Here is a 55,954-nt window from a genome sequence, read left to right as displayed (position 1 = left end):
TACCCGGGACTTGACGGTGGTCGGGCCGCCGGGCACCGAGCGCCGGCTGGCCGAGGCGATGGAGGTGTGCTTCCCGGGGTCGACGTCGGCGCGTCGACGCTTCGCGCTGCGCGTCCTCGAACACGAGGAGCGCCGACCGCTGGTGACGGAGCGGTTCACGGCGGTCCCGTACGAGGTGCGCCATGCCGCGGGCGCGCCGTCGTACGCGATCCGTGTCGAGGACGCGGAGGGTCCGGCGCGCATCGCGTACTCCGGTGACACGGAGTGGACCGACGCGCTCGTCGAAGTCTCGGACGGCACGGGCTTGTTCCTGTGCGAGGGGTACGCTCCGGGACCTGTGCGCTGGCATCTCGACCTGGGCGCGCTGGAGGAGCACCGGCACCGTCTGGCCACGCGGCGCCTCGTGCTCACCCATCTCTCGCCGACGGCGCTGGAGGCGGATCTGAGCGGGTGGGACGTGGCGTACGACGGCTGGAGCACGACGGTCTGACGGCCGCCTCCTCGACTCTGTCCGCCGGTCCGGCGTCCGACGTGCTACGGCTGCTCCGTGTAGTGCCCCCAGAGTCCGAGGCCGATGAGGAGAACCAGGCCCGTGCCGATGCCGTAGGGACCGGCTGCGTCGGTCAACCGCTCGGCGAGGGACGGCGGTTCGTAACCGTGGGCCCGGCCGATCTTCGTGGCGAGCCGTTCCACGGCGGCTTCGTCCTCGTCGCTCACGCCGCCGTTGGACGCGAGGGACTGCGCCAGCCGTATCACCCGGGCCGTCTCCTCGCCCGTGAACTTTCCGCCTGAGCCGGCCGGGCTGCCGCCGATGCCGGGGACGGCCGAGCAGTAGAGCAGTTCGCCGGTGTCGCGGGCGAGGACGAGGCCCTTGATCCTCGACTCCCGGTCCTTCTCGCAGCTGTCGCCGACCGTCGAGAACGCGACCTGGTACGGCGACTCGGGCCCCTTGATCATGTGGTGGACCAGGAAACCCGCCGCCCCGACGAGGAGGGCGACCACGCCGAGGCAGAACACGGCGACGATGATCAGGTTGGAGCGTCGCTCGGCGTCGCCGGGCCGCGCGTCGGACGTGCCCGGTGTGCCCGGCATGGTTCCCCCCGAAATCCCCCTGTACGGCGGCCGGATGCTGCGGCCGGTGCCCATCATCCGGCGTGAACCGCCGGTATGAAAGAGGACGCGGGAAGAGTGCAGTGCAACTGACCGTGCGCGTACGGACGTTCAGCGTACGGCCGTGAAGGCGACGAGGCTGCGCAGTTCGCTGCGGCTCACCTTGGAGAAGAGACCGGCCAGCCCCCGCTCGATGCGCTGGAGATGCTCCTCGGGCAGGCGCAGGCTGCGCGCGATTCGGCCCGGCGCGAAGCCGCCGTGCCAGGCGATGACCGCCCGCCCTCCGGGGCGCAGCACCCGGTGCACCTCCCGCAGACCGGCCTCCAGGTCGGGCCAGATCGCGACGTTGTTGACGCAGACGACGCGGTCGGCGCTGCGCTCCTCCTCGCCCGTCGCCTCCGCCGTGCCGAGGCCGAGGCAGACCCGTCCCGCGCGTACGGCGGCGCGGTTGGTGCGGCCCGCGGCCTCGCGCATCTCGGCCGAGGGGTCCACGCCGCGGATCACGGCGGCGCCGGTGCGGGCCGCGAGCCGGCGCACCAGGGCTCCGGGCCCGTACCCCACCTCCAGGACCTCCTGACCGGGCCGGACGTCGAGCAGGTCCAGCACGTCGTCCTGCCGGCTGGTCCAGAGCATGAACCGCCCGGCGAGGCGTCCGCGGACACCGGCAGGGTGGGCGAAGGGCGAGGTGACGGGCCTGTCGGTGACCCACGAACGGGAATCGGTGTCCATGAGGCCACAGTGGCGCTTCAAGTCGGCTTGAAGTCAAATGGCCACCATGGAGCTGGTGGAGATCGGCGAAGCGGCCCGCCGGGTGGGGGCCAACGCCTCGGCGCTGCGCTACTACGAGGAGCGCGGCCTGGTGATGCCGGCGGCCCGGCGCGGCGGCCGGCGCATGTACGGGCCCGAGGAGCTGCGCCGCCTCGCGTTCGTACAGCTCATGCGGCACCTGGGGATGAGTCTGGACGACGCGCGGGCCGTGCTGCACGATTCGAGCGACCGGTGGCGGGCCTCCGTGCGCGACACCGTCGCCTCCCTCGATGCGCTCATCGCGCGTGCGGAGGGTGCGCGGCACTTCCTGCGGCACGCCCTGGAGTGCCCGGCCGAACACCCCGTCGCGGAGTGCCCGTTCATGATCGAAGCCCTCGACCGCAGGCTCGCGGGTGTCTCCTTCGAGGAACTCGCCGCCGAGGGCGGCCATGAAGTCCCGCCGCCGGGAAAGGGGTTGTTCTGGCCGCATCCGCTGCGGCGCCCCGGCACCGGTGGAGAAGGAGATCGCTGACGACATGCGTGAGATGCGGGCGGACCTCGTCGTCGCCGGCGGAGGCCTGGGCGGGGTTGCCGCGGCGCTGGCCGCGTGCCGCCGCGGGCACCGGGTCGTGCTGACCGAGCAGACGGACTGGCTCGGAGGGCAGCTCACCTCGCAGGCCGTCCCGCCGGACGAGCATCCCTGGATCGAGCAGTTCGGCTGCACCGCCTCCTACCGGCGGCTGCGCGAGGACATCCGCGCGTACTACCGGACCTGGTATCCGCTGACGGAGCGGGCGCGCGAGTGGCGGTCGCTGAATCCCGGCGCCGCTCGGGTCAGCGGACTGTGCCACGAGCCGCGTGTAGCGCTGTCCGTGATCGAGGCGCGGCTCGCCCCGCACGTCGCGGCGCAGCGTCTGACGGTGCTGCTGCGCCACCGTGTGACCGGTGCGGTCTGCGACGGGGACGGCGTGGAGGCGCTCGAAGTGCGGGGGCCCGACGGGGAGTTGACGGTGGTGTGCGCCCCGTTCTTCCTCGACGCGACCGAGCACGGCGATCTGCTCCCGGCAGCGGGTGCCGAATACGTCATCGGGGCCGAGAGCTCCGGCGAGCACGGCGAGCCGCATGCGCCGCCCGAGGCGCAGCCGGCCAACATCCAGAGTTTCACGGTGACGTTCGCCCTCTCCCACCACGAGGGCGAGGACCACACCGTCGACCGGCCCGCCTCCTACGACCGTTGGCGCGCGTACCGGCCGGAGTTCTGGCCGGGCCCGCTTCTGGGATTCCTGGCACCCGTGCCGAGCACGCTGGAGCCGTACGAGAGGTGGCTGGAGCCCAATCCCGCGGCCGACCCGATGGACGAACTCGCCGACCCCGCACGGGACAACGGCGACCGCGAGCTGTGGATGTTCCGGCGCATCCTCGCCCGCGGTCTGCACACGCCGGGCTCCTTCGCCTCGGACATCACGCTCGTCAACTGGCCGATGAACGACTACTGGCTGGGGCCGATCACCGAGACCACCGAGGAGGACGCGGCCCATCACCTCGGTCAGGCACGGGAGTTGAGCCTTTCGCTGCTGCACTGGCTCCAGACGGAGGCGCCGCGGCGCGACGGCGGGACCGGCTTCCCCGGGCTGCGGCCGCGTCCGGATGTCACGGGCACGCCCGACGGCCTGGCCAAGGCGCCCTACGTGCGCGAGTCCCGCCGGATACGGGCGCTCCGCACGGTCACGGAGAACGACGTGGCGGCGGCTGTGGTGGGGCCGGGCGGCGGCCCGCGCTACGAGGACTCGGTCGGCATCGGCTCATACCGCATCGACCTGCATCCCTCGACGGGCGGCGACAACTACATCGACGTGGACAGCGTGCCGTTCGAGATACCGCTGGGCGCGCTGCTTCCGGTGCGGGTGCGCAATCTGCTGCCCGCGTGCAAGAACGCGGGCGCGACGCACGTCTCCAACGGCTGTCTGCGCCTCCATCCCGTCGAGTGGAACGTCGGAGAGGCGTCGTCGCTGCTGGCGGCCTTCTGCCTGGAGCGCGGCGTGGAGCCGCACCAGGTGCACGAACAGGCGGCGCTGAGCGGGGAGTTCTGCCGGATGCTGAAGCGCGAGGGCGTCGAGCGGGCGTGGCCGCGGATGCGCGGTTAGGTCCGCGGCGGTGTCGCTGCGAACATGGGCGGTGGCCTGGAGGGTCACAGGGTCCGTGCGTGTACGCGCGCCCGTGACGGCCAGGCCTGCTGCTCGATGAAGGCACTTTGGAGAGGAGTCGACATGTCGTCGAAGCGTCGCCGCAAGAAGAAGGCCCGCCGCAAGAACGCGGCCAACCACGGCCGCAAGCCCCAGACTTGAGGGACTCACCGCAGTACGTCCGGCCCGGTCACGGTCGCCGGAGACGCTGAACGGCCGCCCACCGCACACGCACGAGCGGTGGGCGGCCGTCGCGTGCGGGGGGTTGTTGTCAGCGGGGCAACAGTCGGCGTCGTCCATCTTTACAACGTTGTAGCGGACGCAGTACACATGCGATGCCACTGCCAGCCCGGGAGGACACGTGACCGTACTCGGAGCCGGATCCCGCATCCGGCAGACGCTCGCGGGGCTGGCCCTGCTCGTCCCGCTCGCCGTCGTGCCCCAGACGTACGACTCCCCCGGCTCCGCCGGTCCGCGGCTGTCTCCCGCGGGCGCGGCGGCGCCGCAGACCTACGTCAACCCCGTCTCCCGTGGCTTCGCCGACACCTTCGCCGACCCCGCCGTCATCCGCGGCAAGGACGGCTACTGGTACGCGTTCGGGACCACCGACCCGCTGCGCAGCGGCGGGGGCGAGCCGCACTCCCTGCCGATCGCGCGCTCGCGGGACCTGGTGGACTGGTCGTACGTCACGGACGCGCTCAGCGAGCGCAACGCACCGGGGTGGGCGGCGAAGGACGCGGCCTACTGGGCGCCGGACGTCAGTTACCACGACGGCCGCTACTGGCTCTACTTCGTCGCCACACAGACCGAGATCACCGGCGAGAAGAACGACAGCGCGATCGGCGTGGCCACCGCCCCGAGCCCGGCGGGTCCGTGGAAGTCCCATGACGCGCCGGTGGTCCCGCCGCGCCACGGCAGCGGCGGCGAGGACGACTTCCTGTGGACGTTCGACCCGGCGCACGTGGTCGACACCGACGGGCGGCGCTATCTGTACTACGGCTCGTACTACGGCGGGATCGAGGTGACGGAGCTCTCCGAAGACGGCACGCGGCGCACCGGCCAACCCACGCGGGTCGCGACGGACAACCGCTTCGAGGGCGCGTACGTCGTCCGGCGGGACGGCTGGTGGTATCTGTTCGCCTCCTCCGGCGACTGCTGCGCCGGGCCGACGACGGGCTACTCGGTCTTCGTCGGCCGGTCCCGCTCGGTGCGCGGCCCCTTCACCGACCGCGAGGGCGTTCCGCTCACGGCCTCCCGCACCGGAGGGACCATCGTCCTCACGCCCAACGGCAACCGGTGGGTGGGCACGGGCCACAACGCCGTGGTGAAGGACCTCGCCGGGCAGGACTGGATGGTCTACCACGCGATCGACCGCGCCGAGCCGTATCTCGACGAGCCCTTCGGCATCAACCGCCGTCCCATGCTCATCGACCGTCTCGACTGGAGCGGCGGCTGGCCCTCCGTGCGGGGCGGGAAGGGCGCCTCGTCGGACAGGCAGCCGGCCCCGGTCACGACGCCGGGGGCGGCCGCCGATGCCGGCGACGGCGGGGGTGAGGGAGCGCCCGTCCCCGCGCCCACTTCGCCGGGAGGTGTAATTCCGTCCCGCAGCGACGAGTTCGACCGCGGCCGGCTCGGCCCCGGATGGCAGTGGGTGCGCAAGCCCGCGGGCCGCGTCGAGGACGGCCGGTACGTGTGGCCCACACAGGACGCCGAGCTGCACAAGGCCGACAACACCGCGTCGGTGCTGCTGCGGGAGGTGCCGCGGGGCGACTTCACGGTCGAGACGAAGGTCAGCATCGACCTGGGTGTGGAGTCCGTGCGGAACTACCAGCAGGCCGGGCTCGTCGCCTACGCCGGGGACGACAGGTATCTGCGCCTGGCGCACGTCGCCATCTGGAACACCCGCCAGACCGAGTACGGCAAGGAGCAGCCGTACGCCGGGGACATCGCCTACGGCTCGACGTCCGTCGGCCCGCCCGCGCACACCACGTGGCTGCGGCTGCGGCACACGACCGCCGCGGACGGCGAGCACCGGGTCCAGGCCTTCACCAGCCGCGACGGAGCGAAGTGGATCGCCGGCGGCACCTGGACGGTGCCGTCCGGGCAGCGGCTTCGCTTCGGGCTGGTCTCGCTGGGCGGTGCGGGGGCGACGGCGGAGTTCGACTACTTCCGGCTCTACCGGGACTGAGGTGTCCGCAGGGGGGCCGCCCGCGGGCCGCCGTGCATGAGAACGCGGCGCCGCGGCTACTCCGGAGGTCACTGACGGCCAACCGGAAGGGAGGCGCTGATGATCTCGGAGTCGGTCTCGGTCGCCGTGCCCGGCAATGTGGAACTCCTCGGCGACCTCGATCTGCCCGCGTCCCCGCGCGGCGTGGTGCTCTTCGTCCACGGCAGCGGCAGCTCCCGGCACAGCCCGCGGAACCGCGCGGTCGCCGAGGACCTGCGGCAGGACGGGTGGGGAACGCTGCTGATCGACCTTCTCAGCGAGGAGGAGGAACGGGCGGACGCGGCGAGCGGCCAGCACCGGTTCGACATCGCCCTGCTCAGCGAGCGGACGGTGACGGCAGTCGACTGGCTCGGCAAGCACCCGCTGACGGAGGCGCTGCCGGTGCATCTCTTCGGGGCGAGTACGGGTGCCGCGGCGGCCCTGGTCGCGGGGGCGGCGCGGTCCGGTCCGGTCGTCTCCGTGGTCTCGCGCGGCGGCCGGCCCGATCTGGCCGGGGACGCGCTGGGCCGGGTGGATGTGCCCGTGCTGCTGCTGGTGGGCGGCCGTGATCCGCAGGTGCTGGAGCTGAACCGGGAGGCCGCGGAGCTGCTGCACGCGCAGCACCGGGTCCAGGTCGTCCCTGGCGCGACGCATCTCTTCGAGGAGCCGGGCGCACTGGAGCAGGTCGCGGCGGCGGCCCGCGAGTGGTTCCAGGAGTCGGCGGAGGCGCAGGCGGGGGGCGGCGGAAGGCGGGGACGGGCCGCGTGAGGGAGCGCGGCGACCGGACACGGCCGGGCCGGTCAGGTCGCCGCGGCGTCACCGTCCCGTGGCGGTGTACCGCGCCGGGCGCGGAGGGAGCGGACCTTGTGCCGGTTGCCGCAGCGCTCCATGGCGCACCACCGGCGCCGTCCGGGCCGTGAGGTGTCGGCGAAGACGAGGGAGCAGTCGGGGGCGCCACACTCGCGCACCCGCCCGGCCAGCGGCCCGGTGAAGAGGTCGACGGCGTCACGGGCGACGGAGGAGAGCACCTGGAAGGCGTCCGCGGGAAGGAACAGACCGTGCTGCCAGTCGTGCGCGGAAGACGCGAACTGCGGGACGAGAGGCGGCAGTTGTGCTGCCTGGTTCACCTCGTCCAGGTCGCGGGGGCGCGGAGTGCGGCCGTGGGCGGCCGCGAGGGCGACGCGCCACAGGGCGTCGCGCAGCCACCGGGCCGCGCGGAATTCGCCGGCGGAGACGTGGACCTCGCCGGCGGCGAGGCGGAGGCGGGACGCCGCGCACCATGCGGCGAGGTCGTCCGGGGTGTGCAGCGTCTCGAAGCTGGCGGGCGCGGTAGGACCGCCGGTGGTGAGGAACTCCAGGCACAGAGCGCCGGCGTCGAAGACGAAGCGTGTGCCTTCCGGTGAGCGGAGCATGAGCCCGCTTGCCGCCGCTGACATGTAACTACTATAAGTGGTTTCACGAGGCGGGCTCCGCTCCCGTCCCGCGGAGCACGCCGCCGGATCTGGAGGATCGGATGGCTCTTGCGTGGAAACTCGTGGTCGACTGCGCCGACCCGCTTCAGCTGGCCCGCTTCTGGGCGTCCGTCCTGGGATACGAGGTCGAGGACAACAGCGTTCTGATCGAGCGCCTCGCCGGTCTCGGGGCCGTCGACGAGAGCGACTTCACGGTGGTGGACGGGCACAAGGCGTGGCGGGAGCTGGCCGCCGTACGCCACCCCGAGGACCCCGTGGACGAGTCCACCGGCACGGGCCTGGGCAGACGGCTGCTCTTCCAGGCGGTGCCGGAGGCCAAGCAGGGCAAGAACCGCCTCCACATCGATCTGCACGCGGGTCCCGAACGGCGTGACGCGGAGGTGCGGCGGATCACCGAGCTCGGCGGGCGGGTGCTGCGGCGGGTGGAGGCACGCGACAGCGACCACGTCACGATGGCGGACCCGGAGGGCAACGAGTTCGACGTGCAGTGACCGGGAGAGCGGCGTCCGCCGGAACCTCCGGCACAATGCCGTGTACGGTGCCGCGGCCGCGCTGGTCACGGTGCGTCGAACTCGGGGAGAGCTGAGGGCAGTTGAGCGGCCGGGTCACCATCTACGACGTCGCCTCCGAGGCCGGGGTGAGCATCTCGACGGTGTCGCTGGCGCTCAACTCCCCCGCCCGGGTCAGCGACCGTACGCGCCGGCGCGTCCTGGAGGCCGCGGACTCCCTCGGCTACACGCCCAAGTCGGAGGCGGTCGCCAAGGCCCGCAAGGGCGTCGGGCGGATCGGCGTCATCGCCCCGTACACGTCCTATCCGTCGGTGGCCCGCCGGCTGAGCGGTGTGCTGCGGGCGGTGGGCGACAGGCCGCTGGAGGTCGTGGTCCTCGACCATCCCTCCGCGGCCCGCTCCGCCTCTCCCCTGCTGGCCAGCCTGCCGCTGACCGGGCGCCTGGACGGGCTGATCGTCGTGAGCCTCCCGCTGGAGGAGAGCGCCGCCCGCCGGCTCGCCCGGCTGGGGCCGCCTGCCGTGCTGGTGGACATGAGCCTGCCGGGATTCGACTCCGTCCACACGGACGACGCCGAGGGCGGCCGCCTCGTCGCGGAGCATCTGCTGGCGCAGGGGCACCAGGGCTTCGGGTTCCTCGGCGAGGCGCAGGAGTCCGACGCGTACGAGTCTCCCGGGCAGCGGCGGCTGTCGGGGTTCCGGGCGGCGCTGGGCGAGGCAGGGCACCAACTGCCGCCGGAGAGCGTGCACTTCACCGGGCACGGACTGGAGCGGGCGGCCGCGGCGGCGGAGGAACTGCTGAGCCGCACGCCGCGGCCCTCCGCGCTCTTCGCCGGGGACGACACCCTCGCGGCCGGTGCGCTGCGGGCGGCGCGGGCCCTGGGGCTGCGCGTCCCCGGAGACCTGGCGCTGGCGGGCTTCGACGACAGCGAGCTCGCGCGGGCGCTGGACCTGACGACGGTGCGGCAGCCCCTGGAGGAGTCGGGCCGCGCCGCGACGGAGCTGCTCGTGCAGCGCATGGCCGGTGAGCCCACCGCTGTACGGCAGGTGACGCTGCGGCTGGAGCTCGTGCGTCGCGGGTCCAGCTGAGGCACTGCGAACTCCGTATCCCTGCGTATCCGGACATGGTCCCGGCGCTCCGCCACCGTTCATCGAAGTGCTTCGACAAATGCAGTTGACAGCTGATGGCGCCGGGCGTGAGGCTGCCCGCGGACCGGCGCGGCGCAAGCGCGGAGGACGGGAGGCGACGGCGATGGACAGTGCCTACGTGGTGACGGGAGGCGGCCGGGGCATCGGGCGGGCTGTCGCGGAGCGGCAGCTCGCCGACGGCCACACGGTCGTGGCGATCGACGTGGACGCGGAGGCCCTGGAGTGGCTCGCGGAGCATCCGGCCGCCCCGCGTGCCGAGGCCGTGGTGGGCAGTGCGGCAGACGAGGCGGTGGCCGAGCGTGCCGCGGACCTCGCGGAGTCGGCGGGCACGCTGCACGGCTGGGTCAACAACGCGGCCGTCTTCCGCGACGCCTCGCTCGGAACCTCCCCGACGCGGACGGTTCTTGAGCTGATCTCGGCCGTCATGGATCCGGCGGTCGTCGGGTGCGCCACGGCCGTGCGCCGGTTCCTCGCGGCGGGTACGCGAGGTTCGGTCGTCAACGTGACCTCGCATCAAGCTCGTCGGCCCGTCCCCGGCTGCACCCCGTACGCGACCGCGAAGGCGGCCGTCGAGGGGCTCACCCGCGCACTGGCCGTCGAGTACGGACCGCAGGGCATCCGTGTCAACGCCGTCGCACCCGGTTCGATCGGGACGGAGCGGTACGCGGCGCTGCTCGCCGCGCAGGAACCGGAGACCGCGGCGCGCGCCGAGGCGGAGATGCGTGCGCTGCATCCGCTCGGGCGGACCGGGCTCCCGGAGGAGGTCGCGGCGGCCGTCGCGCATCTGCTCTCGCCCGAGGCGGCCTACGTCACGGGGGTCACTCTGCCCGTGGACGGCGGCCGTGCCGTCCTGGGACGGGACCCGGACCTCGTCAGCAGTGCCGGAGCATGACCGGAGCGGGCATGCGGCACGCACGGTGCGGGCAGTGACCGCGGCGTGCGGTCACTCGGTGAAATGGAGCACGTAGCGGCGCTGCCACGGCGTCTCGACGGCCCGGGGGTCGTAGTGGGCTCGTACGAAGGCGACCGCTTCCCCGGGCGGGACGCCGTCGAGGACCGCGAGACAGGCCAGCGCCGTACCGGTCCGCCCACGCCCGCCGCCGCACGCCACCTCGACGCGCTCGGACCCGGCACGCGACCACGCCTCGCTCAGCAGGGCCAGGGCCTGCATCCGGCTCGTCGGCAGGCGGAAATCCGGCCAGCGCAACCACCGGTAGTCCCACGGCACTTGAGGCGGTTCGTTGCCGAGCAGGAAGACGGAGAAGGCGGGTTCGGGGCCGGGCGGCAGCGGGCGGCGCAGGGCTCGTCCGCGCACGAGGCGTCCGGACGGCAGGCGCAGCACGCCGGCACCGGCCGGCTCCCAGGTGTCGCTCACCGGCTCAGGTTAGAACGTGTACGCACGGCAGCGCCCTCCCGTCATGTCTTGACCGCTCCGGCCGTGAGCGCACGGCGATGTGGCGTGACGCGGGCGAGGATCCCGGCGGACACGAGGCCGGGCTTCGCTGCGGGCAGCACCAGCAGAATCAGGGCGCGCGGCCGCAAGCAGCCGTCGACGCGGCCCGGCCGACCACGCCCAGGGCGCCCGCGAGCGGACGGCGCACCTGCTGCGCCAGGGGCACCGCAGGATCGGCGCCGTCGGGGACGACGAGCGGATCGTCAGCGTCGCCGAGCGTCTCGACGGCCACCGCGCCGCGCTGGGTTCCGAACAGGTCCCTTACTCCGAGGAGTTGACGCTCCTCGGGGTACGCAACACGGAGGAGGCCATGCGCGCGTGCCTGGATCTCCTTCGGCCGGAGCAGCCGCCGAGCGCGCTGTTCGCGCTCACCAACCAGTGCACCGTCGGCGCCGTACGGGCGCTGCGGAGCCTCGGCTTGAGCGGACGGGTGGCCCTCGTCGGTATCGACGACTTCGAGACGGCCGACCTGATCGACCCGCCCGTCACGGTGATCTCGCACGGCGTCGAGGAGACCGGACGGACGGCCGCCCGGCTGCTGCCGGCCAAGCTCATCCCGCGCGGCCCCGGTGAGATCCCCGGGACGGCGGGGCATCGCTAACCGGTAACCGACGGCGTGTGCCCCGGAGTTGGGACGGTCTCGGTGCGCAGCTCGTGGCTTCCGTCCGGGAGCCGTGCTTCGTAGAAGATCCGGTGTCCCCCTGCGGCAGAGCCAGCACGTCGAGGTAGCGCACGTCGCAGACCGGCGCGTCGCCGACGGGGGCCAGCCCGGGACCCTGGCCCGGTTCACTTGGCCGGGCCAGGCCGGTGCGCTCGAACCAGTTCTCCTCGGCGGAGGCCCGCCCGTCGTAGGCGGCGCGTCCGTCGGGCAGCACGCTGGTCAGCCGGGCGCCCCGCGCGTCCCATGCGCCGGGCCGCCCGGTGAGCACGGTGCCACGCCACCGCCATCGCAGCCCGTCCGGGCTGGTGGCGTAGGCGGTGAACATCCGGTCCTCCGCGCCCGGTTCGTCCAGGGGGTGGCAGCACAGCCACGCCTCCCAGCCGGCGCCCCGCCTGCGGACGACGGGGTCCTTCACGGCCGTCCGGGCGTCTCCCTCGAAGACGGGTCTGACGGGGGCGTTCGCGAGCCCGCCGGGAGTGGGCGCCTCGGTCACGCCGACCCACCAGTGCTTGCTGCCGGGCGTCGCGCAGCTCACGTAGAGGCGCCAGGTGCCGCCGTCGGTGCGTACGAGCGCGGGACGCTCGACCATCGCGGCGCCGAGCCGGTCACGGGTGAGGACGGCGAGGGTGGTGAAGGTCCTGCCGTCCGGGGAACGTGCGATGACGTTGTAGTCCTCCTCGGCCCGCACTCGGTAGGCGAGCAGGAGCGATCCGTCGGTGTCCCAGTGCGCGCTGGGAGCCCCGGCCCATCGCTGGGCGCCGGTCCCGGGCGCCGGAACGGCGACGGTGACGGGGCCGCCCGCGCCGGGGAGCGGGAAGGCGTCCCCCGCGGTGCGGTCCGGTGCGGATGCGGGTCCCGTCCGGGGCCGGGTTCCGGACGCGGCCCGGGGTCCTGGCCGGTGCGTGTCTGTCTCCATGCCGGGATCCTGCCGCCCGGTGCCGAACCGTGACAGTGGCAGGACTGCCAGGGCACGGGTATTTCCTGCCATGATGACCGGGTGCTCCGCAACGTCGTCGCCCTCGTGGGCGAGCAGGCCGCCGCTTTCGAACTGGGCGTGGTCGCCCAGGTCTTCGGGCTGGACCGCTCCGACGACGGTCTGCCTGTCCACGACTTCGCGGTGTGCGCGGCCCGGCCCGGCACGGTCATGACCACCTCGGGCTTCGCCCTTCACGTCGCGCACGGCCCGGAGCGGATCGCGGCCGCGGACCTGGTCACCGTTCCCGCCTGGCCCCGGCTGGAGACGGATGCGCCCGAGCCGCTGCTGGACGCGCTGCGCGCGGCCGTCGCCCGCGGAGCCCGCGTGCTGTCGGTGTGCACGGGTGCGTTCCTGCTCGCGTCGGCCGGGGTTCTCGACGGACGACGGGCCGCCACGCACTGGCAGTTCGCGGAACGGCTGGCACGGCTGCATCCGCGCGTCCAGGTGGACAGCGACGTGCTCTACGTCGATGACGGACCGGTGCTGACCAGTGCCGGGGCCGCGGCCGGAATAGACGCCTGCCTGCATCTGGTGCGCCGGGAGCACGGAGCGGCAACCGCCAACGCCCTGGCCCGCCGCATGGTCGTGCCGGCCCATCGCTCGGGCGGGCAGGCCCAGTTCGTCGAGATGCCGGTGCCCGCCGCCCGTGCCGGATACGGACTCACCGAGCTGGTCGACTGGATGCAGGCGCATCTGGACCGGCCGCTGACCGTGGAGGAACTGGCCGCTCGGGCCGCGATGTCACCGCGGACGCTCGCGAGGCGGTTCAAGGAGGCCACCGGTACGACCCCTCACCGGTGGATTCTCGACCAGCGGCTCCAGCTGGCCGAGGAGCTCCTGGAGAACACTCCGCTTCCCGTCGAGGCGGTGGCGGTGCGCTCCGGCTTCGGCAGCGCGGACACCCTGCGGCATCACTTCGCCGCCCGCCGTGGTGTGGGGCCCGCCGCACACCGCCGTGCCTTCCGGGGCGGTGATCCGGCGGCGGGCGGCGAGGCACCGCCGCCCCAGCGAAAGGACCTGAGCATGGAGATCTGGATCAACCCGGCGTGTTCCAAGTGCCGTTCGGCGCTCTCGCTGCTGGACGAGGAGGGGGCTTCGTACACGGTCCGCCGCTACCTCGACGACCCGCCGACCGAGCGGGAGCTGGAAGAGGTGCTGCGGCGGCTGGAGCTGGAGCCGTGGGACATCACCCGCACCGGCGAGTCCGCGGCGGCCGAGCTGGGACTGGCGTCCTGGCCGCGCGATGCGGACAGCCGCGGGCGGTGGATCAGCGCGCTTGCGGCCCACCCCTCCCTCATCCAGCGGCCGATCATCACCGCGGACGACGGGAGCGCCGTGGTGGGCCGCTCGCCGGAGTCGGTCAGGTCCGTTCTGGAGTGAGCCGCTGCCGGACTCAACCCCGCCTCAAGCGGCGGTGCCGGTACGGCTGTTGCGCCGCAGGAGGCCGGGCAGCGCCAGCAGCGTGTCCCTGCGGCCCCATGCGATGAGCGCGAGCGGCACGATCATCAGCAGCGGCGTGGCCGCGTACTCGCCGTCGAAGACGGTCATCTGCGTGATGAACGCGCCGATCATCAGGCCGATCAGGCAGACCGCGGAGAGACCCGAGAGCCACGGGGTGGCGAGGGCGATGCCTCCCGCGAGCTCCAGCACGCCGACCACGTACATCAGCCACAGGCCCGCGCCGATCTCGTCGAAGCTCTCCACGGCCGAGGAGTGGGCGATCAGCTTGGGGACGGCGCTGGCCAGCACGAAGAACAGGCCGATTATGACCTGGAGGACGAGAAGGGCGATGTGCTTTCCGCGTTCACGGCGGACGGCGCGTGCGGAGCCGGGTGCCGGGGATCCGGAGGGTGTCGCTGCCGACTGGTTCATGACGGTCTCCTCTCAAGGGACGCGTACGGGATGTACACACCCGGAGCAGACCGGGCAGGGCCGCGTTTCTCATCGCGGCAGCGGGCCCCGGTTCGCGCGGAGTTCGCGGGCACGGGAGCCGGCGGCCGGGGCCCGCATGCGAGAGGTCGCCTCCGGTACGGCGACGGCGGTACGGGTGCCGGACGTGCCGGACGTGCCGGACCGCCCGCACCGCCGGGGCGGAACGGCCCGGCGCCTGTGCACCGGGCCGTCCGGACGGATCAGCGCCCGGTGCCGCCCGTCAGCCACGTGCCCAGCTTCTTCACCGTCGACCAGCGGCCGATGACGACCAGGGCGAGCGGGATGAGGATCAGCGCCGGGGTCTCGACGCCCTTGCCGTCGTAGAGCGTGATGTGCGTAAGACAGGCGCCCGACATCACGCACATCAGCCCCAGCGCGGCGAGGCCCGAGAACCACGGCGTGAGGAGGCCGATGGCGCCGAGCAGTTCCAGCGCGCCGGTGAGGTACATGAACCAGAGGCCGAAGCCGATGTCCTCGAACGTCCCCTGGGCACCGGAATCGGCGGTCAGCGCGGGCAGCGCTCCCACGGTGACCATGAAGTAGACGAGGTACAACTGCACTGCCCACAGGGCGACTTCGAGCGCGATGCGGCCCGGCCCCATGGGACGTGCGGAACGGGCGGCCGAGCGGTCGGCGGGAGAGGTCGGCGGAACGCCGCTCGTGTGCGCCATGATGGTTCTCCTTCCGCGGACGGTGCACAAGCGGTTACCCGGGGCGGCCCGAGGCTGACCTTCTACCACCGGCACACCCGCGGCGGAACTCCCCCGCCACAGCGGAGGAGAGGGCGGCACCCCCGCGCGGGGCGCCGGGGCTCGTCAGATGCGTATCACGCGGGCAGTACGCTGCGCAGACAGTTGTGCATCATGGTCAACATCCGGGCGCACGGCTCGTGATCGCGACCGCGACGCCGAGAACGCGAGCGGGCCCGGCGCCCGCGCCGCCGCCTGTATCCCTGCGCCGAGTCCTCACGCTCCGGGGAGCGTGCCGCGGAGCAGCCGCGCGGCGCCCTCCCAGGTCAGTCCGGTGACCTCCGCGGCGCGCTCGCCGCCGACGCAGGAGGCGACCTTGGCGGCCAGTTCCGCGTCGGTGGCGGGGTGTCGCGGGTGGCCCCGGGGCAACTCCAGTGCGGCCTCGGCCCGTTGACCACCGGCGCGTTCCACTTCGATGCGGGTCTCGCCTCCCGTCAGGCCCTGGCCGCCGTCCGGGAGGACGCGTACCTCTGTGCGCTCCAGCAGCCGCCGCACCTGCGGGCGGGCCGCCGCGGAGTCCGTGAAGTCGGCCATGCCGGGGAAGCCGTCGAGGAGGGCCGTCGCGACGGCGTACTCCATGCTGAACTTCGCCTCCAGCCCGGTGCGCGGCCGGTGGTGGATGAGCGGCTGCATGCCTGCCTCGGGCGTCGTGACCGTGATCCGCGCGATGTCCTCGACCGCCCTTGTCTCGCCCGGCAGTTCGCGTGCCGCGCTGATGGGACGCTGCATCGCATAGCAGCACGGGTGCAGCTTGACAGCCAGCCCGTCCGGGACGGCGGGCCCGGTCAGCACCGGCGCTGTCTCACCGCCCACCAGGGCGAACCAGTCGTCCAGCGCGGCCGGTTCGGCGCTCGCGCCCGCTGCCGCGAGCCGGGCGGCTCGTACGCCGGCGTCGGTCGCGAAGCCGACCTGGAGGGACTTGCCGGTGGTGCCGAAGGCACGCTGGACTCCCCCCGCGGCGGGGACCGCGAGCGCCATGGCCCGCGCGAGCCCCTCCGCGTCGAGGCCGAGGGCGATGCCCGCGGCCACGGCGGCGGCGGGTGCTCCCGCGGTGCATGTGGTGTGCCAGCCGCTGCCGTAGTGGCTCCAGCCGAGTGCCGTGCCGAGCCGCGCCATCACTCCCGCTCCCGCGAGGTAGGCGCGCGGCCCTCCCCCGCAGGCCAGCGTCGCGCTGACGCATACGACGCTGACGTGCGAGGTGGAGGGAAGGTGGACGTCGTCGAAGTCCAGGACGTGTCCCGTCGCCGCCCAGCGCAGCGCCTCCGGCTGGTCCGCCGTCATCCCGGCCACGGGGTCGCCGGCCGCGGCCAGCGTCACCGCGGTGGTGTCCACGAGCGCTCTCCGGGCGAGTTCGCGGTCGGCCTCGTCCGGGTCGAGTGCCGCGGCCCACTCGGCGAGATCCGCGATCATGCGATCAACCCGGGCAGCCAGGTGGCGAGTTCGGGTACGGCGGTGACCAGCGCGAGCATCCCGGCCTCGATGGCCAGATACGGCAGGACGCCGCGGAAGATGTCGGCGAGGTCCAGTTCGGGCACGACGGATTTCATGGTGTACAGGTTGAGCCCGACCGGTGGCGTGATGACCGCCATCTCCAGGTTGACCACGAGCAGCACGCCGAACCACAGGGGGTCGAAACCGAGTCCCTCGATGGCCGGCACGAGGATCGGCGTCACCACGAGCAGCAGCGAGGCGGCGTCGACGAGGCAGCCGAGCAGGACGAGCACCACCATGATCGCCGCGATCACGAGATAGGGCGACACCTCGAGGCCGACGACGAAGCCCGAGACCGCGTCCGGCACACGCGCCACGACGAGCATCTCCGTGAAGACGAAGGCGGCGCCCACGATGACCAGGACGGACGTGGTCACGTGAGCGGTGGCCACGAAGATCGCCTTGAGGTTGTCCCAGCCCAGCTTCCGGTAGATCCCACCGGTGACTCCGAACGCCGCCAGGGCGCCGACCGCGGCGGCTTCCGTCGGGGTCGCGAAGCCGGTGTAGATCGAGCCGAGGACGAGGAGGATGAGGATCAGCGCGGGTGAGATCTTCCCGAGTGCGACGAAGCGTTCCCGCCAGGTGAAGCGCTCGTCGGTGACGGGCGCGTTGGCGGGTGCGGTCTTCGCCCGCACGACGACGTAGACGATCATGATCGCGGCGAGCAGCAGACCGGGGACCACCCCGCCCGCGAAGAGCTGCGCGATGCTCACACCCGTCACCGACGAGTAGAGGATGAACATCAAGCTCGGCGGGATCAGCATGGCGAGCGCACCGGAAGCGGCCACGGTGCCGCTCGCGAACGCCGGGCGGTAGCCCCTGCTGAGCATCTCGGGTACGGCCATGCGCCCGATCACCGCGACTGAGGAGATGCTCACGCCGGACATCGCGCCGAACACGGTCGAGGATCCGATCGCCGAGGCGCCCAGCCCCGCGGGAACCCGGTTGAACCACCGGTACGCCGCGCCGAACAGGTCGCGGCCCAGGCCGCTGACGGCCAGCACCTCACCGAGAAGGATGTAGAGCGGGGCCGAGACGAGCGCGTAGTTCTGCAACTGGGCCGTCAGCGCGAGCGGGACGAGGTCCACCCCGGGGAGGCCCTTCATGCCGATCAGGCCGGCGATGCCGGAGAAGGCGAGCGCGACGAAGATCGGCGTGCGCACGGCGACGAGCAGAAGCAGTAGTACGACCGCGAGGGTCGCGATCCAGGCGTCGGACATCATCGCTTCGCCTCTCCTTCACCGGCGCCGGAAGCCGCGCCGTCAACTCGGGGAGCGGTGGCGTCCGGTGCGGATGTCCCGGTGCCCGCCGCGTCAGACGTGCTGGACGGGCCGCCCGGTGGAAACAGCACGGCCACGAGGACCAGCACGGCGCCCGTGAGCGACAACAGGGCGTCCGGAACCCACAGAGGGATGCTGAAGGTGCCCGACCCCGTCAGCCCGCTGTCGATCGCCACCGTCGTCGCACGGAACGCGGTGACGCAGAGCACCAGCCCCACGAACGCCGTCGCGCCCGCGGCGACCAGGTCCGACGCCCGGCGCAGTCCGGGCGCCATCGCCCGGTGCACCAGGTCCATCGAGATGTGCGCGCCTTTGGCGTAGAAGTACGGCACGGCCAGGGACGTCGAGGCGAGGACCCCGGCGGAGTTGAGCGGGTACGCCCAGTCGGTGGGCGCGGAGAAGGCGAAGCGGACGACGACGTCGTAGGTGATGGTGACCGTCATCAGCCCGATGACCGCCATGGCGACGACGGCCATGCCCGTCGAGCATGCGAGCAGGTACTTCCGGAGAGTGTTCAGTGCGTTCATGCCGGGCCGCCTCTCACGCGTTCCGTATGGACTCGAGGGCCCGGGAGGCGGTGGCGGAGTCACCGAGACGCTCCCTCCACCGGCCGTACACCGGGGCGACGGCCTTGCGGAAGGCGGCCTTCCCGGCCTGGTCGGGCGTGATCAGCTCCACTCCGGCGGCCTTCACCTTGCTCAGGTAGTCGGTCGTGTGGACCTTGATCATGTTCTTCGTGCCGTCGCGGTAGAGCGCCTCACCGGCGGCGTCGAGCGCCTTCCGCACGGCGGGGGCCTGTTCCTCGTACCAGTCGCTGCGGCAGTACGCGTCGACGGTGTACGCGCCGAAGTGCCCGGAGGTGCCGTACCGGACGATGGTCTGGAGGTCCCGGGAGACGACGGTGCCGATGTAGCTCATCAGCCCGTCGATGGTGCCCTTCTCCAGCGCCTCGAAGACCTCCGCGGAGCCCATCGTGACGGGCGCTCCCCCCATGGCCTTCACCGTCTCGCCCTCGATCTCGCCGGCGACGCGCAGGCGCATGCCGCGTACGTCCTCGGGCTTGCGGATCGGCTTGTCGACGGTCCAGATGTACTCGAACGTGGTCGGCATTCCGCCGAGGATGCGCGCGCCGCGCTCCGCGAGCTTCTTGTTGACCAGTTCGAACTGCGGCTCGCCCGGGGCGATGGCGCGCTGGAGCTTCGGGTAGTCCTCGGTGACGAAGGGGAGTTCCATGGCGCCGAGTACCGGGAACGTGGAGGACACGTACGAGCTGGTCTGGAAGATGACGTCCGCGACGCCGGACAGCAGCCCCGGCAGGAGCTGTTCGGCGCCCAGCAGGGTGCCCGAGTCGAACATGTCCAACGACAGCCTGCCGCCGCTGCGTTGGGTCGCCACGTCGACGAACTTCTTGATCCCGGGGTAGAGATCGCCGTAGTTCGACGGTATGTACGTGGCGACGGTGCGCTGCCCGCGGGCACTCGCCGGGGCGCACGCGGCGGTCCCGGCCGCGGCCAGGCCCAGGCCCGTGGCGGCCAGGAAGCTCCGCCGTCCGATCGCTCTCGTGTTCATGGGAGTACCTCGTCCCTCAGACGCTTCAAGCTGGCCATGACCTTCTCCTGCGGCATCCCGGGCCATTGCGGGCGGAGCAGGATGTTCTCCGGTGCCACGTGGTCGATGAGATCGGCGAGTTGGGCACGGCACGCGGAAGGGCCGCCGAGGATGAACCGGCCCTGGCGGAGCTTGTCGAACTCCGCGTCGAAGCTCTGCGACGCCGGCAGCACCCGGTCCTGGCCCCACGCGCGGTAGGCCGCGTACTTCACGGTCAGCGCGGCCCGTACGTCCTCGACGGCCGACTCGTCGCTCTCGCCGACGTAGATCTCCTGAAGCACCTGCACGGGGGCCTCGCCGCGCCCGTACTCGGAGCAGGCGGCGCGGTAGAGCGCGACCTGCCGGTGCAGATATTCGCGGTCGACGTGTGCCGCGGCGGCGATCCACGGCAGGCCCATCCGCGCGGTGCGGCGCAGCGCCCCGTCGGTGTGACCGGCGAGCCAGATCGGCGGGTGGGGGCGCTGCACGGGGCGCAGGACCGGGCGTACGGCGTCGAGCTTGACCGCGTCGCCGATGAAGGTGACCTCGTCCTCGGTCCACAGCCGCCGGACGAGGCCGAGGTTGTCGAGGAAGCGGCGCAGCCGCGCGTCGCGGGGCACGCCGAACGCGTCGAACTCCGTGTCGCGGTAGCCGAGTCCGGCCCCGACGGTCAGGCGGCCGCCGCTGATGATGTCCAGCGTGGCCAGCTCCTCGGCGAGGTCGACCGGGTTCTGGAGCGCCACGAGCGTGATGGCGGTGCCGATCCGCATGTCGCCGCTGTCGGGCACGATGCGGGAGAGGACCGCGAGGGGGTGCAGGTACTGGAAGGGGTCGGCGAGGTAGTGCTGTGTCGCCCACACCGAGGAGAAGCCGGCGTCGCGGGCGAAGCGCACCTGTTCCACCTGTTCGGCGAAGCGGGCCACCACGTCGTCCTCGGAGGTGAACTGGCTGCACAGCACCAGCCCGTATGCGGGAGCCGAAGTCATCTGCGCCGGAGCCTCCTTCGATCGGTGTGGGGTGTGCGCCTGGCCGGGGCCGGTTCGGGCCGTCTCGTCCGGGCCGGGTCAGAACGAACGCGGCATCTTCAGTACGTGTTCGCCGATGTGGGCGAGGATGAGGTTGGTCGAGACGGGCGCCACCTGGTACAGCCGCGTCTCGCGGAACTTCCGCTCGATGTCGTACTCCGCGGCGAAGCCGTAGCCGCCGTGGGTCTGGAGCGCGGCGTTGCCCGCCTCCCACGAGGCGTCCGCCGCAAGGAGTTTGGCCATGTTGGCCTCCGCGCCGCAGGGCTGCCCCGCGTCGAAGAGGTCGCAGGCGCGCCACCGCATGAGGTCGGCGGCCTCGACGTTCACATGGGCCCGCGCGATGGGGAACTGGACGCCCTGGTTCTGCCCGATGGGACGGCCGAAGACGACGCGGTCGCGTGCGTACCGCGAGGCGCGTTCCACGAACCAGCGGCCGTCGCCGATGCATTCGGAGGCGATGAGGATGCGCTCGGCGTTCATGCCGTCGAGGACGTAGCGGAATCCCCGGCCCTCCTCGCCGATGAGGCTGTCGGCCGGAATGTGGACGTCGTCGAAGAAGACCTCGTTCGTCTCGTGGTTGACCATCGTGCGGATGGGCCGCAGACCGACGCCCTCCGCCTCGCGCAGGTCGATCAGGAACAGCGACATCCCCTCGGACTTCTTCGCGGTCTGCTCGCGCGGCGTCGTACGCGCCAGCAGCAGCATCAGATCGGAGTGCTGCACGCGGGAGATGAAGACCTTCTGGCCGTTGACGACGTAGCCGTCGGAGGTGCGTTCCGCCGTGGTGCGGATGCTGGTGGTGTCGGTGCCGGCGGTCGGCTCGGTCACGCCGAACGCCTGGAGCCGCAGCTCTCCGGAGGCGATGGCGGGCAGGTAGCGCCGCTTCTGCTCCTCGCTGCCGTGCCGCAGCACGGAGCCCATCGTGTAGAGCTGGGCGTGGACGGGCCCGGCGTTGCCGCCGGCCGCGTTGATGCCTTCCAGGATGACGGAGGCGTCGCCGAGGCCGAGGCCCAGTCCGCCGAACTCCTCGGGCACCAGGGCGCCGAGGCAGCCGGTGCCGGTGAGGGCGTCGACGAACTCCTCGGGGTAGCGGCGTGCGGCGTCGGCCTCCTGCCAGTACGAGTCCGGGTAGTCGGCGCAGATGCGGTCGACCAACTGGCGCAGGTCGCGGCGGAGTTCGCTCGTGCGGCCGGTCATCGTCCCTCCCCCTGGCGCCGGTCGCCGCCGTCGTATGCCTGGGCGGCGCCTTCGGCTGCCTGGCCGCCGCCTCGGGGTCCGTGGCCGCGCTTGTATACCAGCAGCGTCCTGGTGAACTCGATGACGACCTCGCCGCTCTGCTTGTGGCCGGTCGTCCGCACCGTGACGACGCCCAGCTCCGGACGCGAAGCCGACTCCCTCGCCTTCAGCACGCTCGACCGCGAGTGGATCGTGTCGCCCTCGAAGACCGGGTGGGGCAGGGAGATCTCCTCCCAGCCGAGGTTGGCGAAGACGTTCTGGGAGACGTCGGTGACGCTCTGCCCGGCGACGAGGGCGAGCGTAAAGGCCGAGTTGACGAGCGGCCTGCCGAACTCGGTGCGCCGCGCGTACTCGTGGTCGAAGTGGAGCGGTGCGGTGTTCTGCGTGAGCAGCGTGAACCAGATGTTGTCCGTCGTGGTCACGGTGCGGCCCAGGGGGTGCTCGAAGACGTCGCCGACGACGAAGTCCTCGTAGAAGCGGCCCTGCCAGCCGGTGTGGGTCGTCATGACTCTCCCTCGGCAGCGTGCAGTTCGGCGAGTACGGACGCGGTGTGCGCGCCGAGGGCCGGCAGCGCGCCGCCCTCGGCGCTCCTCCCGCCGGGAACGCCGGGCGGCCGCAGTGTGCGGACCGTGCCGCCCGGTGTCGGGGTGTCCATCCAGCGCCCGTCCCGGGCGAGTTCGGGGTGCGACGGCAGGTCGGCGAGGGCCGTCATCCGTCCCCAGGCGATGCCCGCGGCGTCCAGCCGCTGCGTCAGCGTCCCGTGGGAGTACGCGGCGAAGCGGGCGGCCAACTCGGCGTCGAGAGCGGGGCGGTTGGCGACGCGCGCGGGATTGGAGTGGAAGCGTTCGTCGGCGGCGAGCGGCGCGGCGTCGAGCACGTCCGCGCACAGCCGCACCCATTCGCGCTCGTTCTGCACGGCGATCAGCAGCGATGTGCCGTCGCCCGTGGCGAAGGCTCCGTACGGCGCTATCGCGGGATGCGAGGTGCCCATGGGAAGGGGAGCGCTGCCTCCGTAGAGGGTGTGGTACAGCGGGTGCGCCATCCACTCGGTGAGCGCGTCGAAGAGCGAGACCTGGACGGGCAGCGCCTCGCCGGTCCTGTCGCGGTGCCTCAGGGCGGCGAGCAGGCCGCTGAAGGCGTGGCTGCCGGCGGCTATGTCGGCGATGGAGACACCGACCTTCGCGGGCGCCGCCGGTGTGCCGGTCAGCGACATCACGCCCGCTTCGGCCTGGATGAGCGCGTCGTAGGCCTTCTTGGTCGCGAGGGGGCCGTCGGGCGCGTAGCCGGAGATCAGGCAGACGATCAGGGCGGGGTGGTGACGGCGCAGCGTGGCGAGGTCGAGGCCGAGCCGTCCGAGCGCGGCGGGCGCGAGATTGGCGACCAGGACGTCGGCCCGCTCCAGCAGCAGCTGCAACTCCCGGGCGGCGGCTGGGTCCTTGAGGTCGAGCCGCACCGACTCCTTGCCCCGGTTGAGCCAGAGGAACGCGCTGGACTCGCCGTGCACGACGCTGTCGTAGCCGCGTGCGAAGTCGCCGCCGTCCGGCCGCTCGACCTTGATCACGCGGGCGCCGAGGTCGGCGAGCTGGCGTGTGGCGAAGGGCGCTGCGACGGCCTGTTCGACGGCGACGACCGTGATGTCGTCGAGCGGGAGCCGCGTGCGCGGGACGGAGTGCGCCGTCATCGGGCGTCCTCCGTGCCGTCCGGGTCCGGCTCGCGCAACTGCGGGGCGGTCTCGCGAAGTTCAGGGTCCGCCTCGCGCAGCAGAGCCTCGGCACGGGTCACCACCGGGCGGTCGACGAACGTCCCGTCGCCCAGCCGCACCGCACCGAGGCCGCGCTCCACCGCGTCGGTATAGGCGGCCAGCACCTCGCGGGCGCGGGCGAGTTCGGCGTCAGCGGGTGCGAACGCCCGGCGCACGGGCGCCACTTGGCGGGGGTGCAGCACGACGCGGCCGGTGAAGCCGAGTTCACCTGCGGCGAGCGTGGACCGTACGAGCCCGTCCTCGTCGTCGAGGGCGGCGTGCGGGCCGTCCAGCGGTCCGGGCAGCCCGGCGGCACGGGCCGCCAGCACCAACTGCGAGCGGGCGTGCAGCAGTTCTCGTCCCTCGGCGGTGGGACGCACGCCGAGTTCGGCGGCGAGGTCGAGCGTGCCGAACAGCAGGGTCTGCACGCGGGGACTCGCCGAGGCGACAGCCGCCGAGGCGAGCACTCCGGCGGCGCTCTCCACGATGGGCAGCAGCGAGAGCCTCCCCGGCTGGATGCCCGCCTCCGTCTCGGCGGAGGTCAGCGTCTCGTCGAGTCCGGCGATCTGCTCGGCGGAGCGTGCCTTGGGGACGATCAGACCGTCCAGGCGGGCCCTGCCCAGCAGGGAGCGCACGGCCGCGAGGTCCGCCTCCGCCTCCGCGGTGTCCAGTGCGTTGACGCGGATGTGGACGCCCGGGCCCGGCCTGCCCAGCCGCAACGGCACGAGCCCGGTGAGGGCTTCGGCGGTCAGGGCCCGTGCGGAGTCCTTCGCCGTGGCGGCGACCGCGTCCTCCAGGTCGACCGCGACGGCGTCGGCTTCGCTCGCCAGGGCCTTCCTGATCCGCTCCGGGCGATCGCCGGGGACGAACAGCAGCGTTCGTCCGACGTCCATGAGCACTCCCTGCCCTAGTGTTCCGTGAGATGGAACACGTACCATCTGGCGGTACGATCGCACTTACCTTGATGAGGGCGCTCACGTACTGTCAAGGGTCGTGCAGGCGTCATCCGGAACGGCGCTCGGAAAAAGGGGGACAGTCACAGATGCCAACGGCGGGCGGCGGGATGCGCGCCGTCATCACAACTCTGCGCGTTCTGGAGACAGTTGCTGAACTGCAACCCGTCGGCGTCTCCACGATCGCGCGGGCGACGCACATCCCCAAGAGCTCGGTCCACCGCTGTCTGGTCACGCTGCGCGAAGCGGAATGGCTGACCACGTCCCGTGGCGACAGCACACGGTGGGTGCTGACCGGCCGGGCACTGTCCGTCGGCATCCATGCCCCCGCCGGACTCGGCCTGCGCGAGGCGGCGCTGCCGGCGATGCGGGAGCTGCGGGACGAGACCCACGAGACCATTCACCTCTCCAGCTACGGCGCCGACCACGACCTCGTCGTCATCGACCGGATGGACAGCGACGAGCCGGTGCGCACCTGGGTTCGCCTGGGGACGCCGGTGCCGCTGCACGCGAGCTGCAGCGGCCGGGCGATCCTCGCGACCATGCCGGACCCCGAAGTGGAGCGGCTGCTGACCGGGGAGCTGGAGCGCTTCTCGGAGACGACCCCCGGGGACCTCGGAGCCGTGCTCGACGATCTGCGCCGGGTCCGCGAGGTGGGATACGCGACGAACGACTGCGCGTGGCGTCCGGGGGTCGGCGCCGTCGGCGCGGCGCTGCTGGACCCGCGCGGCCGGCCGGCCGGCGCGCTCGCGATCTCGGTGCCGATTCAGCGGTACGACGCGGAACGGGCCCTCCGGCTCGGCCCGTTGGCGGCCGAGGCCGCCCGCCGCATCGGCGCCGCGCTTCCGCCCGTCTGAACTCCCCGGAATCTCCGGCGGCCTCTCCTCGACGCCGGGCCCGGGGGCCTGGGGCGTGTCCCGAACGTGCCGGTGTTGTCCGGCACCGGAGCTTGAGCGGTGCGCCGTGCCAGGGCAGGCTCTCGTACATGGTCTCGGTGTTGCAGAACGTGGCGATCGACTGTGCTGACGCCTATGGGCTGGCACGGTTCTGGAGCGAGGTGACCGGTTGCCCGCTGCATCCGGAGGACGGACCGGGCGACCCGGAGATCGACGTGATGTTGCCGGAGGGCCCGCTGCTGCACTTCAACCAGGTGCCGGAACGGAAGTCGGTCAAGAACCGCATCCATCTGTGCCTGCGCCCGATGACCTCACGCGATGAGGAGGTCGAGCGGCTGCTGAGCCTCGGTGCCGCGCTCGTCGCCGACCGCCGGGAACCCGACGGCTCCGGCTGGGCCGTCCTCGCAGACCCTGAAGGCAACGAATTCTGTGTTCTTCGCAGCGAGTCCGACCGCGCTGCGATGTCTTCCTGAGGTCCGGACACGCGCGGACACCAAGGGCCGGGAGCCCTGCCGGCAGCCCCCCTCACCCCAGGAAGCTCAGCCGCACCCGGCGGTGCGGGTTGTCGCCGTTGGTGTCGACGAGGCAGACGGACTGCCAGGTGCCCAGCTCCAGCCTTCCGCCGACGACGGGGAACGTGGCGTGCGGCGGGACGAACGCGGGGAGTACGTGGTCCCGGCCGTGGCCCGGGCTTCCGTGCCGGTGCCGCCAGCGGTCGTCTGCGGGAAGCACGTCGCGCAGGACGGCGAGGAGGTCGTCGTCGCTGCCCGCGCCCGTCTCCAGGACGGCGATGCCGGCGGTGGCGTGCGGGACGAAGACGTTGAGCAGCCCGTCCCTGCCCTGGGCAGCGCCGCTGAGGAAGGTCTCGCACTCGCGGGTGAGGTCGGTGACGCTCTCGCCGGAGCCGGTGGTGATGTGCAGGACGTGGGTCTGAAGCGCGTCGGTCATGCCTCCATCCTCCACGCAGCCGTCCTCCGCGCGGCACCGGCGGGGCTCGTCCCCGCGCCCGCCTCACGGGAAGCACGCGGAGCTCGCGAGGGTTGAAACAAGCATGGAGAAGTACGTGGCGGTCGTGGTGATCGGGGCCGGGCAGGCGGGCCTGTCCACCGCCTTCCACCTGCGGCGCCTGGGCTACGAGCCGGACCGGGACTTCGTCGTCCTCGACCACGCGGAGCGGCCCGGCGGCGCCTGGCAGCACCGCTGGCCCACCCTGACGTACGGGAAGGTGCACGGCATCTACACGCTGCCCGGCTCCCCGTGGACTCCGGCCGGCGGGCATCCCCGGCTGACCGGGGCCGACCCGGAGCGGCCCTCGTCGGAGGTGATCGGCGAGTACTTCGCGGAGTACGAGCGCACCTACGCTCTGGCGGTGCGCCGCCCCGTCCACGTACGGGCGGTGCGTGAGGACGGCGGCGGGCGGCTGCGGGTGGAGACGTCGGCGGGGGTCTGGTCCGCGCGGGCCGTCATCAGCGCCACGGGCACATGGGACCGGCCGTTCTGGCCCCGCTATCCGGGCCAGGAGACCTTCCGCGGGCGGCAGTTGCACACGGCCACGTATCCGGGCCCGCACTCCGAGGCCTTCACCGGCAGGCGCGTGGTGGTCATCGGGGGCGGCACGTCCGCCGTGCAGCATCTGCTGGAGGTCTCCGAGGTGGCGGCGGAGACGGCATGGGTCACGCGTCGCGAACCGGTCTTCCGGGAGGGGCCGTTCGCCGAGGACCAGGGCCGCGCCGCGGTCGCCCTCGTCGATGACCGTGTACGCCGGGGGCTGCCGCCGCAGAGCGTCGTCTCCGTGACCGGGCTCCCGCTGACGCAGGAGATGCTCCGGGCGCGCGAGCGCGGCGTGCTGGTGCGGCAGCCGATGTTCGAGCGGATCGTGCCCGAGGGCGTCGAGTGGAGCGACGGGCGGCGCATGGCGGCGGACACGCTGCTGTGGGCGACCGGATTCCGGCCCGCCATCGGCCACTTGGCGCCGCTGGGGCTGCGCGGGCCGGGCGGCGGCATCCGCATGGACGGCACGCGGGTCGCGGCCGATCCCCGGATCCACCTGGTCGGTTACGGGCCCTCGGCCAGCACCGTCGGGGCCAACCGCGCGGGCCGCGCGGCGGCGTGGGACGTCCACCGGCTGCTCGGCGGGGACGCGGACCGCGAGGCTGCCGAGGGCTCTCCGGCGTACGAACGCGGAAGCGGTCGCTCACCCGTAGGCGTGGCGGCAGCGGAATCCCCGACGCGGTGACGCCGGGTTCGGTGATGCTTACGGTGCGCAAGCGACGGGCCGCTGTTCACGGGTCCGCGCGGGCGTCTCCGGCCCCAACGTCCCACGGGCGCTGGTGAGTTGTCCCATTCAGAAACACAAGGAGTACGCACGGCATGAACGTCATCACCAACGCGCTGGCCTGTCTCGCCCACTTCGTCGGCTGGCTCGTCTGACGTATGTCCCCGCGGCGCCGTCTCTCCGTGACCGCACGGCGGGGCGGCGCCGCCTCGTACTCGCCCCCTGCGCGGCGTGATCAGGCGCGCACGGGGATGCTGGAGCGGCGGACGACGAGTTCGGGCTGGAGCACGATCCGCTGATGCTCATGACCCGCCGCCCCCTCCCCCGTCTCCTCGATCAGCAGATCCGCCGCCGCACGCCCCATCCGGAACGCAGGCTGCCGCACCGACGTCAACGGCACCGCGGCAGCAGCCGCGAACTCGATGTCGTCATACCCCACCAACGCCACCTCCCCCGGCACCGCGACCCCCGCCCCGTACAACGCCTGCAACACACCCAACGCCAGCAGATCATTCGCACAGAACACCCCCGACGGACGCGGAGACATCCCCAGCAACCGCGCCCCCGCATCACGCCCCGCCGCCACATCCAACCGATCCGCCTCCACATGACGCAGGGCGCTCTGCTCGCTCAGGCCCGCCGCGCGCAGTGCGTCGACGAGACCGGTGTATCTGTCCTGGCACTGGGTGAGATGCATGGGGCCGGAGACGTAGACGATGCTCTCGTGTCCGTGCTGGAGCAGATGCCGGGCCGCGAGCGCGCCGCCGAGCACGTCGTCGACGGAGACGGAGCAGCCCTCGGCGCTGGGCAGGACGCGGTCGACGGAGACGTACGGGATGCCGTGCCGCTGGAAGCGGGCGAGGTTGCCGCCGCTGGTGTCGGCCGGGGTGACGAGGACGCCGCGCACGCGCTGCTCCGCGAACAGCGACAGATACTCCGCCTCCTCCGACGGACTCTGCGCGCTGTTGCACAACATCACCCCCAACCCCGCCTCCCGCGCCGCACGCTCCGCACCACCCGCCACATCCACAAAGAACGGATTCGCCATATCCAGCACCAGCAACGCGATGATCCGGCTCCGCCCCGCACGCAGCTGACGCGCCGACTCACTGCGCACATAGCCCAGCTGCCGGATCGCCGCGCGGACCTTGTCGCGTGTGTCCGAAGAGACCGTCTGAGGACGGTTGATGACGTTGGAAACCGTCCCGACCGACACACCGGCCGCCCGCGCCACGTCCTTGATGCCCACCATTCCTGCCACGAGCGCTCATGCTACGCAGCAATCACCCGCGGTGGCCGCCGAGAGTGGAGCGGCGGACGACGAGTTCGGGCTGGAGCACGATCCGCTGATGCTCATGACCCGCCGCCCCCTCCCCCGTCTCCTCGATCAGCAGATCCGCCGCCGCACGCCCCATCCGGAACGCAGGCTGCCGCACCGACGTCAACGGCACCGCAGCAGCAGCCGCGAACTCGATGTCGTCATACCCCACCAACGCCACCTCCCCCGGCACCGCGACCCCCGCCCCGTACAACGCCTGCAACACCCCCAACGCCAGCAGATCATTCGCACAGAACACCCCCGACGGACGCGGAGACATCCCCAGCAACCGCGCCCCCGCATCACGCCCCGCCGCCACATCCAACCGATCCGCCTCCACATGACGCAGTTCCGCCGCCCCGTCCGCGTCGCGCAGCGCTCCCAGTGCCCCGGTGTGGCGGTCCCGGCACTGGGTGAGCTGCATGGGGCCGGAGACGTAGGCGATGTCCCGGTGCCCCTGTCCGAGGAGGTGTGCGACGGCCAGACCGCCGCCGAGCACGTCGTCGACGGAGACGGAGCAGCGTTCGGTGTCGCTGTCGTAACGGTCGACGAAGACGAAGGGGATGCCGTGGCGGCGGAATCCGAGCAGGTTCTCGCCTCCGGAGTCCGCGGGACTGACGAGGACGCCGCGCACGCGCTGCTCCGCGAACAGCGACAGATACTCCGCCTCCTCCGACGGACTCTGCGCGCTGTTGCACAACATCACCCCCAACCCCGCCTCCCGCGCCGCACGCTCCGCACCACCCGCCACATCCACGAAGAACGGATTCGCCATATCCAGCACCAGCAACGCGATGATCCGGCTCCGCCCCGCACGCAGCTGACGCGCCGACTCACTGCGCACATAGCCGAGTTGCTGGATCGCGGACAGCACGCGGGCGCGCGTGGCGTCGGAGACGGCGTCGGGTCTGTTGATGACGTTGGAGACCGTCCCGACCGAGACGCCGGCCGCGCGCGCGACCTGCTTGATGTCCACGTGGCGCGCGTTCATCCAGGTCGTACCCCGGTGCCGGGGCGCACCTCGGTGAGCTCCAGTCCGCCGAGCCCGGCCAACGCGCGCAGCCCGGGCAGGAGTTCGCCGGTGGCCAGGGCCCAGTGGTGGCCGACGCCGCTCGCGCTCCAGGCGTCGGTCCACTCGCCCGGATCACATCCGAAGTCGATACGGGACGTGGTGTTGCCGATCTTGAGCAGGGGCCCGGGGACGGCCTCGCCCTCGGCGGCCACGAGCCGGTAGCGGCCGTCGCGGGACTGGCCGACGCCGACGAGGGTGACGGGGCCGTGCCGCGCGGTGCACTCGACGGAGACTCCCCAGCCGCGCTTGCCGTGGTAGACGCCGAGGCCGCGCAGCAGCGGGCGGCGCCCGCCCAGGCCCAGGTGGGCGGGGCCGTCGTGGCCCATCTCGACCACTCCGTCCCGGAAGTTCAGCGCCTGGAACTCGGTGAACGAGCCCGGCGCGCCGAGGCGTTCGCACAGCAGCATGGCCAGCGAGGTGCGCAGTTCGTACTCTCCGGCCGCGGGGACGCCGCGGGACGTCAGCAGCGAGGCGCCGAGGATCATGCCCGCGCCGAGCCTCTCGTGCACCTCGCCGTTCAGGCCGCGGTGGAAGTAGGCGAGGGAGTCCAGGCCGAAGTCGGCGACGAGGCGGTCGAGTCCCGCCGAGACTCGTGCCGCCCAGGTCAGGTCGTCCTCGTCGACGGAGGCGTCGAGTTCGAAGATCTCCTTCGTCTCGGCGATGCGGGCGGCGGTCTCCTTCTCCCCCACGCCTTCGACCCGGACCCGCAGGTCGTCGAACTCCAGCACCTCGACGTGTCCGCCGAAGGAGGCCGGGACCATCGTCAGGTCGGTGGAGACGTCGTACATCCCCGGGTAGAGGTGACCCATGAGGCCGTGCCGCGCGGAGCGCAGCGATCCCCGTACTGCTGCCGCTCGTATCCAGCCCCCGATGCGCCGCCAGGCCCGCTCGTCCTCCAAGTAACCGGACACGGAACGGAATTCGACGCCGACGCGCTCGAAGGCGTTGGCCATCTCCGGAAGGGGGCAGGCGCCGCAGTAGGCGAGCCACTGCCCGGTGTCGAAGGTGGCGTGGTCCATGGCCTCGGTCGGCTGGAGGTTGATCAGCAGCACGGGTGCGCCGCTGCGCTGGGCGACGGGCACGAGCATGGTCGCCGTCATGTACGTGGTGAGGAAGCCGACGATCAGGTCGCAGTCGGCGGCGCGCAGCCTCTCGGCGGCCTGCGCGCCCTCCTCGGCGTCGGAGATGAAGCCCACGTCGACGACGTCGGCGTCGAACTCGCCCATCCGCTCGGCCACTCGGGCGGCGGAGCGGCGCAGCCCGGGCAGCAGACCGGGGAACTGCGGCCAGTACGCGCCCAGTCCGCCCGCGACGAGGCCGATCCGGGGCCTGCGGACGGGCGCCGGGGCGCCGACCGACGGGGAGCCGAAGGACGGGGAGGTGGCGGCGGGCTCGGACGCGGGCGCGGGTGAGGCCGGGGTGGTTGTGTGTGCGGTCATGACGTCTCGCTCCTCGCTGCGTGCGCGGCGCCGCGTCAGTCGAGATGGAAGACCTCGGTGAGCGGCGCCATCGCTTCGTCGGCCCGCTGCTCTCCGGAGGGGCCCAGGGGTTCGAAGAACGGGGCCATCTCCCGCTGCCAGCGGTCGTTGACCTCCGTCCTGTCCATCGCGGCGCGTGCCGCGGCGAAGTCCTCGGTCTCGAGGTAGCCGACGAGCAGCCCGTCCTCGCGCAGGAAGAGCGAGTAGTTGTGCCAGCCGCAGGCGGAGAGCGCCTCGAGCATCTCCGGCCAGACGGCCGAGTGCCGTTCGCGGTACTCGGCCACCCGGTCGGCGCGGACCTTCAGCAGGAAGCAGACACGCTGCACGGGTCCGGCTCCCTTCCTCTTCTAGAAGTCGTACTTGCCGATGTTCTTCGCGTTGAAGACGGTGGGCGGGCCGAGGATCACCTCGCCGTCCTTGCCGACTGTGCGCTCACCGAGCTTCCCTGCCTTGAACTTCTCGCCCTCCTTGCCGGTGATCTGGCCGGAGGCGAGCGATGCCGCGGCGTACGAACCGAGGTAGCCGAGCTTCTTGGGGTCCCAGAGGGAGAACTCCTCGACGGTGCCGTCCTTGATGTACTTGCGCATCTGGTTGGGCGTGCCGAGTCCGTTGAGGACGACCTTGCCCTTGTAGGAGGAGTCGCTGATGTACCGGGCGGCGGCGGCGATGCCGACGGTCGTGGGCGAGATAATGGCCTTGAGCTTGGGGTAGGCCTTGAGCAGTCCCTGGGTCTCCTGGAAGGACTTCTGGTCGTCGTCGTCGCCGTAGGCGGTCTTGACCAGCTTCATGTCCTTGTACTCGGGCTTCTTCAGCTCCTTCTTCATGAACTCGATCCAGGCGTTCTGGTTCGTGGCGTTCTGGGTGGCCGAGAGGATCGCGATCTGGCCCTTGTGGCCGGTCTGTTCGGCGGTGCGCCGGATCAGGGAGCGGCCGATCTCCTCGGAGCTGGCCTGGTTGATGAAGAGCTGCCGGCAGTCCTTGTCGGTGTCGGAGTCGTACGAGACGACCTTGATCTTCTGTTTCATCGCCTGCTTCAGCGGCCCGCACACGGCGTTGGGGTCGTTGGCGGCGATGAGGATGGCGTCCTGCCGCTGCTGTACGAGGGTGTTGATGTAGGTGACCTGGGAGGACGCCTTCGCGTCGGAGGGGCCGACCTCCTTCGCCTTGCCGCCGTACTCCTCGGCGGCGGCGATGCCGGCGTCGTCGACGATCTTCTCGTACGGGTTGTTGATCTGCTTGGGCAGGAACGCGAGCTTCAGCCCCTTCTTCAGCGGGGCGTCGGGATCGGCCTTCGCGTCCTGCGCCTTGTCCTTGGCGTCGTCCTTCGCGTCGCTCTTGGTGGTGCCGGAGCACCCGGCGAGGGCGAGCGAGAGCGCGCAGAGCGCTGCGCCGGCAGCGAGGAGCCGGGGGCGGGAGCGTGTCGTGGGTCGCATGGCGGGGGCCTTTCAGCTGGTGGGCACGGCAAGGGAGTCGGAGGGCGACGGGTCGGAGGCGGGAACGGGAACCGGGGGAACGGCGGATCGGGAAGCGCCCGTCAGGTGGCGGCGGCGCGCCGGTGCCGTCGTTCGGTGACGAGGGCGATGACCCGCGGTGTGAGCACGGAGGCCACCAGCAGCACGCCGGTGACGACGACCTGGATCTCGTTGGAGATGTCGTTGAGCGTGAGGAGGTTGTTGAGGACGCCGATCAGGAGCACGCCGGCGACGGCGCCGCCGAGCGTCCCCTTGCCGCCGTTGAAGTCGACGCCGCCGAGCAGCACGGACGCGATGACGACGAGTTCCAGTCCGAGTCCGTTGTCGGCGCGGGCGCTGCCGTAGCGCAGCGTGTAGACGATCCCGGCGAAGGACGCCATGAATCCCGTGACGGCGAAGAGCACGAGCTTGATGCGCCTGACGCGGATGCCCGCGAAGCGGGCCGCGTCCTCCTGAGCCCCGATGGCGAACAGCGCGCGACCGGCGGCGGTGCAGTGCAGCACGACGGCCGCGAGCACCGCGAGCACGATGAAGACGGCGATCGGATACGGGATGAAGGTGCCCGGCACCGGCTCCGTGTAGGACGCCCACTGTGCGTACGACTCGGGGAAGTCGGAGACCGCCTTGTTGCCGAGCACGACGGACGCCAGCCCCCGGTAGAGGGTGAGCGTGCCGATGGTGACGGCGAGCGCGGGCAGTCCGACGCGGGTGACGAGCCATCCGTTGATCAGCCCGCCGATCACGCCCACGACGAGGCACAGCGGCACGATCGTCTCGAACGCCCAGCCCGCGTCCCACAGCGCGCCCGCGAGCGCGCTGGAGAGCCCGAGCATGGAGGCGACGGACAGGTCGACCTGCCCGGCGACGACGAGCAGGGTCATCGGCAGGGCGATGAGGGCGATCTCCGCGGTGTCGTTGAGGGCGGCCGAGAGGTTGGTGACGTCGGCGAAGCCGTCGGTGGTGCCGGCTCCGGCGAGCATGACGGCGACGAGCAGGATGCCCACGGCGGTGTCCCAGCGCAGCAGCCTGCCCGCGCTGAACGCCTCGTTGTGCGCGCGGGGCCCGTCCGGGGCGGGGCCCTGGTCCGCCGCCTGTGTCAGGGGAGTCGGCGCGTTCAATTCCTGCTCCTCTTCCGGTTCCTGCTCCGCTTCCGCAGCGCCTCGGTGGTGCGGCTGCGTACGACTCGGTCGGTGCTGATGGCCGCGAGCAGCAGCGCGCCCGTGATGGCCTGCTCCCAGAAGGGGTTGACCTTGAGGACGACGAGTGCGCTGCCGATGGTGGTCAGCAGCAGCGCTCCGAGGGCCGCGCCCCAGACGGTGCCCACGCCGCCGGTGATGGCGACGCCGCCGACGACGACCGCGCTGACCACGGTCAGCTCCCAGCCGTTGGCGGCGTCGGCGACGACCGTGCCGAACCTGGCGAGCCACAGCGCGCCCGCGAATCCGGCGACGGCGCCGGAGAAGGCGTAGGCGGCGAGGATCCGCCTGCGGATGGGGATCCCGGCCAGGCGTGCCGCTTCGGGGCTGGAGCCGATGGCGTACAGCTCGCGGCCGCTGCGGTAGCTGCGCAGGTAGTACGCGGTGGCCGCCAGCACCACGGCGGAGATCAGCGGGAGATACGGGACGCCGAGCAGGCTTCCGCTGCCCAGCTTCAGTACCCCGTCGGGCACGTTGGCGGCGTTGATCTGCCTGCCGTGCGCCCAGGCGTGGTCGGCGCCCTGGATGACGTACAGCATTCCCAGGGTCACCACCAGCGCGGGCACTTTGCCGAAGCTGACGAGCAGCCCGCTCACCAGCCCGCACAGCACGCCGAGCCCGGTGCCGAGCAGCACCACGGTCAGCGCGCTGTGCTGTGTGCCGGAGACGAAGCTGCCGCAGGCGAACGCGGTCAGGCCGACCACGGATCCGACCGACAGATCGATGTTCCGGGTGAGTACGACGACGGACTGGCCGGTCGCGAGGAGCACCAGGATCGCCGAGTTGAGCAGCAGGTCCTGCACGCCCTGGTCGTCGAGGAAGCCGGGGTTGGCGAGCCAGGTGCCGAGGATCAGCAGCACGAGGGCGCCGCCGATGCTCAACTCCCGTATGCGGAAGACCAGATCGGTCAGGGAGCGGGCGGAGCGGCGTGGCTCCGTGCTCCCGCCGGGGCCGGCTCCGGGCTGCTGCTGCGGCGGCTCGGTCGGCTTCTGAAGGGTCCTGCTCATGCCGCCTCCCCGGTGGTGCGTCCGGTGGCGGCGGCCATGACCGCCTCCTCGGTGGCCTCCGCGCGGGGTATCCCGGCCACGAGGCGCCCCTCGTGCATGACCAGCACCCGGTCGGCCATGCCGAGGACTTCGGGCAGATCGGAGGAGACCATCAGCACCGCGATGCCCTCTTCGGCGAGGGACGTGAGCAGCCGGTGGACCTCGGCCTTGGTGCCGACGTCGATCCCGCGGGTGGGCTCGTCGACGATCAGTACGCCGGGTTCGGTGGCGAGCCACTTGGCCAGCACGACCTTCTGCTGGTTGCCGCCGGAGAGCACCCCGGCGGAGTCGGTGAGGCGGTTGTACTTCAGCCGCAGCCGCACCGCCCAGTCGGCGGCGCGGGAGCGCTCCAGCGAGCGGCGCACCATGCCGGCGGTGCCGAGGCCGTCCAGGCCGGTCAGGGCGATGTTCCGCTCGATGGACATCTCCATGACGAGGCCGCGCTGCCGCCGGTCCTCCGGTACGAGGGCGACTCCCGCGTCCATGGCGGCAGTCGGTGAGCCGGGCTTCAGCGCGACTCCGTCGACCTCGACCTCGCCGGCGTCGGCCCGGTCGACGCCGAAGACTGCCTGCACGACCTCGCTCCGTCCGGCTCCCACCAGGCCCGCCAGGGCGACGATCTCGCCGCGGCGCACCTCGAACGAGACGTCGTGGAAGACGCCTTCGCGGGTGAGCCTGCGGACCGTCAGCGCCGTGGCGCCGGGCGTCGTGTCCTGCTTGGGGTACAGCTCCTCCAGGTCGCGCCCGACCATGCGGCGTACGAGGTCGTCCTCGGTGAGACCTTCGAGGGGTTCGGTCGCCACGAGCCGGCCGTCCCGGAGCGTGGTGACGCGCCGGCACAGCCGGAAGATCTCACCCAGCCGGTGCGAGATGAACAGTACGGCGGCGCCCTCCGCGCGGAGCGTCTCGACGACGGAGAAGAGCCGTGCCGTCTCGGTGCCGGTCAGGGCCGCGGTCGGCTCGTCCATGATCAGCACGCGGGCGTCGAACGAGAGCGCCTTGGCGATCTCGACGATCTGCTGGTCGGCGATGGACAGCCCCCGCGCGGGCCGGTCCGGGTCGAGGTCGACGCCGAGGCGGCGCATCAGGGCGGCGGTGGCCTCGCGCACGGCGCCGTGGTCGATGCGCCCGAGGGCGCGGCGCGGCTGGCGGCCCATGAAGATGTTCTCGGCGATGGACAAGTCCGCGAAGAGCATGGGCTCCTGGTAGATCACGGCGATGCCCGCGTCGCGCGCACCGGCGGGGCCGCCGAAGACGACGGGGTCGCCGTCGAGCCGTACGGTCCCGGCGTCGGGCGCGTACACGCCGCCGAGGATCTTGATGAGCGTGGACTTGCCCGCGCCGTTCTCCCCGGCGAGCGCATGCGCCTCTCCCGCGTGCAGCGCCAGGTCGACGCCTTGCAGGGCGCGCACGTTGCCGAAGGACTTGCTCACCCCCTCCAGGGCGAGGACCGGCACCGGGGCCGCTGCCGGTTCTGGCTGGGTCATGTCCTGCTCCTCTGTGCGGCGGGCGGCGTGCCGAGGTGCGCGCGGTGCGGCGGGCGGCCGGGGCGTGGCCGCGGTGCGGCGGGTGCGAGTGGGCGCGTACGGGGTCGAAGTCGGCCGAGAAATGAAATGTTTCAAACAGTTTTCCGGGAAGCTAGCCCTCCAGGCCAGACGCGTCAAGAGCCCGGCACCGTACAAGCCACGTCGTCCACTACGGCGCTCTTGACGCCCGTACCTGGCCAGCTCTACGGTCCTGCCGCCCGTTTCATTGAAACGTTTCGCCCTCAGATACGGCAGCCGCTGGACGGCGGCGCCACAGGAGGTGCACATGATCAGCAGACGCCATCTGCTCGCCACCGCGACCGTCTCCGGAATGTCGGCGACCGCGCTCCCGCCCCTCTCCACCCCCGCCGTCGCCGCGGACGCGGGCGGGCGCCCCGGCGAGGACAGCGCGGCCGGCCTCCACGTCACAGGCACCACCACGGAGTACGCCGACCGGCCGCTCGGCCTCGACACCCCGCAGCCGAGGCTGAGTTGGACGCTCGGCTCGCGGCTGCCGGACCGGCTTCAGCAGGCCTACCGCATCCGTGTGGCCACCAGCCCCGGCCGCCTCTCCGACCCCGATGTGTGGGACAGCGGCAGGCGCACCTCCCGGCAGTCCGTCCTCGTGCCGTACGACGGGCCCGCGTTACGGCCCCGCACGCGCTACCACTGGTCTGTGCGGGTCTGGGACGAGCACGGCAGCCCGTCCCCCTGGTCCGCGCCCACCTGGTGGGAGACGGGCCTGATGGGCGGCGGGCAGTGGCGGTCGGAGTGGATCACGGCACCGCCCTCGCTCGTCGCGCCGCCCGCGCTGGAGGGCGCCGGCTGGATCTGGTTCCCCGAGGGCGACGCGGCCTCTCACGTACCGCCGGGCAAGCGCTGGTTCCGCGGCACCGCACACGTCGACGGCGAGGTCCGCGGAGCGCGGCTCGTGATCGCCGCCGACAACGGCTTCACCGCCTACGTCAACGGCACCGAGGTCGCCTCGCGCGACGCCCTGCCCGTGCAGAAGAGCTGGAGCAGGCCGGCGCTGCTCGACGTCACACACGAACTGCGGCCCGGCGCCAACACGTTGGCGGTCGTGGCCGTCAACTCCGAGGCGGGGCCCGCGGGTCTGCTGGCCGTGCTGGAGGCGACCACCGCGCAGGGCACCGAACGCCTCACCACGGACGGCACATGGAGGACGGCGGACGATCAGCCCGACGGCGCCTGGCACTCCCCCGGCTACGACGACAGCTCCTGGCCCCTCGCCCGCAAGGCCGCCGACTGGGGCGGAGACCCATGGGGCAAGGTGCTCGCCGAGCAGTCTCCGGCCCAACTGCGCCGCTCCTTCCGGCTTCCCGGCAGACGCGTCGCCCGGGCACGCCTCCACGCCACCGCCCTGGGGCTCTACGAGGCCCACCTCAACGGCGTCCGCGTGGGCGAGGACCGGCTCACCCCCGGCTGGACCGACTACGGCAAGCGCGTGGCGTACCGGACCTACGACGTCACCGAAGCGCTCCGGCACGGCGAGAACGCCCTCGCGGTCACGCTCGCTCCGGGCTGGTACGCCGGGAACGTGGGCTGGTTCGGGCAGCACCAGTACGGCGAACACCCGGCTCTGCTCGCCCAGTTGGAGGTGACGTACGAGGACGGCGGCACAACCCGCGTCGGTACCGACGCGCACTGGCGGGCCGCGAGAGGGCCGCTGGTGACCGCCGACCTGGTGATGGGCGAGCAGTACGACGCACGGTTCGAGACCCCCGGCTGGCGGGAGCCGGGCTACGACGACAGCGGCTGGAGACCCGTCACCGCCTCCCCCGGGCCCTCCGCCCGGGAAGGCTCCGGTTCGGGCGGCGGTCCGGGCCCGGCCGTCGTGGCCATGACCGACGCCCCCACCCGCGTGATGCGGGAGACCGAACCCGTCGGGATGGGCGAAGTGCGGCCCGGCGTCTTCCTGTTCGACTTCGGGCAGAACATGGTCGGCTGTGTGCGGCTCGCCGTCGCGGGCGGTGAGGCGGGCCGCCGGATCCAGCTGCGCCACGGCGAGGTCCTCGACCAGGACGGCGCCCTCTACGTCGCCAACCTCCGCACGGCACGCGCCGTCGACACCGTCACCCTCAAGGGCCCGGGGCCGGAGACCTACGAGCCGCGCTTCACCTTCCACGGATTCCGCTACGTCGAGGTGTCGGGCTATCCGGGAAGGCCGCCGCGCGACGCCGTCACCGGCCTGGTGATGCACACGGCCGCACCGTCCACGATGGAGTTCTCCACCGACGACCGGATGCTCAACAAGCTGCACGGCAACATCACTTGGGGGCAGCGCGGCAACTTCCTCTCCGTACCCACCGACACCCCCGCGCGCGACGAGAGGCTCGGCTGGTCCGGAGACATCAACGTCTTCTCCCCCACCGCCGCCTACACCATGGAGTCTGCGCGCTTCCTCACCAAGTGGCTCCAGGACCTGCGCGACGGCCAGGGCGAGGACGGCGCGTACCCCGACGTGGCCCCCTTCGTCGGCCCGGTCGGCAAGGGCGTCGCCGGCTGGGGCGACGCGGGCGTGACCGTGCCCTGGGCACTGCACCAGGCGTACGGGGACCTGCGCGTGCTACGGGAGAACTGGCCGGCGATGCGCCGGTGGATCGCCTATCTCCAGGAGCACAGCGACGGGTTGCTGCGGCCCGCCGAGGGCTACGGCGACTGGCTCAACGTCGACGACGAGACCCCGAAGGACGTCATCGGCACGGCGTACTTCGCGCATGTCACCGAACTCGTCGCGCGCACGGGCCGGTTACTGGGTGAGGACGCCGGCCCGTACGAGGAGCTGCACCGGCGGATCAAGGAGGCGTTCACCGCCGCCTACGCGGGCGAGGCGGGCCGGATCAAGGGCGACACCCAGACCGCGTACGTACTGGCGCTCTCCATGGACCTGCTGCCCACGTCCGCCGCGCGCCGGGCCGCCGCCACGCGGCTGGTGGAGCTGATCGAGGCGAAGGACTGGCATCTGTCCACGGGCTTCCTCGGCACCCCGCGGCTGCTGAGCGCGCTGACGGAGACGGGGCACATCGACGTCGCCCACCGCCTGCTGCACCAGGACACGTTCCCCTCCTGGGGATACCAGATCGGCAAGGGCTCCACGACGATGTGGGAGCGCTGGGACTCCATCAAGCCGGACGGCAGCTTCCAGGACGTGGGGATGAACTCGTTCAACCACTACGCCTACGGCTGCGTCGGCGAGTGGATGTACCGGAACCTGTCGGGCATCGCCCCGGCCGAGCCGGGGTTCCGCAGGACGCTGGTGCGGCCCCGCCCCGGCGGCGGCGTGCGCAGGGCGGACGCCCGGTACGACTCGCTCTACGGTCCTGTCGGCACGCACTGGACGCTCGACTCCGGTGGCCGCTTCCGCCTCACCGTCTCCCTGCCGCCCAACACCACGGGCGAGGTGTGGGTGCCTGCCGAGGCCCGGTCGGCGGTGCGTGCGCAGGGTGCGCGCTTCCTGCGCATGAGCGAGGGCTGCGCGGTCTTCGACGTCGGCTCGGGCACCCACCACTTCGCGTCGGAGGGCTTCGCGCCGGACGGCGCATGACGGAACCGCCGAGGTGGGCCGGCACCCCCGGGGTACGGGCCTATTGACGGCGGTCACCAGCAGAAGTAGCTTTCCTGAAACGTTTCATGGCATCGGTGGACGCGCGGCGGTGCGCCGGCCCGCGCGCCCACCGTGCCGCACAGAGGAGACGCATGTCAGAGCCGGATCCGGCGGCCGTGAGGGCCGCCCTCATGTCACAGCGGATCGAGACTCCCTCGTGGGCGTACGCGAACTCCGGGACCCGCTTCAAGGTGTTCGCGCAGCCGGGGGTGCCCCGCACGCCCGAGGAGAAACTGGACGACGCCGCACGCGTGCACGAGCACACCGGGGTCGCGCCGACCGTCGCGCTGCACATCCCGTGGGACAAGGTGGAGGACTACGGCGCGCTGGCCGCGTACGCGAAGGAGCGCGGGCTGCGGCTGGGCACCATCAACTCCAACGTCTTCCAGGACGACGACTACAAGCTCGGCTCTGTCACGCACCCCGACGCCGCGGTCCGCCGCAAGGCGCTGGACCATCTGCTGGAGTGCGTCGACATCATGGACGCGACCGGCTCCCGCGATCTGAAGCTGTGGTTCGCCGACGGCACCAACTACCCCGGCCAGGACGACATACGGGCCCGTCAGGACCGGCTGGCCGAGGCGCTGACGGCGGTCCGAGACAGGCTCGGCCCGGACCAGCGGATGCTGCTGGAGTACAAGTTCTTCGAGCCGGCTTTCTACACCACCGACGTCCCCGACTGGGGCACGGCCTACGCGCACTGCCTGAAGCTCGGGCCGAAGGCCCAGGTCGTCGTCGACACCGGACACCACGCGCCGGGCACGAACATCGAGTTCATCGTCGCGCTCCTGCTGCGCGAGGGACGGCTCGGCGGCTTCGACTTCAACTCCCGCTTCTACGCGGACGACGACCTGATGGTCGGCGCCGCCGACCCGTTCCAGCTCTTCCGCATCATGCACGAAGTGGTGGGCGGCGGAGGGCTGGAGGACGACGCCGGGATCGCCTTCATGCTGGACCAGTGCCACAACATCGAGCCCAAGATCCCCGCCATCATCCGCTCGGTGATGAACGTGCAGGAGGCCACCGCGAAGGCGCTGCTCGTCGACCGCGAGGCACTGGAGAGCGCCCAGCGCTCCGGTGACGTGCTCGGCGCCAACGCCGTGCTGATGGACGCCTACAACACCGACGTGCGCCCGCTCCTCGCCCAGGTGCGCGAGGAGAGCGGCCGGGAGGCCGACCCCGTCGCCGCCTACCACCGCTCGGGATGGGCACAGAAGATCACCGAAGAACGCAAGGGCGGCCAGCAGGCCGGCTGGGGAGCGTAGTTCAGCATGACGGCACCAGAACAGGCCCAGGCGCAAACCCCGGCACAGGCACAGCGGCACGCGACGGTCGGTGAGCTGCTGGCGCGCTCGCACCGCCTCGGCGCCGACCCCCGCAACACCAACTACGCGGGCGGCAACACCTCGGCCAAGGGCCTCGCGCCCGACCCCGTCACCGGGCAGGAGACCGAACTGCTGTGGGTCAAGGGCTCCGGCGGCGACCTGGGAACCCTCACCGAGGACGGGCTCGCCGCCCTGCGCCTGGACCGGCTGCGGGCGCTGAAGGACGTCTACCCGGGCGTCGAGCGCGAGGACGAGATGGTCGCCGCGTTCGACTACTGCCTGCACGGCAGGGGCGGCGCCGCGCCGTCCATCGACACGGCCATGCACGGCCTGCTTGACGCGCCCCACGTCGACCACCTCCACCCCGACTCCGGCATCGCACTGGCCTGCGCCGCAGACGGGGAGAAGCTGACCCGCGAGTGCTTCGGCGACAGCGTGGTGTGGGTGCCCTGGCGGCGTCCGGGCTTCCAGCTGGGCCTGGACATCGCCGCCGTCAGGGAGGAGAACCCGCAGGCGATCGGATGCGTACTGGGTGGCCACGGCATCACCGCGTGGGGCGATTCGAGCGAGGAGTGCGAACGCAACTCGCTGCACATCATCACCACGGCGGCCGGCTTCCTCGCCGAGCGCGGCAAACCGGAGCCCTTCGGCCCCGTACGGGAGGGGTACGAGCCGCTGCCGCGGGAGGCGCGGCGGGAGCGTGCCGCGGCGCTCGCCCCGGTCCTGCGCGGGCTGGCCTCCACGGACCGGCCCCAGATCGGCCACTTCGACGACTCCTCGGCGGTGCTGGACTTCCTCTCCCGCGAGGAGCATCCGCGCCTCGCGGCGCTGGGCACCTCGTGCCCCGACCACTTTCTGCGGACGAAGGTCCGGCCGCTCGTCCTCGATCTGCCCGCGGCTGCGCCGCTGGAGGAGGCCGTCTCGCGGCTGCGGGAGCTGCACGGGGAGTACCGCGACGGATACCGCGCCTACTACGAGCGGCACGCCTCTGCCGGCTCGCCACCGATGCGGGGCGCCGACCCGGCGGTGGTGCTGGTGCCGGGCGTGGGGATGTTCTCCTTCGGCAAGGACAAGCAGACGGCGCGCGTGGCGGGCGAGTTCTATCTCAACGCGGTCAATGTGATGCGCGGCGCCGAGGCAGTCTCCCGTTACTCCCCCATCCCGGAGTCCGAGAAGTTCCGTATCGAGTACTGGGAGTTGGAGGAGGCCAAGCTGCGCCGCATGCCGGCGCCCAGGCCCCTGGCGACGCGCATCGCGCTGGTGACCGGTGCCGCCTCGGGCATCGGGCGGGCGATCGCGCACCGGCTGGCCGCGGAGGGCGCGTGTGTGGTCGTGGCCGACCGGAACGCGGGGAGCGCCGAGGAGGTCGCCCGCGAACTGGGCGGTCCGGACAAGGCGGTTGCCGCCGCCGTCGACGTCACGTCCGAGGACGAGATCGCGGCGGCGTTCCGGGAGGCTGTGCTCGCCTTCGGCGGCGTCGACCTCGTGGTCAACAACGCGGGCATCTCCCTGTCCAGGCCGCTGCTGGAGACGACCTCGGAGGACTGGGACACGCAGCACGGCATCATGGCCCGCGGCTCCTTTCTGGCCTCGCGCGAGGCGGCCCGGGTGATGAAGGAGCAGGGAATGGGCGGCGACATCGTCTACATCGCCTCGAAGAACGGCGTCTTCGCCGGCCCGAACAACATCGCCTACGGCGCGGCCAAGGCCGACCAGGCGCACCAGGTCAGGCTGCTCGCCGCCGAACTGGGCGAGCTGGGCGTCCGCGTCAACGGCGTCAACCCCGACGGTGTCGTGCGGGGTTCGGGGATCTTCGCGGGCGGCTGGGGCGCGCAGCGCGCGGCCGTCTACGGGGTGCCCGAGGAGAAGCTCGGCGAGTTCTACGCCCAGCGGACGCTGCTGAAGCGGGAGGTGCTGCCGGAGCACGTCGCGAACGCCGTCTTCGCCCTGACGGGCGGGGACTTGAGCCACACCACGGGTCTGCACGTCCCGGTCGACGCCGGTGTCGCCGCGGCGTTCCTGCGCTGAGAGCCGGGCCCGACGGAGGGACGCCCGCCGTCACCGGAGAAGAGCTTCCCGAATCCCGCCGTCCGCCGAGCCGCCGAGTCCCCGTCCGCCATCTGCCCGCAAGGACCGCCGCCGTGTCACCTTCCGCGCCCTCCGCCACGCCCCGGCACGCCGGAGCCCGGTTCGCCGCCGTCGACCTCGGCGCGTCCAGCGGGCGCGTCATCACGGGCGGCTTCGGCGAGGGGCCGGTGGATCTGAGGGAGGTGCACCGCTTCCCCAACAGGCCGGTCCGTACGGGCGGAACGCTGCACTGGGACATCCTCGCCCTCTACCAGGGCGTGCTCGACGGGCTGCGGAAGGCGGGGCCCGTGGCGTCCGTCGGGGTGGACTCCTGGGCCGTGGACTACGGCCTCCTGGACGCCGACGGCGTGCTGCTGGGCAATCCGGTCCACTACCGGGACGCCCGTACGGAGGGCATGGCCGACCGTCTCGCGGAGGCGCTGACGCCGCAGGAGCTGTACGCGCACACCGGCCTCCAGTACCTCCCGTTCAACACGGTGTACCAGCTGGCCGCCGCCCGTGACTCCGCCCAACTGGCCGCGGCACGGCAGCTGTTGCTCATACCGGACCTCATCTCGTACTGGCTGACGGGCGTGCGCGGCACGGAGCTGACCAACGCCTCCACCACCCAGCTCATCGACCCCCGCACACGCGACTGGTCGCAAGAGGTGGCCGCCGCCGCGGGCGTGCCGCTGTCGCTCTTCCCGCCGCTGCGGCTTCCCGGGGAACCGGCGGGCGAGCTGCTGCCGGGCGTGCTGAGCGAGACGGGGCTGACGGGCCCGGTCCCGGTGACCGCCGTAGGGTCGCACGACACCGCGTCCGCGGTCGCCGCCGTTCCGTCCGTCTCCCGCCGCTTCGCCTACATCGCCACCGGAACCTGGTCGCTGGCCGGACTGGAACTCGCGCGGCCCGTGCTGACGGAGGCGAGCAGACAGGCCAACTTCACCAACGAGCTCGGCGTCGACGGCACGGTGCGCTACCTCCGCAACATCATGGGGCTGTGGCTGCTCCAGGAGTGCATGCGCACCTGGGAGTCGGAGGGCCGCCCGCAGGATCTGCCCGCGCTGCTGCGCGAGGCGGCCGCGTGCCGGCCGCTGAAGTCGGTGGTCGACGCGGGAGATCCGGAGTTCCTCGCGCCGGACGGAATGCCCGGGCGCATCGGCGAGGCGTGCCGTCGCTCGGGCCAGCCGGTGCCGCGGGACCCGGCGGAGACGGCGCGCTGCGTGCTGGACTCCCTCGCGCTCGCGCACCGGCTGGCGGTCGAGGACGCCCAGCGCCTCGCGGACACCGAGGTCGACGTGGTGCACGTCGTCGGCGGCGGTGTGCACAACGAGCTGCTGTGCCAACTCACCGCCGACGCCTGCCGGTTGCCTGTGATCGCCGGTCCCGCGGAGGCCTCGGCGCTCGGCAGCGTCGTCGTGCAGGCGCGGGCGCACGGAGTGATAAGGGGTGACATGGGGCTGGTCAGGGGACTGTTGTATGAAAGCCTGCCGCTGCGGACGTACGAACCGTCCGGTGGCCCCGGCGGTCCGCAGGCCTGGTCCCGGGCAGCGGAGCGGGTCCGCGCCGGCCGCTGAGCACACGCCCGGGACGGGCGGAGAGCAGAGAAAAGGAGGGATCGTGCGGGTCGCACTCTTCATCACCTGCATCAACGACGCGCTCTATCCCCGCACCGGGCAGGCCGTCGTGACCCTCCTGGAGCGGCTGGGCGTCGAGGTCGGCTTCCCCGACGCCCAGAGCTGCTGCGGGCAGCCGCAGTTCAACACCGGCTACCGCAGCGAGGCGGCGCCGCTCGCGCGCCGCTACGCCGACGTCTTCCGCGGCTACGACCACATCGTCGTCCCCTCCGGGTCGTGCGCGGCGATGGTGCGCGACAACTACCCGCGGATCGACGCCGATGCGACGGCCGGTGCCGTGGCCCGTACCCGGGAGCTGACCGAGTTCCTCGTCGACGTGCTGGGCGTGACGGACGTCGGCGCGTACTACCCGCACACCGTGACCTACCACCCCACCTGCCACGGGCTGCGCATGCTGGGCCTCGGCGACCGTCCGCGCCGGCTGCTGGAGGCCGTGAAAGGGCTGCGGCTGGTGGAGCTGGAGGGCGCGGAGGAGTGCTGCGGATTCGGGGGCACGTTCGCGGTGAAGAACGCGGACGTCTCCGCCGCGATGGGCGCCGACAAGGCCCGCCACATCGAGGAGACGGACGCGGAGGCGGTCTGCACCGTCGACAACTCCTGCCTGATGCACATCGGCGGCGTTCTCAGGCGGCGCGGCGCCGCGGCCCGCCCCGTGCACATCGCCGAGATCCTTGCCGGCACCGAGGAGGCACCACTGTGAGCGGTACGTATCTGGGCATGCCGTCCTTCCCTCGGGCCGCGGCCTCCTCGACCCGGGACATGCGGCTGCGCGGCAACCTGCGGCACGCTGCGCACACCATCCGCGCCAAGCGGGCCCAGGCGGTCGAAGAGCTGGGCGACTGGGCGCAGTTGAGGGCGGCGGGCGCGGCGCTGAAGAACCGGACGCTGCGCCACCTCGACCACTACCTGGAGCAGTTGGAGGCCGCGGTCACCGCCGCCGGCGGCCAGGTGCACTGGGCGCGCGACGCGGACGAGGCCAACCGCATCGTGACGGAGCTGGTCCTCGCGACGGGCGAGAGCGAGGTCGTGAAGGTCAAGTCCATGGCCACGCAGGAGACCGGGCTCAACGAGGCCCTGGCGAGGGCGGGCGTCTCCGCGTACGAGACCGACCTCGCCGAACTGATCGTGCAGCTCGGCGACGACCTGCCCTCGCACATCCTCGTCCCCGCCATCCACCGCAACCGCGACCAGATCCGCGACATCTTCCGCGAGAAGATGGGCAGTTGGGGCCGGGCCGCGCCGAGGGGTCTCAGCGACGACCCGGCCGAGCTCGCCGAGGCGGCGAGGCTGCATCTGCGCGAGAAGTTCCTGAACGCCAAGGTCGGCGTCTCCGGCGCCAACTTCATGGTCGCCGAGACCGGGACCCTCGTCGTCGTGGAGTCCGAGGGCAACGGCCGCATGTGCCTGACGCTGCCCGAGACGCTGATCTCGGTGGTGGGCATCGAGAAGATCGTGCCGACCTGGCAGGACCTGGAGGTCTTCCTCCAGACCCTGCCGCGCTCCTCCACGGCGGAGCGCATGAACCCCTACACCTCGACCTGGACGGGCACGACGGACGAGGACGGTCCGTCCCACTTCCACCTCGTCCTGCTCGACAACGGCCGCACCGACGCGCTCGCCGACACGGTCGGCCGGCAGGCCCTGCGCTGCATCCGCTGCTCGGCGTGCCTGAACGTCTGCCCCGTCTACGAGCGCGCCGGGGGCCACGCCTACGGCTCGGCCTATCCGGGGCCGATCGGCGCCATCCTCACTCCGCAACTGCGCGGTGTGCACAGCGAGTTGGACGCGTCGCTGCCGTACGCGTCGTCGCTGTGCGGCGCCTGCTACGAGGTGTGCCCCGTCGCCATCGACATCCCCGAGGTCCTGGTGCATCTGCGCGAGCGCGTCGTCGAGGGCGGCACCGTCAGCGTCCGCGGGCAGAAGACCACCATCCGCCCGGCGAAGGGGCACGCCGCCGAGCGTGCGGTGATGCGGGCCGCCCGGTGGACCTTCGACCACCCGCGGGCCCTGCGGGCCGGCCAGCGGCTGGCGTCCCGCACGCGCCGCCTGGCCCCGCGGCGTCTTCCGCTGCCCGGCCCGGCCAAGGCGTGGTCGGACAGCCGGGATCTGCCGCGCCCGGCGCCCGAGTCGTTCCGCGACTGGTGGCGGCGCAACCGCGGCCCGGGCTCAGGAGAGCAGAAGGGAGCCGGCGAGTGAACAGCCGCGAGACCGTACTGGGGCGCGTGCGCCGCGCACTGGCAGACGTGCCGCGCGACGAGGGGCCGGACGAGACCGCCGTGCCCCGCGACTACTGGACCAGCCACGCCGAGCGCACCGACGCGCAACGGCTGGACCTCCTCGCGGAGAACCTCGCCGACTACCGCGCCCTGGTGCACCGTTGCACGCCCGAGCAGCTGCCCGCCGTCATCGCGGAGCTGCTGGGCTCGCGCGGTGCCCGCAGCGTCGTGGCGCCCTCCGGTGTCCCCGCGGACTGGCTGCCGGGAGAGGTCGAGCGCGTCGCCGACGACCCGTCGATGTCGCCGCACGAACTCGACGCCCTCGACAGCGTCGTGACCGGCTGCGCCGTGGCGATCGCCGAGACGGGGACCATCGTGCTGGACGCCGGAGCGGACCAGGGACGGCGCCGCATCTCGCTCGTGCCGGACCACCACATCTGCGTCGTCCGCGCTCCGGAGCAGATCGTGAACTCGGTGCCGCAGGCGCTGACGCGGCTGGACCCGGTGCGCCCGCAGACGTGGATCTCCGGCCCGTCCGCCACCAGCGACATCGAACTCGACCGCGTCGAAGGGGTGCACGGCCCCCGCACCCTGGAGGTCGTCATCACCTCGCCGGACGGGCCGCCGGCGTGACCAGGCAGTACGGGCGACGGGCGGCTCTGACGGGCAGGTCCTAGGACCTCCTCCGTATCCGCCGCTCCACCCCCGGCCTACGCTGCCGGACCGTTACGCACCCGCGGCCCGACGCCTAGCGTCACCGGCATGGACACCCATGGAACCGACAGCAGCGGGACGCTCGACGAGGCGCTGGAGCGGCTGCACAGCAGCGGCCCCGAGCGCAACGACTGGCTCAGCAACCACGCCCCCATGGCCGTCGAGGCGCTGGTGCGGCACGGAAAGGCACCCGCCGTGCACGCGTGGATCGACCGCTACCGGGACAAGCTGGAGGAGATGCCCTCGCCGTCCTCGCGGGTGACGGACGCCGACTGGCAGGAGGCGCTGGGAGATCCGCGACGGCTGGCCGACTGGATCGCGTACTTCACGCGGCAGTTGGAGGAGCGACCCTGGCGGGAGGTGCTCGCCGAGTGGTGGCCGCGGATGCTTCCCGGCATCAGCGCCGCGGCGACGCACGGTGTGATCCGCGTGGGCCACTCCGTACGGACCCTGCTCGACGAGGAGCCGCCCGCCGCCGGCCGCCCCTCGGACTCGCCGCGCGTGGCGGAGCTCGCACACGCCCTGGGCTACTGGGCCGGCCGCTACAGCACGCTGCCCGGCGTCTCGTCGCTGCCCGCGGCGGCCTCGCCCGAGGCGGGGCTCGCGGACGTGCCCCGCGTGAGCGACCAGAGCGGCGGCATCCGGGAGCGGCTGGCCCGTATCACGGCGCTGCCCGCCCGACCGGGAACGGACGGCGCGCATCCCGCGGACGTGCGCGCGGAGTTGAGCGGCCTCGTGCGGGCGGCCACGCACCGGTACGCGACGCACGCGCACGGCTCGCCCGTGATGCTCGTGCACGCGGCGACCGCGCCGAACGCCGTGCTGCGGACGCTGCCCGCGCTGCCGGAGCGGCTGTGGCTGCCGAGCCTCGACGCGGCCTGGTCGGCGGCCACGGCGGTCACCGCCGCCTACGCACCGGCCGCCGCGGTGCCCGCGCCCCTCGCGGCGGCCTCGCGCCTCACCGCCGAGGAGGTCTTCGAGAGGGCGGCGGCACACGGCGACGAGCACACCATCAAGCTCACGGACACCGCCCTGGACGTGGCGGCCGGAAACGGAAACGGAGACGGCGAAGGCAAGGGTGACGGCGAGGGCGAGGACGGACCGTACGCGCTGGCCGCCGCCCTGCGCGCCGCCGAACTCATCGACCCGGCGGGCGCGTGAGCGCGCCGCCCCCTCCGGCCCCGCGTCACAGCTCCGCGGCGAAGATCCCGTAGGAGCGCTCGTCGAAGAGGACGAACCGCACCTCGTCGAAGGCCGCGGCCTCCTCGCGCACGGTGGCGACCGCGATGCGCGCGGCGTCGTCGAGCGGCCAGCCGTACACGCCCGTGGACACCGCCGGGAACGCCACGGTGCGGGCGCCCAACTCCCGTGCGACGCGCAGCGATTCGCGGTAGCAGGAGGCCAGCAGCTGCGAGCGGTCCTCGCTCTTCGCCCAGACGGGTCCCACGGTGTGGATCACCCAGCGGGCGGGCAGCCGCCCCGCGGTGGTGGCGACGGCCTGCCCGGTGGGCAGCCCCTCCTCATAGCGGGAGGAGCGCAGGTCGCGGCACTCGGCGAGGATGCCGGGCCCGCCCTTGCGGTGGATGGCCCCGTCGACGCCCCCGCCGCCCAGCAGCGAGGAGTTGGCGGCGTTGACCACAGCGTCGACGTCCTGTTCGGTGATGTCGCCCTGGACGATCGTGACGCCGGGGTTCGTCGGATTCGGCATACGGGTCATCCTCGCACCGGCCCGCTGCCATTGTGCGTACCACTGGCAGCGTGCGCGCACCCTGGCAGCCACCATGGCCGTGGGATAACTTGCGTCACCAGCCGTGCCCTGACCACGCCGTCTTAAGGAAGGACGCCCGCCGATGTCCAGCGCCCCCTCCCGCCGTTCGATCTTCCTCGGCGGCACGGCTGCCGCCCTCGGCGCCCCGCTGCTCACCTCCAGCACCGCGTCCGCGGCCACGGCGGCGCGTGAGGGCCGCGGGGGCGCCACGCCCGTCACGACGGGCGCGGAGGTCGCCGCGGCCTCCGGCTGGCGTCAGCTGCGCGGCCGCAAGGTCGGCGTCGTCAGCAACCCCACGGGCGTGCTGCGGAACACCAGCCACGTCGTGGACTCCATGGCGGCGCAGAAGGAGCTGAACATCGTCGGGGTCTTCGGCCCCGAGCACGGCTTCCGCGGCAGCGCGCAGGCGGGCGAGTCCGAGCCGGAGTTCGAGGATCCGCGTACGGGTCTGACGGTCTACGACGCCTACGGCGCGGACGCGGCGAAGATGGCGAAGCTCTTCCGCAAGGCCGGTGCCGACACCATCGTCTTCGACATCCAGGACGTGGGGGTGCGCTACTACACCTACATCTGGACGATGTATCAGGCGATGGTCGCCGCCCGCGACATCGGCGCCTCCTTCCTCGTACTGGACCGTCCCAACCCGGTCGGGCGGCGGGCGGACGGGCCGATGATGACGAAGGACTTCACCTCCGGCGTCGGGCTCAGGCCGATCATCCAGCAGCACGGCCTGACTGTGGGTGAGCTGGCCGGCTACTTCAACGGCGAGCTGCTGCCGGACGAGGGCAAGGGCGGCAAGGCGGACCTGGAGGTCGTGCGCGTGCGCGGCTGGGACGCGTCGTCGCCGGCGCAGGAGACGGGCCTTCCGTGGGTGCCGCCGTCGCCGAACATGCCGTTCCCCGACACCGCCACGGTCTACGCGGGCACCGGCTACTTCGAGGGCACGAACCTCTCGGAGGGACGGGGCACCACGCGGCCCTTCGAGTTCATCGGCGCGCCCTGGCTCGACTACCACTACAGCGACCGGCTCAACGCCCGCAAGCTGCCCGGAGTCCGCTTCAGGGAGGGCTACTTCGTGCCCACCTTCAGCAAGCACGAGGGCAAGACGTGCGCGGGCGTCCAGCTGCACGTCACCGATCCGCGGCGCTACCGTCCCATTCCGACGGCGGTCGCGATGCTGGCCGAGGCGATGGAGTACGACGACTTCGCCTGGCGCAAGGACGACGACCCCCGCCCGTACTGGATCGACAAGCTCTCCGGTTCGACGCGGCTGCGGACGATGCTCGACGCGGGCAAGGACACCGACGAGATCACCGCCGCATGGGACGAGGAGGTCCGCGCCTTCGACCGCACCCGCCGGAAGTACTTCCTCTACCCCTGACCCGGCGGGAGGCACGCCTACCGGTCGAGGGGCTTGTTCGCTCCCTCCGGCAGCTTCAGATAGACGAGCGCCGAGATCAGGCACAGCGCCGCCACATACCAGGGGAAGGCCCCGGGCCGTCCCAGCTCCTTGAAGAGCGTGCCCATATAGGGGGCGGTGCCGCCGAAGAGCGCCACCGTGGCGGAGTACGGGAAGCCGATGCCGGACGCGCGGACGCGGGCGGGGAAGACCTCGGCGTTCACGGCGGCGGCGATCGAGGTGTAGCCAGTGAGCAGGACCATCCCGGCGCACTGCACGAGCAGCAGCGAGACGAACGAGGTGTCGATCGCGCTGAGCATCGGCACGCACAGCACGGCGAAGCCGATCGAGAAGGTGAGCAGCAGCGGCTTGCGGCCGACGCGGTCGGAGAGCAGCCCGCCGAGCGGCTGAAGCAGGGCGAAGAACGCCAGCGAGATCGTGCCGATCAGGAGCGAATCGCCCTTGTCGAAGCCGACGTTGACCTGTGCGTACGTCGGGAGGTACGAGGTCCAGGTGTAGTAGGCGATGGTGGCGCCGGTGGTGATGCCGCAGATCAGCAGCGACTCGCGCGGATGCGTGCGCAGCGCCTCGAAGAGCCCCGGGCGCGGTGCGGCCTGCAGCTCGGCGCTGCGGGTCTCCTGCGAGCTCCGCCTGATCCAGAAGCCCACGAGGCTGAGGACCGCGCCGAACACGAACGCCGCGCGCCAGCCCCACTGGTGCATCGCCGCGTCGTCGACGCGGGCGACGAGCAGCGCGGTGATGCCGGAGGCGATGAGCTGGCCGACGGTGGTGGAGACGTACTGGAAGCTGGAGAAGAGCCCGCGCCGGCCCGGTCCCGCCGACTCCACGAGGAAGGTCGTGGCCGCGGCGAACTCACCGCCGACGGAGAGTCCTTGGAGCAGCCTGGCGACGACGAGCACGAGCGGGCCGAGCAGCCCGGCGGCGGCGTAGGTGGGGGTCACCGCCAGCAGGAGGCTGCTGCCGCCCATGAGCAGGATGGTGGCAGTCAGCGCGGCGCGGCGTCCCCGGCGGTCGGCGATGGCGCCCAGCAGCAGCCCGCCGATGGGGCGCATGAAGAAGCCGACGGCGAAGACGGCGAACGTCGACAGGAGGGGGACGAGGGAGTTGTCCGCGCTCGCGGGGAAGATCTCGTCGGCGATGAAGGTCGCGAGGAAGGTGTAGGCGAGCCAGTCGTACCACTCGACGGCGTTGCCTACGGAGGCGGCGAGAAGCTGTCGCCCCGAACGCATCGGCTGGGCCTCGCCGGCTGCCTTCGCGGGGCCGGCGGCATCGGTGGGCTGCGTCATGCGCCGTCATCTCCCCCGGAATCGAGGTGCGGACACGCGTGTGGACGGATGCTCACGAAACCCGCGTGCGCGCGCTCTCGTCCCGTCGGCCTCATCGTGCGGACTCAACGCGCAGGCGCATCCCCCTGTTTCGTCCCGGACAGCTGTTTCGTCCCGGACAGCGCCGCCGCGAAGGCGCCCTCGTCCTGGGTGACGCCGCTGCACGCCTCGTCCACCTCCGGCTTGGGGCCGCCCGCGCACTGCCGGTCGCGTGCGGCGGACCACATGGACAGCCCGCCCAGGTTCCGCTTCGCGGCGAACGCGGCCAGCTGTGCGGCGTCGTCCAGCGTGAAGGTCTCGTGCTCGATGTCGTTGACGCCGATCATGACCGTGACCCGCAGCGCCCGCCACGCGGCGGCGTCGGACAGGCCGAGCAGATCCGTCATCTGCCGGTGCGAGGCCCGCGCCGCCGCGATCGCGTAGTCGCCCATGTCCCCTGTGTGGGAAGGGCTGTAGCTCATCGCCATGACGTTCACGGCCGAGATCCTCACATCCAGGCGGGCGGCGCGCCGGAGCAACTCCTCGCTCTGCGGCGTCAGTCCCGTGGGCATCACGGGAAGCGTGAACGACACCTCCGGTCCCGCACGCCGGCTCTGGAGCGACGTGATCGCCTTCGCCCGGCGCGTCAGGGCGGCGGAGTCCTCCAGTGTGTCGCCCTCGATGTCGAAGTCCGCCGACGAGGCGCCGGTCTGCTTGAGCACCCGCCCGTAGGCGGCGGCGAGTTCGGAGGTGCTGTCGCAGGCCTCGGCCAGCTCCGTGCCGGTGGCGCCGCCGAAGGACACGCGGATGTCCGCGCCGCTCTTCTTCAGCGCAGCGACGCGCCTCGTCGCCGACGGGTCGTCGATCGCGGTCCCGTCGTCCCACACGGGCGTGCACTCGTCACGGCCGGAGGCGACGGCGAACGCCACGTGGTACGCCGACGGGGAGCCCGCGGTGTCGGTGGCGGCGGCCGTCATGGCGTTCACGTACGGGGCGAAGGGCACGGCGGAGCGTGCTCCCCCGGCGCCGTCGCGGGCGCCGGTGCCGGTGCCGTCGCCGTCGCCGTCGCCGTCCGAAGGCGTGCCGCCCGCCGAGCATCCCGCGCAGACCATCGCGAGGAGGAACGCCGCCAGCCGGACCGTCCAGTGCCGCACGTCGATCGCGCCCCTTCCGGGTCCCTCGAAGGAGCCCTCGCGGGAAGTCGCCGCCCCGCGAGAGCGTTCGGTTCTGCGCAAACCATGGCACTTCCCTGATGCACCTGACGGACTCACAGAGAATTCACAAGAACGGTCTCCAGGGTGCCGCGCATGACTCTCTCCCCCACCGACGCGCACGACGGCGGCCACAGACGGCACGGGACGACGGAGCACGCCGGGGATCAGGCAGGGACCGGCCCGGAAGCGGTGGTCTTCGTGGACTCCACGGGCCGCCGCGCCCTGCTGCTGCGCCGAGCAGGGATCGTCTTCGGGGCCGCCGTCCTGGTGTACGCGGGGCTGCTCGGCGTGGCCTTCATGGGAGGCCCCTCGCTCGCCCCTTCGCAGCTGACCCCCTTCGACAGCGTCGGCACCGCCCAGGACCCGGGCGGCAACAGCGTGCAGCCGGCGGGCAGTTCACCCTCGGCGCGGCACACGGCGAGACAGTGCCGCAACCACTGCGGCAGGAAGTGCCGGAAGCACCCGGCGCAGTGCCGCAAGAGACTGCGTGAGAAGGCCCGCGAGCGGTCCGGGAGTTCGGCCGGGGCAGGCGGCGCGGCGCCCCGGCCGACCGCTTCCTCCTCCGTCGGGAGCCGCTGACGCACATGACCTCCACCGTCCCCCGTGCCCGGCACGCCAAGCCCGGCCAGCTCTCCGCGGCCCGCCGCCCCGCCCTCTTCGGACCACGCGCCGTCCTGGCCCTTCTCGCTCTGCTCGGGCTCGTCGGCGTGATGCTCTTCAACGGCTATCTGCACGCCGAACTCGGCGACGACAAACGGGTGCGCGAGAACGCGTCCTCCGACCGCGTCCCGCAGCGCGTCCTGAACGGCGGTTCCATGCTGTGGTTCCCCCACGGCAAGGCCCGCAGCCGGGCCGTCCCGCGCAAGACCGTCGCCCTCACCTTCGACGACGGGCCCGATCCGCGGTGGACCCCGAAGGTCCTCGCCGTGCTGGAGAAGTACGACGTGCCGGGCACCTTCTTCGTCGTCGGATCGATGACCGCGCGCTATCCGGGCACCGTCCGCGACATCGTCGACGGGGGCAACGAGGTCGGCGTCCACACCTTCACGCACGTCGACCTCTCGTACCAGAGCGCTCAGCGCGTCGAGCGGGAGATGGCCCAGACCCAGCTCGCCCTCGCCGGCGCCGCCGGGGTCAACACCTCGCTGTTCCGGGCCCCTTACTCCTCCACGCCGGACGCCGTCGACGACTACAGCTGGCCCGTGTACCGGCGGCTCGGCACCCGCGGCTACACCAGCTCCTTCGTGGACACCGACAGCGAGGACTGGCAGAGTCCCGGAGTTTCGAAGATCGTCGAGAACGCCACGCCGAAGGGCGCCAAGGGCACGTCCGTCCTCTTCCACGACTCCGGCGGCGACCGTTCCCAGACGGTCGCGGCGCTGCCCCGGTACATCGAGAAGATGAAGGCGCGGGGCTACACCTTCACCACCGTCAGCCAGGCGATGCGGCGCCCCAGCGCCCACAGGCAGGTCACGGGAGCGCCGCTCTGGCAGGGCAAGGCGCTCGTCGCGGCGACCGCCGTCGCGGAGTTCACCATGCCCGCCCTGGTCGTCGGGCTCACCGTCGTCGGCGTGGCCGTGCTGGGCCGCTCCGCGCTCATGCTCGTCCTCGCGCGGCGCCACCACCGGCAGCGCAACAGCCGCGGCTTCTTCTGGGGCCCGCGGGTGGTGGAGCCCGTCAGCGTGATCGTCCCGGCGTACAACGAGAAGGAGTGCATCGCCGGGACCGTCACCTCGCTCGCCCGGAGCACCCATCCCATCGAGATCATCGTGGTCGACGACGGTTCGACGGACGGCACCCCGGAGATCGTCGAGGCGCTCGGCCTGCGCAACGTCCGGGTCGTGCGGCAGGAGAACGCGGGCAAGGCCGCGGCCCTCAACAGGGGGATCGCCCAAGCCCGTTGGGGCATCGTCGTGATGATGGACGGCG

General features: G+C 72.3%; 53 protein-coding genes and 1 pseudogene (2 of these 54 cut by a window edge). 25 read left to right on the top strand and 29 right to left on the bottom strand.

The window, feature by feature from the left end; genetic code table 11:
• On the top strand, positions 1–490 hold the 3' portion of the coding sequence (locus QQM67_RS27945) for an MBL fold metallo-hydrolase (RefSeq protein WP_314177735.1). 254 nt of this gene lie to the left of the window's left edge; only the last 490 of its 744 coding nucleotides appear in the window; its start codon lies off the left edge, out of view; the stop codon is at positions 488–490.
• Positions 491–534: 44 nt separating this feature from the next.
• Here the strand turns inward: QQM67_RS27945 and QQM67_RS27940 are convergent, their stop codons facing one another.
• Complete coding sequence (locus QQM67_RS27940; RefSeq protein ID WP_314177733.1) at positions 535–1,092, bottom strand: hypothetical protein; 558 nt, start codon at positions 1,090–1,092, stop codon at positions 535–537.
• Positions 1,093–1,221: 129 nt separating this feature from the next.
• Entirely contained in the window at positions 1,222–1,839 is a 618-nt protein-coding gene (locus QQM67_RS27935) for a class I SAM-dependent methyltransferase (RefSeq protein WP_314177732.1), read from the bottom strand.
• A 37-nt stretch (positions 1,840–1,876) separates the two neighbouring features.
• On the opposite strand from QQM67_RS27935, the gene QQM67_RS27930 reads away from it, so the two are divergent.
• The 4 genes from QQM67_RS27930 to QQM67_RS27915 all read left to right on the top strand — a co-directional run bounded on the left by QQM67_RS27930 (position 1,877) and on the right by QQM67_RS27915 (position 7,014).
• On the top strand, positions 1,877–2,389 hold the full coding sequence (locus QQM67_RS27930) for a MerR family transcriptional regulator (protein WP_314177729.1): 513 nt from the start codon (positions 1,877–1,879) through the stop codon (positions 2,387–2,389).
• Between the two features lie 4 nt (positions 2,390–2,393).
• The gene (locus tag QQM67_RS27925; protein ID WP_314177727.1) at positions 2,394–4,001 is read left to right on the top strand and encodes an FAD-dependent oxidoreductase; all 1,608 of its coding nucleotides are present in this window, start codon (positions 2,394–2,396) and stop codon (positions 3,999–4,001) included.
• Positions 4,002–4,401: 400 nt separating this feature from the next.
• Complete coding sequence (locus tag QQM67_RS27920; RefSeq protein WP_314177725.1) at positions 4,402–6,228, top strand: family 43 glycosylhydrolase; 1,827 nt, start codon at positions 4,402–4,404, stop codon at positions 6,226–6,228.
• Positions 6,229–6,327: 99 nt separating this feature from the next.
• Positions 6,328–7,014 carry a dienelactone hydrolase family protein gene (locus QQM67_RS27915; RefSeq protein WP_314177723.1) on the top strand — a complete coding sequence of 229 codons (687 nt, stop codon included), beginning with the start codon at positions 6,328–6,330 and terminating at the stop codon, positions 7,012–7,014.
• A 32-nt stretch (positions 7,015–7,046) separates the two neighbouring features.
• Here QQM67_RS27915 and QQM67_RS27910 read toward each other — a convergent pair whose 3' ends face one another.
• Positions 7,047–7,682, bottom strand: a complete 636-nt coding sequence (locus QQM67_RS27910; protein ID WP_314177721.1) for a CGNR zinc finger domain-containing protein — start codon at positions 7,680–7,682, stop codon at positions 7,047–7,049.
• A gap of 77 nt (positions 7,683–7,759) precedes the next feature.
• On the opposite strand from QQM67_RS27910, the gene QQM67_RS27905 reads away from it, so the two are divergent.
• The 3 genes from QQM67_RS27905 (at position 7,760) to QQM67_RS27895 (ending at position 10,264) form a co-directional block, all read left to right on the top strand.
• A complete protein-coding gene (locus tag QQM67_RS27905; protein WP_314177720.1) occupies positions 7,760–8,209 on the top strand; it encodes a VOC family protein in 450 nt (149 codons plus the stop codon).
• A 101-nt stretch (positions 8,210–8,310) separates the two neighbouring features.
• A complete protein-coding gene (locus QQM67_RS27900; RefSeq protein ID WP_314177717.1) occupies positions 8,311–9,312 on the top strand; it encodes a LacI family DNA-binding transcriptional regulator in 1,002 nt (333 codons plus the stop codon).
• A 163-nt stretch (positions 9,313–9,475) separates the two neighbouring features.
• Positions 9,476–10,264 carry an SDR family NAD(P)-dependent oxidoreductase gene (locus tag QQM67_RS27895; RefSeq protein ID WP_314177715.1) on the top strand — a complete coding sequence of 263 codons (789 nt, stop codon included), beginning with the start codon at positions 9,476–9,478 and terminating at the stop codon, positions 10,262–10,264.
• A gap of 51 nt (positions 10,265–10,315) precedes the next feature.
• Here the strand turns inward: QQM67_RS27895 and QQM67_RS27890 are convergent, their stop codons facing one another.
• Together QQM67_RS27890 and QQM67_RS27885 are read right to left on the bottom strand one after the other, a co-directional pair.
• A complete protein-coding gene (locus tag QQM67_RS27890) occupies positions 10,316–10,747 on the bottom strand; it encodes a protein-tyrosine phosphatase family protein (protein WP_314177713.1) in 432 nt (143 codons plus the stop codon).
• Between the two features lie 148 nt (positions 10,748–10,895).
• Positions 10,896–11,057 (bottom strand): hypothetical protein, encoded by a 162-nt coding sequence (locus QQM67_RS27885; RefSeq protein WP_314177711.1) that lies wholly within the window; start codon positions 11,055–11,057, stop codon positions 10,896–10,898.
• On the opposite strand from QQM67_RS27885, the gene QQM67_RS27880 reads away from it, so the two are divergent.
• Positions 10,998–11,426 carry a substrate-binding domain-containing protein gene (locus tag QQM67_RS27880; RefSeq protein ID WP_314177760.1) on the top strand — a complete coding sequence of 143 codons (429 nt, stop codon included), beginning with the start codon at positions 10,998–11,000 and terminating at the stop codon, positions 11,424–11,426. The two genes, QQM67_RS27885 and QQM67_RS27880, sit on opposite strands and share 60 nt — an antisense overlap.
• On the opposite strand, the gene QQM67_RS27875 is transcribed toward QQM67_RS27880, so the two are convergent.
• Entirely contained in the window at positions 11,377–12,402 is a 1,026-nt protein-coding gene (locus QQM67_RS27875) for a hypothetical protein (protein WP_314177709.1), read from the bottom strand. The two genes, QQM67_RS27880 and QQM67_RS27875, sit on opposite strands and share 50 nt — an antisense overlap.
• Positions 12,403–12,483: 81 nt before the next feature.
• Here QQM67_RS27875 and QQM67_RS27870 point away from each other — a divergent pair.
• Positions 12,484–13,449, top strand: a pseudogene (locus QQM67_RS27870) (helix-turn-helix domain-containing protein); the annotation flags it as partial.
• Positions 13,450–13,485: 36 nt separating this feature from the next.
• Complete coding sequence (locus QQM67_RS30790) at positions 13,486–13,842, top strand: arsenate reductase family protein (RefSeq protein ID WP_449657457.1); 357 nt, start codon at positions 13,486–13,488, stop codon at positions 13,840–13,842.
• 24 nt (positions 13,843–13,866) lie between these two features.
• On the opposite strand, the gene QQM67_RS27865 is transcribed toward QQM67_RS30790, so the two are convergent.
• From QQM67_RS27865 to QQM67_RS27815, 11 genes are all read right to left on the bottom strand, one after another.
• Positions 13,867–14,334 (bottom strand): DoxX family protein, encoded by a 468-nt coding sequence (locus tag QQM67_RS27865; protein ID WP_314177705.1) that lies wholly within the window; start codon positions 14,332–14,334, stop codon positions 13,867–13,869.
• 260 nt (positions 14,335–14,594) lie between these two features.
• Positions 14,595–15,065, bottom strand: a complete 471-nt coding sequence (locus tag QQM67_RS27860; protein ID WP_314177704.1) for a DoxX family protein — start codon at positions 15,063–15,065, stop codon at positions 14,595–14,597.
• Between the two features lie 294 nt (positions 15,066–15,359).
• Positions 15,360–16,553, bottom strand: coding sequence for an MmgE/PrpD family protein (locus QQM67_RS27855; protein ID WP_314177702.1), 1,194 nt, complete (start codon positions 16,551–16,553; stop codon positions 15,360–15,362).
• A complete protein-coding gene (locus QQM67_RS27850; protein WP_314177700.1) occupies positions 16,550–17,857 on the bottom strand; it encodes a TRAP transporter large permease in 1,308 nt (435 codons plus the stop codon). The genes QQM67_RS27855 and QQM67_RS27850 overlap by 4 nt, the downstream gene beginning before the upstream one ends.
• A complete protein-coding gene (locus QQM67_RS27845; protein ID WP_314177697.1) occupies positions 17,854–18,441 on the bottom strand; it encodes a TRAP transporter small permease in 588 nt (195 codons plus the stop codon). The genes QQM67_RS27850 and QQM67_RS27845 overlap by 4 nt, the downstream gene beginning before the upstream one ends.
• A 13-nt stretch (positions 18,442–18,454) precedes the next feature.
• Entirely contained in the window at positions 18,455–19,483 is a 1,029-nt protein-coding gene (locus tag QQM67_RS27840) for a TRAP transporter substrate-binding protein (RefSeq protein WP_314177695.1), read from the bottom strand.
• Entirely contained in the window at positions 19,480–20,487 is a 1,008-nt protein-coding gene (locus tag QQM67_RS27835; protein WP_314177694.1) for an LLM class flavin-dependent oxidoreductase, read from the bottom strand. The genes QQM67_RS27840 and QQM67_RS27835 overlap by 4 nt, the downstream gene beginning before the upstream one ends.
• A 78-nt stretch (positions 20,488–20,565) precedes the next feature.
• Positions 20,566–21,723 (bottom strand): acyl-CoA dehydrogenase family protein, encoded by a 1,158-nt coding sequence (locus QQM67_RS27830; RefSeq protein ID WP_314177693.1) that lies wholly within the window; start codon positions 21,721–21,723, stop codon positions 20,566–20,568.
• A complete protein-coding gene (locus tag QQM67_RS27825) occupies positions 21,720–22,268 on the bottom strand; it encodes a MaoC family dehydratase (protein WP_314177692.1) in 549 nt (182 codons plus the stop codon). Before QQM67_RS27825 ends, QQM67_RS27830 begins: the two co-directional genes overlap by 4 nt.
• Positions 22,265–23,443: a CaiB/BaiF CoA transferase family protein gene (locus QQM67_RS27820; protein ID WP_314177690.1), complete on the bottom strand. Its 1,179-nt coding sequence runs from the start codon at positions 23,441–23,443 to the stop codon at positions 22,265–22,267. Before QQM67_RS27820 ends, QQM67_RS27825 begins: the two co-directional genes overlap by 4 nt.
• On the bottom strand, positions 23,440–24,396 hold the full coding sequence (locus QQM67_RS27815) for an HpcH/HpaI aldolase/citrate lyase family protein (RefSeq protein WP_314177688.1): 957 nt from the start codon (positions 24,394–24,396) through the stop codon (positions 23,440–23,442). Before QQM67_RS27815 ends, QQM67_RS27820 begins: the two co-directional genes overlap by 4 nt.
• Positions 24,397–24,545: 149 nt before the next feature.
• On the opposite strand from QQM67_RS27815, the gene QQM67_RS27810 reads away from it, so the two are divergent.
• Positions 24,546–25,313: an IclR family transcriptional regulator gene (locus tag QQM67_RS27810; RefSeq protein ID WP_314177687.1), complete on the top strand. Its 768-nt coding sequence runs from the start codon at positions 24,546–24,548 to the stop codon at positions 25,311–25,313.
• Positions 25,314–25,441: 128 nt separating this feature from the next.
• Positions 25,442–25,825, top strand: a complete 384-nt coding sequence (locus tag QQM67_RS27805) for a VOC family protein (protein ID WP_314177684.1) — start codon at positions 25,442–25,444, stop codon at positions 25,823–25,825.
• A 52-nt stretch (positions 25,826–25,877) separates the two neighbouring features.
• Here QQM67_RS27805 and QQM67_RS27800 read toward each other — a convergent pair whose 3' ends face one another.
• A complete protein-coding gene (locus QQM67_RS27800; protein WP_314177682.1) occupies positions 25,878–26,300 on the bottom strand; it encodes a YjbQ family protein in 423 nt (140 codons plus the stop codon).
• 103 nt (positions 26,301–26,403) lie between these two features.
• Here QQM67_RS27800 and QQM67_RS27795 point away from each other — a divergent pair, with 103 nt between their 5' ends.
• Positions 26,404–27,588, top strand: coding sequence for an NAD(P)-binding domain-containing protein (locus QQM67_RS27795; protein WP_314177681.1), 1,185 nt, complete (start codon positions 26,404–26,406; stop codon positions 27,586–27,588).
• 274 nt (positions 27,589–27,862) lie between these two features.
• Here the strand turns inward: QQM67_RS27795 and QQM67_RS27790 are convergent, their stop codons facing one another.
• The 8 genes from QQM67_RS27790 to QQM67_RS27755 form a co-directional block, all read right to left on the bottom strand.
• The gene (locus tag QQM67_RS27790) at positions 27,863–28,879 is read right to left on the bottom strand and encodes a LacI family DNA-binding transcriptional regulator (RefSeq protein WP_314177758.1); all 1,017 of its coding nucleotides are present in this window, start codon (positions 28,877–28,879) and stop codon (positions 27,863–27,865) included.
• 31 nt (positions 28,880–28,910) lie between these two features.
• Entirely contained in the window at positions 28,911–29,936 is a 1,026-nt protein-coding gene (locus tag QQM67_RS27785; RefSeq protein WP_314177680.1) for a LacI family DNA-binding transcriptional regulator, read from the bottom strand.
• Positions 29,933–31,456, bottom strand: a complete 1,524-nt coding sequence (locus tag QQM67_RS27780) for an L-fucose/L-arabinose isomerase family protein (protein WP_314177678.1) — start codon at positions 31,454–31,456, stop codon at positions 29,933–29,935. Before QQM67_RS27780 ends, QQM67_RS27785 begins: the two co-directional genes overlap by 4 nt.
• Positions 31,457–31,491: 35 nt before the next feature.
• A complete protein-coding gene (locus QQM67_RS27775) occupies positions 31,492–31,821 on the bottom strand; it encodes an L-rhamnose mutarotase (RefSeq protein WP_314177677.1) in 330 nt (109 codons plus the stop codon).
• A gap of 21 nt (positions 31,822–31,842) precedes the next feature.
• The gene (gene rhaS / locus QQM67_RS27770; protein ID WP_314177676.1) at positions 31,843–32,928 is read right to left on the bottom strand and encodes a rhamnose ABC transporter substrate-binding protein; all 1,086 of its coding nucleotides are present in this window, start codon (positions 32,926–32,928) and stop codon (positions 31,843–31,845) included.
• Positions 32,929–33,029: 101 nt separating this feature from the next.
• Positions 33,030–33,947, bottom strand: coding sequence for an ABC transporter permease (locus tag QQM67_RS27765; RefSeq protein ID WP_314177756.1), 918 nt, complete (start codon positions 33,945–33,947; stop codon positions 33,030–33,032).
• A gap of 134 nt (positions 33,948–34,081) precedes the next feature.
• Positions 34,082–35,170, bottom strand: a complete 1,089-nt coding sequence (locus QQM67_RS27760; RefSeq protein WP_314177674.1) for an ABC transporter permease — start codon at positions 35,168–35,170, stop codon at positions 34,082–34,084.
• Positions 35,167–36,696 (bottom strand): sugar ABC transporter ATP-binding protein, encoded by a 1,530-nt coding sequence (locus tag QQM67_RS27755; RefSeq protein WP_314177672.1) that lies wholly within the window; start codon positions 36,694–36,696, stop codon positions 35,167–35,169. Before QQM67_RS27755 ends, QQM67_RS27760 begins: the two co-directional genes overlap by 4 nt.
• A 325-nt stretch (positions 36,697–37,021) precedes the next feature.
• Here QQM67_RS27755 and QQM67_RS27750 point away from each other — a divergent pair, with 325 nt between their 5' ends.
• The 8 genes from QQM67_RS27750 to QQM67_RS27715 all read left to right on the top strand — a co-directional run bounded on the left by QQM67_RS27750 (position 37,022) and on the right by QQM67_RS27715 (position 49,480).
• Positions 37,022–40,300, top strand: coding sequence for a family 78 glycoside hydrolase catalytic domain (locus tag QQM67_RS27750; RefSeq protein WP_314177670.1), 3,279 nt, complete (start codon positions 37,022–37,024; stop codon positions 40,298–40,300).
• 152 nt (positions 40,301–40,452) lie between these two features.
• On the top strand, positions 40,453–41,625 hold the full coding sequence (gene rhaI, locus QQM67_RS27745; protein ID WP_314177667.1) for an L-rhamnose isomerase: 1,173 nt from the start codon (positions 40,453–40,455) through the stop codon (positions 41,623–41,625).
• Positions 41,626–41,631: 6 nt separating this feature from the next.
• A complete protein-coding gene (locus tag QQM67_RS27740) occupies positions 41,632–43,713 on the top strand; it encodes a bifunctional aldolase/short-chain dehydrogenase (protein ID WP_314177665.1) in 2,082 nt (693 codons plus the stop codon).
• A 113-nt stretch (positions 43,714–43,826) separates the two neighbouring features.
• Entirely contained in the window at positions 43,827–45,329 is a 1,503-nt protein-coding gene (locus QQM67_RS27735) for a rhamnulokinase (protein WP_314177663.1), read from the top strand.
• 43 nt (positions 45,330–45,372) lie between these two features.
• Positions 45,373–46,089, top strand: coding sequence for a (Fe-S)-binding protein (locus tag QQM67_RS27730; protein WP_314177661.1), 717 nt, complete (start codon positions 45,373–45,375; stop codon positions 46,087–46,089).
• On the top strand, positions 46,086–47,585 hold the full coding sequence (locus tag QQM67_RS27725; RefSeq protein WP_314177659.1) for a lactate utilization protein B: 1,500 nt from the start codon (positions 46,086–46,088) through the stop codon (positions 47,583–47,585). Before QQM67_RS27730 ends, QQM67_RS27725 begins: the two co-directional genes overlap by 4 nt.
• A complete protein-coding gene (locus QQM67_RS27720) occupies positions 47,582–48,238 on the top strand; it encodes a LutC/YkgG family protein (RefSeq protein WP_314177657.1) in 657 nt (218 codons plus the stop codon). The genes QQM67_RS27725 and QQM67_RS27720 overlap by 4 nt, the downstream gene beginning before the upstream one ends.
• A gap of 129 nt (positions 48,239–48,367) precedes the next feature.
• Positions 48,368–49,480 carry a questin oxidase family protein gene (locus QQM67_RS27715; protein ID WP_314177655.1) on the top strand — a complete coding sequence of 371 codons (1,113 nt, stop codon included), beginning with the start codon at positions 48,368–48,370 and terminating at the stop codon, positions 49,478–49,480.
• A 25-nt stretch (positions 49,481–49,505) separates the two neighbouring features.
• On the opposite strand, the gene QQM67_RS27710 is transcribed toward QQM67_RS27715, so the two are convergent.
• Positions 49,506–50,027 carry an O-acetyl-ADP-ribose deacetylase gene (locus QQM67_RS27710; RefSeq protein WP_314177653.1) on the bottom strand — a complete coding sequence of 174 codons (522 nt, stop codon included), beginning with the start codon at positions 50,025–50,027 and terminating at the stop codon, positions 49,506–49,508.
• Positions 50,028–50,169: 142 nt separating this feature from the next.
• On the opposite strand from QQM67_RS27710, the gene QQM67_RS27705 reads away from it, so the two are divergent.
• A complete protein-coding gene (locus QQM67_RS27705) occupies positions 50,170–51,468 on the top strand; it encodes an exo-beta-N-acetylmuramidase NamZ family protein (RefSeq protein ID WP_314177651.1) in 1,299 nt (432 codons plus the stop codon).
• 17 nt (positions 51,469–51,485) lie between these two features.
• Here QQM67_RS27705 and QQM67_RS27700 read toward each other — a convergent pair whose 3' ends face one another.
• Together QQM67_RS27700 and QQM67_RS27695 are read right to left on the bottom strand one after the other, a co-directional pair.
• Positions 51,486–52,793 carry an MFS transporter gene (locus QQM67_RS27700; protein ID WP_399067768.1) on the bottom strand — a complete coding sequence of 436 codons (1,308 nt, stop codon included), beginning with the start codon at positions 52,791–52,793 and terminating at the stop codon, positions 51,486–51,488.
• Positions 52,794–52,897: 104 nt separating this feature from the next.
• Entirely contained in the window at positions 52,898–54,046 is a 1,149-nt protein-coding gene (locus QQM67_RS27695) for a chitinase (protein ID WP_314177650.1), read from the bottom strand.
• A 72-nt stretch (positions 54,047–54,118) separates the two neighbouring features.
• On the opposite strand from QQM67_RS27695, the gene QQM67_RS27690 reads away from it, so the two are divergent.
• Positions 54,119–54,604 (top strand): hypothetical protein, encoded by a 486-nt coding sequence (locus tag QQM67_RS27690; protein WP_314177648.1) that lies wholly within the window; start codon positions 54,119–54,121, stop codon positions 54,602–54,604.
• Between the two features lie 5 nt (positions 54,605–54,609).
• On the top strand, positions 54,610–55,954 hold the 5' portion of the coding sequence (locus QQM67_RS27685) for a bifunctional polysaccharide deacetylase/glycosyltransferase family 2 protein (RefSeq protein ID WP_314177646.1). Its footprint extends 812 nt past the window's final position; 1,345 of the gene's 2,157 nt are visible here — the first part of the coding sequence; the start codon lies at positions 54,610–54,612; the stop codon falls past the right edge of the window.

The organism is Streptomyces winkii (genome assembly GCF_032248595.1).
Classification (GTDB): Bacteria; Actinomycetota; Actinomycetes; order Streptomycetales; family Streptomycetaceae; genus Streptomyces; species Streptomyces winkii.
Note: the sequence above shows the minus strand (reverse complement) of the source record. Positions and strands in the feature narration are given on the sequence as shown.

Bases quoted from the DNA above. Each gene is read 5' to 3' on its own strand.
- QQM67_RS27940 (WP_314177733.1), bottom strand. From the start codon at position 1,092: ATGCCGGGCACACCGGGCACGTCCGACGCGCGGCCCGGCGACGCCGAG.
- QQM67_RS27935 (WP_314177732.1), bottom strand. From the start codon at position 1,839: ATGGACACCGATTCCCGTTCGTGGGTCACCGACAGGCCCGTCACCTCG.
- QQM67_RS27930 (WP_314177729.1), top strand. From the start codon at position 1,877: ATGGCCACCATGGAGCTGGTGGAGATCGGCGAAGCGGCCCGCCGGGTG.
- QQM67_RS27925 (WP_314177727.1), top strand. From the start codon at position 2,394: ATGCGTGAGATGCGGGCGGACCTCGTCGTCGCCGGCGGAGGCCTGGGC.
- QQM67_RS27915 (WP_314177723.1), top strand. From the start codon at position 6,328: ATGATCTCGGAGTCGGTCTCGGTCGCCGTGCCCGGCAATGTGGAACTC.
- QQM67_RS27910 (WP_314177721.1), bottom strand. From the start codon at position 7,682: ATGTCAGCGGCGGCAAGCGGGCTCATGCTCCGCTCACCGGAAGGCACA.
- QQM67_RS27905 (WP_314177720.1), top strand. From the start codon at position 7,760: ATGGCTCTTGCGTGGAAACTCGTGGTCGACTGCGCCGACCCGCTTCAG.
- QQM67_RS27895 (WP_314177715.1), top strand. From the start codon at position 9,476: ATGGACAGTGCCTACGTGGTGACGGGAGGCGGCCGGGGCATCGGGCGG.
- QQM67_RS27875 (WP_314177709.1), bottom strand. From the start codon at position 12,402: ATGGAGACAGACACGCACCGGCCAGGACCCCGGGCCGCGTCCGGAACC.
- QQM67_RS30790 (WP_449657457.1), top strand. From the start codon at position 13,486: ATGGAGATCTGGATCAACCCGGCGTGTTCCAAGTGCCGTTCGGCGCTC.
- QQM67_RS27865 (WP_314177705.1), bottom strand. From the start codon at position 14,334: ATGAACCAGTCGGCAGCGACACCCTCCGGATCCCCGGCACCCGGCTCC.
- QQM67_RS27860 (WP_314177704.1), bottom strand. From the start codon at position 15,065: ATGGCGCACACGAGCGGCGTTCCGCCGACCTCTCCCGCCGACCGCTCG.
- QQM67_RS27855 (WP_314177702.1), bottom strand. From the start codon at position 16,553: ATGATCGCGGATCTCGCCGAGTGGGCCGCGGCACTCGACCCGGACGAG.
- QQM67_RS27850 (WP_314177700.1), bottom strand. From the start codon at position 17,857: ATGATGTCCGACGCCTGGATCGCGACCCTCGCGGTCGTACTACTGCTT.
- QQM67_RS27845 (WP_314177697.1), bottom strand. From the start codon at position 18,441: ATGAACGCACTGAACACTCTCCGGAAGTACCTGCTCGCATGCTCGACG.
- QQM67_RS27840 (WP_314177695.1), bottom strand. From the start codon at position 19,483: ATGAACACGAGAGCGATCGGACGGCGGAGCTTCCTGGCCGCCACGGGC.
- QQM67_RS27835 (WP_314177694.1), bottom strand. From the start codon at position 20,487: ATGACTTCGGCTCCCGCATACGGGCTGGTGCTGTGCAGCCAGTTCACC.
- QQM67_RS27830 (WP_314177693.1), bottom strand. From the start codon at position 21,723: ATGACCGGCCGCACGAGCGAACTCCGCCGCGACCTGCGCCAGTTGGTC.
- QQM67_RS27825 (WP_314177692.1), bottom strand. From the start codon at position 22,268: ATGACGACCCACACCGGCTGGCAGGGCCGCTTCTACGAGGACTTCGTC.
- QQM67_RS27820 (WP_314177690.1), bottom strand. From the start codon at position 23,443: ATGACGGCGCACTCCGTCCCGCGCACGCGGCTCCCGCTCGACGACATC.
- QQM67_RS27815 (WP_314177688.1), bottom strand. From the start codon at position 24,396: ATGGACGTCGGACGAACGCTGCTGTTCGTCCCCGGCGATCGCCCGGAG.
- QQM67_RS27810 (WP_314177687.1), top strand. From the start codon at position 24,546: ATGCCAACGGCGGGCGGCGGGATGCGCGCCGTCATCACAACTCTGCGC.
- QQM67_RS27805 (WP_314177684.1), top strand. From the start codon at position 25,442: ATGGTCTCGGTGTTGCAGAACGTGGCGATCGACTGTGCTGACGCCTAT.
- QQM67_RS27800 (WP_314177682.1), bottom strand. From the start codon at position 26,300: ATGACCGACGCGCTTCAGACCCACGTCCTGCACATCACCACCGGCTCC.
- QQM67_RS27795 (WP_314177681.1), top strand. From the start codon at position 26,404: ATGGAGAAGTACGTGGCGGTCGTGGTGATCGGGGCCGGGCAGGCGGGC.
- QQM67_RS27790 (WP_314177758.1), bottom strand. From the start codon at position 28,879: ATGGTGGGCATCAAGGACGTGGCGCGGGCGGCCGGTGTGTCGGTCGGG.
- QQM67_RS27785 (WP_314177680.1), bottom strand. From the start codon at position 29,936: ATGAACGCGCGCCACGTGGACATCAAGCAGGTCGCGCGCGCGGCCGGC.
- QQM67_RS27780 (WP_314177678.1), bottom strand. From the start codon at position 31,456: ATGACCGCACACACAACCACCCCGGCCTCACCCGCGCCCGCGTCCGAG.
- rhaS (WP_314177676.1), bottom strand. From the start codon at position 32,928: ATGCGACCCACGACACGCTCCCGCCCCCGGCTCCTCGCTGCCGGCGCA.
- QQM67_RS27765 (WP_314177756.1), bottom strand. From the start codon at position 33,947: ATGCTCGCCGGAGCCGGCACCACCGACGGCTTCGCCGACGTCACCAAC.
- QQM67_RS27760 (WP_314177674.1), bottom strand. From the start codon at position 35,170: ATGAGCAGGACCCTTCAGAAGCCGACCGAGCCGCCGCAGCAGCAGCCC.
- QQM67_RS27755 (WP_314177672.1), bottom strand. From the start codon at position 36,696: ATGACCCAGCCAGAACCGGCAGCGGCCCCGGTGCCGGTCCTCGCCCTG.
- QQM67_RS27750 (WP_314177670.1), top strand. From the start codon at position 37,022: ATGATCAGCAGACGCCATCTGCTCGCCACCGCGACCGTCTCCGGAATG.
- rhaI (WP_314177667.1), top strand. From the start codon at position 40,453: ATGTCAGAGCCGGATCCGGCGGCCGTGAGGGCCGCCCTCATGTCACAG.
- QQM67_RS27740 (WP_314177665.1), top strand. From the start codon at position 41,632: ATGACGGCACCAGAACAGGCCCAGGCGCAAACCCCGGCACAGGCACAG.
- QQM67_RS27715 (WP_314177655.1), top strand. From the start codon at position 48,368: ATGGACACCCATGGAACCGACAGCAGCGGGACGCTCGACGAGGCGCTG.
- QQM67_RS27710 (WP_314177653.1), bottom strand. From the start codon at position 50,027: ATGCCGAATCCGACGAACCCCGGCGTCACGATCGTCCAGGGCGACATC.
- QQM67_RS27705 (WP_314177651.1), top strand. From the start codon at position 50,170: ATGTCCAGCGCCCCCTCCCGCCGTTCGATCTTCCTCGGCGGCACGGCT.
- QQM67_RS27700 (WP_399067768.1), bottom strand. From the start codon at position 52,793: ATGACGCAGCCCACCGATGCCGCCGGCCCCGCGAAGGCAGCCGGCGAG.
- QQM67_RS27690 (WP_314177648.1), top strand. From the start codon at position 54,119: ATGACTCTCTCCCCCACCGACGCGCACGACGGCGGCCACAGACGGCAC.